We start from the raw sequence: 47,283 nt of genomic DNA on the forward strand, positions 1-47,283 counted from the left end.
CCCAGGGCCAGGTGCCGCCAGGTCCGCAGTCGCCGGGTCCGGTGCCGATCACGCCCTCCGAGCCGACGTGCCCGACGCCGGCGGGCCCGGGTGCCGGGGGCGGCGGTGCCTGCACGGCCGCCGGGAGGGACGCACCCGGGGGACGCAGGGCCGGGGTCCGGGAGTCCGGGCCGGCGGCGTGGGCCCGTACGGCCGCGGGCGGGACCAGCGCCAGCGCGGCGGCGGCCAGCAGGACCGCCGCCAGGTTCCGGAGGGGAGGCATCGGGTCACGCTACGCACCGCGTTCGGGGGGCCCGCCGTGCCGCGCGGCGAGGTCACGCCGGCCCACCCGGTCGGCCCAGGCCCGTCGGCCACCCGTTCGTGCGACTTCGGACAGCGAGAGGCCCGCAACGACCAGGAACCGCACCGAAGGGAAAGACCCGGGTGGCGGGTTCACCCGGGTGGTCGGCCGGTTCGATTCCGTTCCCCTGAACGGCGTGACCCCGGCCGCGGGTCCCCCGTTGAGACCGGAAGAGCCGGGAACCGCCCGGCCACGCACGTCTAGTCCGAGGAGTCACCCCGTGCCGCGCATGCTCGACGTCAGTGATGACGTACGCGCCGAGATCGGCGACGAAGAAGCCGAACTCCTGCTCCGGGGCGAGACCGCGCCCGGCAGTTACGACTGCACCTCCTGCCGCACCCCGGGGGACTCCGAGCGGGAACGCACCAGCACCGTGCTGTTCGTCGGCGACGAGACCGCCGTGCTCGCCTTCGCCCACGCCACCTGCATCCCCTCCCAGGTGGTGGCGGTCTCCGAAGAGCAGCTCCAGGGCGCCGTCCGCAGCATCACCGGCGACAGTCCCTCCCCCGACCTGGCCCAGGCCGTGCCGCAGAGCGTGCCGGGCGGCCAGGCCGTCCTCGGGATCACCAGCGGGCTGGTCCTCATCGGGGGCGAGCTGTACCCGGCCCTCGTGGTGGAGCCGACCGCGCCGATCGCCCGCCCCGGCACCACCGGTCCCGGCGACGACTTCCTCCCGCTGCTGATCGAGCAGGGCTTCGTCCCGGTCACCGACATGGCCTCGCTGCCGTCGGCGCTCTCGGGCTGGTCGGTGCTGCTCGCCATGGGCAAGCTGCACGCCGTGCTCCAGCCGGGCCCGAACGGGGGCAGCCCGGTCGCCTGGTGGCAGGCCCACCAGGCGCTGCCGGTCACCGAGGGCTGGCGGGCCGCCGCCAACCGCTCGCAGAAGGTGCTGGTGTACGCCGCGCCGGTGGGCTCCATCGGCCAGCAGCCGCGCGAGGACCTGCTGCGCGACGCCCTGGACAAGGCGGCGGCCTCCGGACTGCTCGTGGCGGCCGAGCTGCCGCTCGCAGGCACCTGATCCGTCGCCCGGGACGGGCGAGCGGGACGCGCCGGGGGTACACGTCAGGGCCGTGTTCGGGTCCGGGTACCCCCGGCGATCTGCGTTTTTGCCGCCGCGCCCGCATCCGAGCGGCCCCGGGGGTCGTTGGCAGCACGTGCACTCATACGAGACCTCTCGCCAGCAGAGCCACGGCTACGGCCACGTCCCCGCGATGCGCCCCGCGCGCGAGCGGGAGCCCCACGGCGGCTCGCACACCCCGATCTACGACGCCCTCTGCTCGGAGTACCTGCGGGCCTTCCGGGCGCTGCCGGGCGACCGTACGGGCGAGGAGGACCTGGGGTTCGCCGGCTTCGGTGCGCTCACCAGCGGGGGCTTCCTGAGCTCGTACGCGGAACCGTGGACGCCGTGGGGCGACCGGCCCGGAGACCGGCCCGGCGACCGCTACGGGGACCGGCCGGGCGACGGCTGGCAGGTCCCCTCGTACGCGGGCGGGCACGGTTCCGCGTACGCGTACGCGGGCGGGCGGCAGCACCAGTCCGGAACCCACGTCCCGGCGGCGCTGCCGCCCGCCCCGCGCCGGGGGGTCTGAGCCCCCCGTACGCCCGTACGTCGCCTACTTCTTCTTCTGGCCGCGCTTCTCGCGGACCCGGACCGAGATGTGGATCGGGGTGCCCTCGAAGCCGAACTCCTCGCGCAGGCGGCGCTCGACGAAGCGGCGGTAGCCGTGCTCCAGGAAGCCCGACGCGAACAGCACGAACCGCGGGGGCTTGGTGCCCGCCTGGGTGCCGAACAGGATGCGCGGCTGCTTGCCGCCCCGGATCGGGTGGGGGTGGGCGGCGACGATCTCGCCGAGGAAGGCGTTGAGGCGGCCGGTCGGGACGCGCGTCTCCCAGCCCGCGAGGGCCGTCTCGATCGCCGGGACCAGCTTCTCCATGTGGCGGCCGGTCTTGGCGGAGACGTTCACCCGGGGCGCCCAGGAGACCTGCTGCATCTCGGTCTCGATCTCGCGCTCGAGGTAGTAGCGGCGCTCCTCGTCGAGGGTGTCCCACTTGTTGTACGCGATGACCACGGCGCGGCCGGACTCGACGGCCATGGTGATGATGCGCTGGTCCTGGACGCTGATCTTCTCGCTGGTGTCGATCAGGATGACCGCGACCTCCGCCTTCTCGACGGCGGCGGCCGTGCGCAGCGAGGCGTAGTAGTCGGAGCCCGACTGGAGGTGGACCTTCTTGCGGATGCCGGCGGTGTCGACGAACTTCCAGGTGACGCCGCCGAGCTCGATCAGCTCGTCGACCGGGTCGCGGGTGGTGCCGGCCAGCTCGTTGACGACGACCCGCTCCTCCCGCGCGACCTTGTTGAGGAGCGAGGACTTGCCGACGTTCGGGCGGCCGATCAGCGCGATGCGGCGGGGGCCGCCGACGGTGCTGCCGCCGAAGGTCTGTGCCGGGGCCTCGGGGAGGACCTCCAGGACGGCGTCCAGCATGTCGCCGGTGCCGCGTCCGTGCAGCGAGGAGACCGGGTAGGGCATGCCCAGGCCGAGGGACCACAGGGCGGCCGCGTCGGCCTCGCCGCTCTGGCCGTCGACCTTGTTGGCGCACAGCACGACGGGCTTGCCGGCCCGGCGCAGCAGCTTGACGACGGCCTCGTCGGTGTCGGTGGCGCCGACCTTGGAGTCGACGACGAAGACGCAGGCGTCGGCGGCCTCGATGGCGTACTCCGCCTGGGCGGCGACGGAGGCGTCGAGGCCGAGGACGTCCTGCTCCCAGCCGCCGGTGTCGACGACCTTGAAGCGGCGGCCGGCCCATTCGGCCTCGTAGGTGACGCGGTCGCGGGTGACGCCGGGCTTGTCCTCGACGACGGCCTCGCGGCGGCCGATGATGCGGTTCACCAGGGTCGACTTGCCGACGTTGGGGCGGCCCACGACGGCGAGGACGGGGAGCGGGCCGTGGCCGGCCTCCTCGATGGCGTCCTCGACGTCCTCGATGTCGAAGCCCTCTTCCGCGGCGAGCTCCATGAACTCCGCGTACTCGGCGTCGCCGAGCGCTCCGTGGTCGTGCTGGTCGTTCATGAAGTCCGTTCCTCGTCGTTCGTGGTGGTCGGTGGCACCCGCGGGGCGGGTCCACTACTTGGTCGTGGCGGTGAGCCGCTCCCTCTTAGAGAGTCTCACCTAGCGCCCGGTGAGGCGCCTGGCGTTTTCCAGGTGGGCGGTCAGCCGCTCCTGGATGCGTACGGTGGCCTCGTCCAGCGCCTTGCGGGTGCGCGGCCCGGTGCCGCCCGCCCGTCGCACGCCCTCTTGGGCGTCGAAGGCGTCTCCGAAGACGACGTCCACGCGGCCCTTGAGCGGGGGCAGCGCCTTGATCAGGCGGCCCTGGCGGTCGGTGCTGCCGAGCACGGCCACCGGGACGATCGGTGCGCCGGAGCGGACCGCGAAGTACGCGAGGCCGGCGCGCAGCGAGGCGAAGTCGCCCTCCCCGCGGGTGCCCTCGGGGAAGATGCCGAGGACGCCGCCGGTCTCCAGGACGCCGAGCGCCCGGGTGATGGCGGTGCGGTCGGCGGTCGTGCGGTCCACGGCGAGCTGACCGATTCCGCGCAGGAACGGGTCGAGCGGGCCGACGAACGCCTCCTTCTTGATCAGGAAGTGCACGGGGCGCGGCGCGGTGCCCATGAGCATCGGGCCGTCGATGTTGTGGGCGTGGTTCACGGCCAGGATGACGGGTCCGGTGGCGGGCACCTTCCAGGCGCCGAGCACGCGGGGCCGCCACAGGCCGTACATGAGGCCGATGCCGATCCGGCGTCCGACCGCCGCTCCCCGGGGAGAGGGCGTGTCGTTCACTTGGCGGCCCGCTTCTCCTCGACCAGGGTGACGACGCACTCGATGACCTGGTCCAGGGTGAGGTCGGTGGTGTCGACCTCGACGGCGTCGTCCGCCTTGGCGAGCGGCGAGGTCTTGCGGCCGGAGTCGGCGGCGTCGCGCTTGATCAGGGCGGCCTTGGTGGTGGCCAGGTCGGTGGCCTCCTTGCCCTTGAGCTCGCCGCTGCGGCGGGCGGCGCGGGCCTCGGCGGAGGCGGTCAGGAAGACCTTGAGGTCGGCGTCCGGGAGGACGGTGGTGCCGATGTCGCGGCCCTCGACCACGATGCCGCCCTCGGCGCCGGCGGCGATGGTCCGCTGGAGGTCGGTGATCAGGGCGCGCACCTCGGGGACGGCGCTGACGGCGCTGACCTTGGAGGTGACCTCCTGGGTGCGGATGGGGCCCGAGGCGTCGAGGCCGTCGACGGTGATGGTGGGCGCGGACGGGTCCGTGCCCGAGACGATCACCGGCTTGGCGGCGGCGAGGGCGATGGCCTGCGGGTCCTCGGTGTCGATGCCGTTGCTGAGCATCCACCAGGTGATGGCGCGGTACTGGGCGCCGGTGTCGAGGTAGGAGAGCCCGAGCTTGGCCGCGACGGCCTTGGAGGTGCTGGACTTGCCCGTGCCGGAGGGACCGTCGATGGCGACGATCACGGCGGACGAAGCGGTTTCCACGGTGTCTTGCACCTTCCTGGTTGCGCGAGCGGTGTCCGGGCGCGCGAAAACGCCCCTCTCCAAGGTTACCGGCCCGGCGGGGCGGCCCCCGCCGGGCGGTGGCGGCGGGGCCCCGGTGCCGCGGCGGGCGGGCGAGGGACGCCCCCGGTACCGGTCACCGCTGGCGCAGGGCCCAGCCGCTCTCGCGGAGGGTTGCGGTGAGGGCAACCACGGCGCGGGGCTCGACCATCAGCTGGACGTGGCCGGCCTGCTGGCCGGTGGCGTGCTCGATGCGCACGTCCTCGATGTTGACGCCGGCCCGGCCGGCGTCCGCGAAGATCCGGGCCAGCTCGCCGGGCTGGTCGCTGATGAGGACGGCCACCGTCTCGTACGCGGCGGGGGCGGTGCCGTGCTTGCCGGGCACGCGGGTGCGGCCGGCGTTGCCGCGCCTGAGCACGTCCTCGATGTCCGCGGCGCCCTCGCGGCGCTCGTCCTCGTCGCGGGACTGCAGGGCGCGCAGGGCCCGTACCGTCTCGTCGAGGTCGGCGGCGATGCCGGAGAGCACGTCGGCGACGGGGCCGGGGTTGGCGGAGAGGATCTCGACCCACATGCGGGGGTCGGAGGCGGCGATCCGGGTGACGTCTCTGATGCCGCCGCCGCAGAGCCGTACGGCGGTCTCGTCGGCGGTCTCCAGGCGGGCGGCGACCATGCTGGAGACGAGCTGGGGGGTGTGCGAGACGAGGGCGACGGCCCGGTCGTGGGCGTCGGCGTCCATGACCACGGGCACGGCGCGGCAGAGGGCGACAAGCTCCAGGGCCAGGTTGAGGACCTCGGTGTCGGTCTCGCGGGTGGGCGTGAGGACCCAGGGGCGGCCTTCGAAGAGGTCCGCGGTGGCGGCGAGGGGGCCGGACTGCTCCTTGCCGGCCATGGGGTGGGTGCCGATGTAGGTGGTGAGGTCGATGCCCTTGGCCTCCAGCTCGCGCCGGGGGCCGCCCTTGACGCTGGCCACGTCGACGTAGCCGCGGGCGAGGCCGCGGGTCATGGCGTCGGCGAGGGCCGCGGAGACGTGGGCCGGGGGGACGGCCACGACGGCGAGGTCGACCGGGCCGTCGGGGGCCTCGTCGGTGCCGGCGCCGAGGGCGGCGGCGGTGCGGGCCTGGGCGGGGTCGTGGTCGGCGAGGTGGACCGTGACCCCGCGTCCGGCGAGGGCGAGCGCCGCGGAGGTGCCGATCAGTCCGGTTCCGATGACGACGGCGGTTCTCACGGGTGGCGCTCCTTGGTCGGGGGGCGGGCTGGGCTGTCCAGCGTAGTCAGCCCGTGACGCGCCGCGCGCGACCGCCCGCCCACCGAGACGATCTTGCCCGTCGGGGGGCCCGGACGGCGGGCAGGGGGTACGGGTGGACCCCCGATCCGGTGCCCGGGACGCACGGACGGCGGCGCGCGGGCGGCCGGACATCCCGACGGCGGCGCCGAGGGGACTCGGAGCCGCCGCGTCGGGGGCGGCGGCCGGGCGCCTGCCGCGCCGAGGGGCGCCGGGCGGGCGGCGCGGCAGGGAGCGCCCCGCCGGGGTGCCGGCGCCGGCCCGGCGCCCGCGGCCCCGCGTCAGGGCCTCACAGGTTCTGCGCGCGGATGATCTCCTCCAGCGAGCCGCTCGGGAGGGTGCCCTGGGGCGTCAGCCGGTCGACGACCCGGGGCAGGGAGCGGGCGATCTCGTCGGCGGCCTCCTCCGGGGAGACGCCCGCCTCCGCGGCCGCCTTCCGGAGGGCGTCGTCCGGCAGTGCCTCCGTCAGCTGTGCGCCGCTGACCGGCTGGTTCTCGCCGGTGCCGACCCAGGACTGCGCCTGGTCGACGAGGCCGGACCTGCTCAGCATGTCCAGCAGTGCACCGAGCGGGTTGCCGTTCGCGTTCCCCGCGCCCTGGCCGCCCGCGCCGTGGCCGCTGCCGCCCGTGAGGGCGCCGAGCAGTGCGCCCAGGACGTTGCCCGTACCGCCGCCCTGGCCGCTGCCGCCATTGCCGCCGAGGAGACTGCCCAGCAGGGAGCCGAGGTCCTTGCCCGCCATGGTCACGCCTTTCGAGTGAGGGCCGGAGCCCGCGCCGGTGCGGGTCCGGTACCGGGCCGCGGGGCCGTACGGCCGCCGGGCCACGGACAATGTCACCCGGACCACCCCGTACCGCCACCTGGCGGACGGCGGCCCGGACGCCTCTGCGGTACAACCGGGGCATGATCTTCCACCTCGTCACGCTCGCCGACTGGTCCGCCGACCCCGACCTCCCGTACGCCCCGCCCTCCCTGGACTCCGAGGGTTTCACGCACTGTTCGGCGGACCGGCCCACCGTCCTGGAGATCGCCGGCCGGTACTACCGGCAGGTGCCGGGCCCGCTGCTGGCGGTGGAGGTCGACGAGCGGGCCCTCACGTCGGAGGTCCGCCGGGAGGGTGAAGCGGGCGCGCGCTACCCGCACGTGTACGGACCCCTCGACCGGGCGGCGGTGGCGAGGCTGTGGGAGGTGCGGCGCGACGAGGACGGCGTACCGCTGGACCTGGTCCCGTGGAGCGGCGCCGCCTGAAGCGGCGGCGGGTGCTTCTCTTGGGGACCCGGGCGCGCCAGGATGCTGCACCTGAGCGACGACCCGAGGAGCGAACATGCGTGAAGACACCTCCCGCCGTGCCCTGATGGCGGCCGGTGCGGCGGTCCTGGCGACCGGCACCCTGGCCGGCTGCGGTTCCGACGACGACGGGGGCGGTACGGGCGCGAGCACCCCGCCCGCGACGACGGGGGCCGGCACCCCGGCGGAGTCCGCCCCGCCGTCCGCGTCCGCGTCCGCCCCGGCCGAGGCGAGCGGGACGCCCGGGGAGGCGCTGCTGAAGACCTCGGAGGTGCCCGTCGGCGGCGGCACGGTCCTGGCCGGGAAGAAGATCGTGGTCACCCAGCCCACGACGGGCGAGTTCAAGGCCTTCAGCGCGGTCTGCACTCACCGCGGCTGCACGGTCAACAAGGTGGCGGAGGGCACGATCGACTGCCCCTGCCACGGCAGCAGGTTCGCCGTCGGGGACGGCGCGGTGGTGCACGGACCCGCGAAGAAGCCGCTGCCCGGGAAGGAGATCACCGTCGAGGGCGGCGAGATCCGGCTGGCGTAGCCTCGCCCCCATGCATCCCGAAGCGCTGGTACGCGACCACACGATCTACGCGTGCGTGATGGGCTCACGCGCGTTCGGCCTGGCGACGGAGGGGAGTGACACCGACCGGCGCGGTGTCTTCCTCGCCCCGGCCCCGCTGTACTGGCGCTTCGAGAAGCCCCCCACGCACGTGGAGGGGCCGCTGGAGGAGCAGTTCTCGTGGGAGTTGGAACGCTTCTGCGAGCTGGCGCTGAAGAACAACCCGAACATCCTGGAGTGCCTGCACTCCCCGCTGGTCGAGCGGATCACCGGCACCGGCGAGGAACTCCTCGCGCTGCGCCCGGCGTTCCTCTCGGCCCGCGCCCACATCACCTTCGCCCGCTACGCGGCCGGCCAGCGGGCGAAGCTGGAGGCCGACGTACGCAACCACGGCGCCCCGCGCTGGAAGCACGCCATGCACCTGCTGCGGCTGCTGCTGTCCTGCCGGGACCTGCTGCGCACCGGCCGCCTGGACATCGACGCCGGCCCGTACCGGGACCGGCTGCTGGCGGTGAAGCGCGGCGAACTGACCTGGGCGGAGGTGGAGTCCTGGATGAACCGCCTCACGGCGGAGGCGGAGTCCGCGGCCGCCGGCACCCCGCTGCCGCCCGAGCCCGACCGGGCCGCGGTAGAGGACTTCCTGGTCCGCACCCGCCGCGCCTCGGTCTGAGGGCCGCCCCGGGCCGTGGGGCCGTGCCGTGTCGTCAGGGTCCGGCCGCCGGGCCGGCCGGACCGCACGCCTAGGACGGCTCGCCGGTCCTGGCCCGTACGACGAACTCGTGGAGCGCGTCGAGGGAGCCGGGCCGGTCCGGCAGCCGGGTCTCCGCCTCGGCCGCGTCGAGCACGCGGTGCAGCGCCTCGTGGTCCGCCCGCAGCCGGTCCGGTACGAGGCCCTCCGCGGAACCGTGCTCGGCGGCGGCCTTGGCCTCGATCAGCTCCCCCAGGTACCCGGGCGCCTCCGGAACCTCCCCGCACAGCGTCGGCAGGTGCGCCTGCACCTCCCCCGCCCGCATCAGGTGCACGCCGGTCAGCAGAGCCCGGAAGGAGTACAGCAGCGGCTTCAGCTCCCCGGTCCGTTCGAAGAGCCGCCACTGCGTGCCCGCGAACCCCCGGTAGTGGTGGGCGTGGTGGGAGGTGAGCACCCCGGGTGCCAGGGCGCGCAGCTCCTCGTGCGCCCCGGTGGTGTGCACCACCAGGGGCGAGAGGAGCTGTTCCAGCACGTAGCCGTTGCGGCGGAGCATCAGCCGGACGAACTTGCGCAGGTCGTGCGTGACGAGGTCCATCTCGACGCCGTCGCGGTCCCACATCCGGGTGCGGGTCTCCTCCGGCTCGTGCAGTCCGATCAGCGCGGCGACCGGCAGCAGGTGCACGCCGCGCAGGTCCACGTCGGAGTCCCGGGAGGGGAACCCGTACAGATGCGCGCCCGAGACGGTCGCGAACAGCAGCGGGTCGGGCTGCTCGGCGACGACGGGGGTCAGGTCCACACTCAGGGCGTCCAGCATGGCCCGATCATGCCAGCCGGCCGGTCAGGCGTCCCAGAGTGCCCCCAGTGCAAGGAGTTCCCTGCGGTACTCGATGCGCTCCGCCCACTCGCGGGGCCAGGCGGCCGCGCCCAGGTGGGCCCCGGCGAAGGCGCCGGCCAGGCAGGCGATCGAGTCGGAGTCGCCGGAGGTGCAGGCGGCCCGGCGCAGCGCCCGGAGCGGTTCCTCCGGGAAGAGCAGGAAGCACTGGAGCGCGGTGGCCAGCGCCTCCTCGGCGATCCAGCCCTCCCCCGTGGTCAGGCAGGGGTCGGTCTCCGGCGAGGGGTTGCGCAGGGCGGCCGCCAGGCGGTCCAGGACCGCCAGGCACTCGTCCCAGCCGCGGGCGATGAAGTCCTCGGGCGAGGCGTCGTGGGCGCGGGTCCACAGGTCGCCCAGCCACGTCTCGTGGTACCGGGTGCGGTTGTCGAGCGCGTACGAACGGAGCAGGCCCACCAGGCCGGTGGGCTCGGCGCCCTGGGCGAGGAGGTACACCGCACGGGCCGTCAGGTCGGAGGCGGCCAGCGCGGTGGGGTGGCCGTGGGTGACGGCGGACTGGAGCTGCGCGGCGCCGGCCCGCTGGTCCGTGGTCAGGCCGGGGGCGAGGCCGACCGGTGCCACCCGCATGTTGGCGCCGCAGCCCTTGGAGTCGATCTGGCTGGCCTCGTGCCAGTCCCGGCCGGTGTCCAGCAGGCGGCAGGCGACCATGCAGGTGCGGCCGGGGGCGCGGTTGTTCTGCGGCGAGTGGTACCAGTCGGTGAACTCGTCGCGCAGCGGGCGCAGCAGCCGCAGCGGGGCGAGGTACCCGCGCTCCATCGCCGTGCGCAGGGCCTGCCCGAGGGCCAGGGTCATCTGCGTGTCGTCCGAGACGACGGCGGGGCGGGGCAGTTCCATCTCCCGCCAGGGCCCGGACTTGGCGAGGATCGACGGTACGTCGTTGAACTCGGTGGGGAAGCCCAGGGCGTCCCCGAGCGCCAGCCCGATCAGCGAGCCGGTCGCCGCGCACTTGGTCCTGGTCGTCGTCATCCCCGTCGTCCTTCCCTCGGTGTTCCTGCGTGTGGCTGTGCCTGCTCGCGGGCCTCTTCCCGGGCCCGTGAGTGCGCCGCCGGCCGTGCGTGCGCCGGTGCGGGCGCCTGTGCCTCTGCCTGTGCCTGTGCCTGTGCCTGGGCCTCTGCCTGCGCCGGAGCCGGCGTCCGGGAGGCCGGGTCCGCCGGCCGCCGGTCCTGCCGGTCGCCCCGGCGGGCTCCGCCGCCCGGCCGGAGCAGCGGCGGGTGGAGCGCGGTGGCGGGCCCGGCCCGGTACACGGCGGCCGGTTTGCCGCGTCCGCCGGTCAGCCGGGCGGCCCCGGGGACCTGTTCGACGAACCCCTGGGTGGCCAGCACCTTGCGCCGGAAGTTGGGCCGGTCCAGGGCGGTGCCCCAGACCGTCTCGTACACCGCCTGCAGCTCCCCGAGGGTGAACTCGGGGGCGCAGAAGGCGGTGGCGAGGCAGGTGTACTCCAGCCGCGCGCCGATCCGCTCCCGCGCGTCGGCCAGGATCAGGTCGTGGTCGAAGGCGAGCGCACCGGTCCCTCCGGGACCCGGCCCGCCCTGACCGCCGGGGTCGCCAGGGCCGCCGGGCCCGCTGTCGCCGTCGAGCGGCACCCAGCGGGCGTGCTCGGCGTCCCCGCCGCCGCCCTCCGCCGGCTCGGGCAGGTCCGGTACGAGCGCGGTGTACGCCACCGACACCACCCGCATCCGAGGGTCCCGGTCCGGCTCGCTGTACGTGCGCAGCTGTTCCAGGTGGAGTCCCGCGACCACCGGCTCCGGCAGCCCCGTCTCCTCGGCCAGCTCCCGGCGTGCGGCGGTCTCGGCGGACTCCCGCGGCAGCAGGAACCCGCCGGGCAGCGCCCAGGCCCCCGCGTACGGCTCCCGGCCGCGCCGGATCAGCAGCACGTGCAGCCGGCCGCCGCGCACGGTGAAGACCGCCAGGTCGACGGTGACGGCGAACGGCTCGAAGGCGTACGGGTCATAGCCCTGCGGCACCGGAACACCCACCCCCTTTTATAGTCATTGTGACTATAAAACTTCCTCGGGCCCTTCGGCAAGGGAGTGCGCACACCCGGCGGGGGCCGGATCCGCCGAAGCGGGCCGGACAACGGAAACCGAGGCGGAACGGAAACGGCAGGGCCCCCGCCGTGGGAGGCGGGGGCCCTGCCGTGAGCGGCGCGCGCGGTGCGCGGCCGTCCTACAGGCCGACCTCGCGCATCAGCATGCCGACCTCGGTGTTGGTGAGGCGGCGCAGCCAGCCGGACTTCTGGTCGCCGAGCTCGATCGGGCCGAAGGCGGTCCGTACGAGCTTCTCGACCGGGAAGCCGGCCTCGGCCAGCATGCGGCGGACGATGTGCTTGCGGCCCTCGTGGAGGGTGACCTCCACCAGGTAGTTCTTGCCGACCTGGTCGACCACCCGGAAGTGGTCGGCCTTCGCGTACCCGTCCTCCAGCTGGATGCCGGACTGCAGTCGCTTGCCGATCTCGCGGGGCAGCGGGCCGGTGATGGCGGCGAGGTAGGTCTTCTGCACGCCGTACTTGGGGTGGGTGAGGCGGTGGGCCAGCTCGCCGTGGTTGGTGAGCAGGATGATGCCCTCGGTCTCCGTGTCGAGACGGCCGACGTGGAACAGCCGGGTCTCGCGGTTGGTGACGTAGTCGCCGAGGCACTGGCGGCCGTCCGGGTCCTCCATGGTGGAGACGACGCCGGCCGGCTTGTTGAGGGCGAAGAAGAGGTACGACTGGGTGGCGACGGTCAGGCCGTCCACCTTGATCTCGTCCTTCTCGGGCCGGACCCGCATGCCCTGCTCGACGACGATCTTGCCGTTGACCTCGACGCGGGCCTGCTCGATCAGCTCCTCGCAGGCACGGCGCGAGCCCATGCCGGCCCGGGCCAGCACCTTCTGCAGGCGCTCGCCCTCCTGCTCGGCGCCCGGGAAGGTCTTCGGGGTCTTGATCTGCGGCTTGTCGGCGTACCGCTCGCGGTTGCGCTCCTCGATGCGGGCGTCGTACTCGCGGGGGCGGGCGGGGGCGCTGCCGCTCCGGCGCGGGCCGCCGGCCTTGCCGCCGCCCTGGGGGGTCTTGGGGCCGCCCTTGGCGCCGCCGCGGGCCGCGTCGCCGCGCGCACCGCCCGTACGGCCGGCGCCGGCCTGGCCGCCGCGGCCGCCCTGACCGCCCTGGCCGCCGCCCTGGCCGCCGCGCCCGCTCTGGGGCCCGCTGCGGCCGCTGCGCTCGCCCTCGGGGCCGACGTCGTAGCGGCGCTCCTCGGGACGGGGGCGGCGGGGACGGCTCTGGCCCCCGCCCTGCCTGTCGTCACGAGAGTTCCCGGCACCGCGGTAGTTACCGCGCCCGCCGCCGCTGTTCCTGTTGCCGCCGCTGCTTCGCATCAAATGTCCGTCGTCTTGTCGTCTTCGTCTGTGTCCGGAGCGTCCGGATCGAACGACGGGACGCCTTCCTGCGTCTCGGCCTCGATCGCCTCCGCCTCCGGGAGGAAGGGCGCGAGCTCCGGGAGCTCGTCCAGGCCGCGCAGGCCCATCCGCTCCAGAAAGTAGTTCGTCGTCCTGTACAGGATCGCACCTGTTTCGGGTTCCGTGCCCGCCTCCTCGACCAGACCGCGCTGGAGGAGGGTGCGCATGACGCCGTCGCAGTTCACGCCGCGGACCGCGGAGACCCGGGAGCGGCTGACCGGCTGGCGGTAAGCGACGACCGCGAGGGTCTCCAGGGCCGCCTGGGTGAGCCGGGCATGCTGCCCGTCCAGTACGAAGCCCTCGACGGCCGCCGCGTATTCCGGCCGGGTGTAGAACCGCCAGCCGCCGGCGACCAGGCGCAGCTCGAAACCGCGGCGCTGGACGGTGTACTCGTCGGCCAGTTCGCGCAGGGCCAGGGCCACGTCGCGCACGGGGCGCTCCAGCACCTTGGCGAGGTGCTCCTCGGTCGCGGGCTCGTCCACGACCATCAGGACGGCCTCCAGGGCGGGTTTCAGCTCAAGGTCCGCGACGCTCATCGGGCGTCCTCCTCGTCGGGCCGTACGGTCTGGTCGAACTCGTCGGAGACGAGGGGGCCCCCGGTGCCCGGGCCCGTGCCGCCGGTCCAGCGGACGGTCAGCTCGCCGAGCGCCTCCTCCTGGTCGAGGGCGACGGCCTTCTCCCGGTAGAGCTCCAGGAGGGCCAGGAAGCGGGCGACGACGGTCAGGGTGTCGGCGGCGTCGGCGGTCAGCTCGCGGAAGCCGGCCGCGCCGAGCTCCCTGAGACGGGCCACGAGCAGCTCGCCCTGCTCCCGGACGCTGACCAGGGGGGCGTGGATGTGGTCCACGTACACCTGCGGCTTGGCCTTGGGCTGCATGGCCTTGACCGCCAGCCGGGCGAAGCCCTCGGCGCCGATGCTGATGACGACCTCGGGCAGCAACTCGGCGTGGGTGTCCTCCAGGCCGACGGTACGGGGGTACCGGCGCCCCTCGGCCTCAGCCCGTTCCTCGAAGATCTCGGCGATCCGCTTGTACGCGCGGTACTGGAGCAGCCGGGCGAAGAGCAGGTCGCGGGCCTCCAGGAGGGCGAGGTCTGCCTCGTCCTCGACCTCGGCGGTGGGCAGCAGCCGGGCGGCCTTGAGGTCGAGGAGGGTGGCGGCGACGACGAGGAACTCGGTGGTCTGGTCGAGGTCCCAGTCGGGCCCCATGGCCCGGATGTGGGCCATGAACTCGTCGGTGACCCGCGACAGCGCGACCTCGGTGACGTCCATCCGGTGCCGCGAGATCAACTGGAGCAGCAGATCGAAGGGCCCCTCGAAATTGTGAAGCCGCACGGTGAACCGCCCGTCGCCTCCCGGCTCGGCGGGTGCTGCCCCGTCGCCTCCCGGCACGGCAGGGACCGGCCCGTCGCCCCCCGGCACAGCGGGGAGCGACCCGTCGGCTCCCCGCACGACGGAGGCCGACCCGTCGGCTCCCCGCACGACGGAGGCCGGCCCGTCGGCTCCTGGCACAGCGGGAACCGCCCTGTCGCCTCCCGGCACGACGGGCACCGCCCCGCCGGCTCCCGGCACGACGGGGGCCAGCCCGCCGGCTCCCGGCACAGCGGGCACCGCCCCGCCGGCTCCCGGCACGACGGGGGGCAGCCCGTCGGCTCCGGGCTCTGCGGGTGCCGGCCCGTTGCCTCCCAGCTCGGCGGGGGCTGCCCCGGTTCCCGGCTCTGCGGGTGCCGGCCCATCGGCTGCCGGAACGGCGGGTGCCGCCCCGGTGCCTCCCGGCCCGGCGGGGGCTGCCCCGTCTGGTGCTGGCTCTGCCGGTGCCGGCCCGTTGCCACCGGCACCCGTCTCCTCGCCTTCCGGCCTGGCAGGGGCCGCCCCATCGCCCCGCGGCGCGGCGGGTACCGCCCGGTCTCCTGCTGCGGCGGGCACTGCCCTCTCGCCTCCCGGCCCGGCCGGGGCATCGCCGCCACAAGCGGGCGCGCCCGTCACTCCGGCCCGGGTGGCCCGGGCGGAGGGCCCGCCGATTACGGCCTCACCCGCTGGAGCAACGGCCTCGGCCGCGTCCGCGTCAGCCGTCCCACGAGAGGCAGGCTCACCGATCGTGCCCACGGTCACGTCATGACCGTCCGGTGCTGCCGACCCGGCGGTGGGGGACTCGCCGGACGGCGCGACGGGGGGACGGTGGACGGTCGGCTCGGTCCCGCCCTCGGGCCGAGCCGGGGTGGGCCCGCCGGCCTCGGCCCGGCCCCGGCCCCGGCCCGCGGGCGCGGCCACGGCAGCGACCGCCGCCGCAGCCGGCATCGTCTCGCCCTGCCACGCGGCCTCGTACGGCGGCGGAACGGCGGACCGGTCCCCGCCCGACAGTTCCCCGACGGCCGTCGTGGCCCTGTCCGCCGGGCACGGGAGGGCTGCGTCGCGGCCGGGGGCCGCATCCGCCTCGGAGGCGGGTACGCCGGGCTCGGCGGGAGCGGGCAGCGCAGCGTCTTCGGCGGCCGGAGCAGGGGCGGGCTGCAGCCCCGCGGGGGCCGTCTCGCCAGGGGCAGCGGAGGCGGGGACGGGCCCGTCCGTGCCGGCCGGCACGGTGCTGCCCTGCGGGCGGGGCTCCGGGACGGTCGAGGGGGCCTCCGGCACCGCATCGGGCCGGGTGGACGGTGACGCGCCCGGGCCCCGGCCCAGCGGGCGGCGGGGGCCGCGGGCGGGCGGCACGGGGTCGTTCGGGGGCATCACGGTCCAGGGTGCGGAAGTCACGGCAGTACGCGGAAGGCTATCGGTGCCACCGCCCACCACGACGCCCCACACCGTGCCGGCACCGCAGACCCCCGACCGCCCCGGCACCCGACACCGGGCCCACCGACGGCGGGCCGGGGCCCTTCTCGGCAGCTCTGGAGAGCTACCGGGTCAGAACACGAATTGCTTCGTGATCTTGATGACCTGGCCTCCTTGAACGGGAAGCCGAGGTGACGCAGAAGGACACGGCCCTCGTCGTCGTTGGTCGCCGTGGTCACCACGGGGAGGGGGCGAAGCCCCAGCGAGCCTCCACCGTCGTGAGGCCCCGGGGTCCGGGGCGGAGCCCCGGGGAGACGGTGAGAGGGCGGGCCAGGGGCATGCCCCGCAGGGCCCGCCGTACCGGGCACCGACCAGATGCCGCCCCTCCGGTACCCCCAGTGCCGGCCTGCGGCTCCGAGGGGGCCAGGGCCGAGGCGGGCCGTGGGGACCTGGGCTCCGGTCAGCCGGAAGGCAGCAGACGCCGACTCCGGCGGACCGACGACAGCGGGTCCAGACGGCCGGAGGCCGCCGTGGCTGAGGGGGACCCGGGTTTCCGGCGGGCCCAGGGTCAGGCAGCTCCGATGGGCCAGGGGCAGCGGGCGGCGGACCGGGGATCCGGTCAACCGGAGGCTGCGGCCCGGCGGATGAGGGCTGCGGCCCGGGCCAGAATCAGCGGCCCGTGGGCCCAGGAATCCGGTCGGCCAGGGACTGCAGCCCGGCGGATGGGGCTTCTGTCCTGGGAAAAGCGGCCCGGGGCCGGCACTGCGGCCACGACGGCAAACGGCCCGGGGCTGCCGCCCGTGGGCCCGGGGCTGCGCCCCGGGGGCAAACGGCTCGCCGGGGCCTGCGGCCCGAGGGCAGCGGGGCCGGGGCCCGGGGCTGCGAGGGGCCGAGGGCTCCGTCAGCGGCCGCGCAGGCGGCGGACCAGGATGCTCGCGTCGCCGCGGGACTCCAGGTCGGCCAGGACGACCGCGACCGCCTCGCGGACGATCCGGCCGCGGTCGACGGCCAGCCCGTGCTCCCCGCGGAGCACCAGCCGCGCGTGCTCCAGGTCCATCAGCTCCTCGGCGGAGACGTAGACCGTGATCTTCTCGTCGTGCCGCTCCCGCCCGCTCGGGCGGCGGTTCCGGCCGCCCCCCTTGCGCCGCGGGCTCGCGGCCGCGGCGGGGGCGGGGGAACCTTCCTGCGGGCGCCTCTGCGGAGCCACCACCGGCTCCGCGGCCGCCACGGTCTCGCCCTCCCGCGCCCGGCCCTCCGCCGCGTCGTCCGCGGCGGCGTCCTCGTGCTCGGGGTCCGCCGGGCGCCGGGGCGAGGACGCCTGCAGCGCCATCCCCCCTGTCGTACGGAAGAGTTCGTCGGCTCCGGGCAGACTCACTCGGCGTGACACCGGGCGAGCACCTCCCTGGCGAGCTGGCGATAGGCGGCGGCGCCGACGGAGTTGGAGGCGTACGTGGTGATGGGCTCGCCGGCGACCGTGGTCTCCGGGAAGCGGACCGTACGCCCGATGACGGTGTGGTAGACGTGGTCGTCGAAGGCCTCGACCACGCGTGCCAGCACCTCACGGCTGTGCACCGTACGGGAGTCGTACATGGTGGCGAGGATCCCGTCGAGCTCCAGCTCCGGGTTGAGCCGCTCCTGAACCTTCTCGATGGTCTCGGTCAGCAGTGCCACACCGCGCAGAGCGAAGAACTCGCATTCCAGCGGCACGATGACCTTGTGAGCCGCCGTCAGGGCGTTCACCGTCAGCAGGCCGAGCGAGGGCTGACAGTCGATCACGATGTAGTCGTAGTCGTTCATCAGCGGCTTCAGCGCGCGCTGAAGCGTCGACTCGCGCGCGACCTCGCTCACCAACTGCACTTCCGCGGCCGAGAGATCGATGTTGCTCGGCAGCAGGTCCATGTTGGGGACCGCGGTCTTGAGCAGCACCTCGTCCGCCGACATGCCCCGCTCCATGAGCAGGTTGTAGACGGTGAGGTCCAGCTCCATCGGGTTCACGCCGAGGCCGACCGACAGGGCGCCCTGCGGGTCGAAGTCGACGAGCAGCACGCGCCGCCCGTACTCGGCGAGCGCGGCACCCAGGTTGATGGTCGACGTGGTCTTGCCGACGCCGCCCTTCTGGTTGCACATCGCGATGATCTTCGCGGGACCGTGGTCGGTCAGGGGACCCGGGATCGGGAAGTACGGCAGCGGCCGTCCGGTCGGGCCGATCCGCTCGCGGCGCTGTCTCGCTGCGTCGGGGGCGAGGGTGGCCGCGTACTCGGGGTCGGGCTCGTACTCGGCGTCAGGGTCGTAGAAGTGCCCCTCGGGCACCTCGTCGTAGTCGGCGAAACCGGTGGGCTCTCGGCCGCTCAGGTCGCCGGCCATGGAGTTCACGTCTAGGCCGTCCATGCTCTTTTGGGGCGTCGTCATGTGCTGGTGGTTTGCGAAGGTGCGGACCGCGACGGAGCCGACAGCTTCGAGCCCGGCAGGGCCCTGGCCCCGCGCAGACTCTCCTGCTTGACCACCCCCAGGAGCAAATGTCGACTCATTCACAAGTCGTCTTACCTCCTCGGACGTGACCAGGAAACTTATCGATAGGTCAGCGTGGCACCATGCCGACGGTTGGCGACTCTATGGCGTGTCACCGCTCCGCAGCAACACAATCGGCCGGACGCGGCACGATGTGTCGGCATCCGAACACCACTCTGTCAAGGGCGTACGGGCTGTCACTGTGAAGTTTCGCGGGTGTGCGAAACGGTTAAAGGGTTACGTTCGAGGCGAGTTGATCCCCCTCGGCGTGCCGCGCCCGGGAGGGGGTGTCCCCCGGCACACGGTGTCGATAAACACGTCCGGCCGGACCTTGCGGGGCAAGGTCCGGCCGGACGCGTGAGATTGGCGTCAGACGGTTGACGCAGGTCCCTGGGCTCAGCCGATCAGGGTGTTCAGCTCGACGTGCTCGTAGCCGTGGGCCTCGGCGACCGGGCCGTAAACGACCTGGCCCTCATGGGTGTTGAGGCCCAGCGCCAGGGCGGCGTCGCGGCGAAGCGCCTCGACCCAGCCGTTGTTCGCCAGCGACACGATGTAGGGCAGCGTGGCGTTGGTGAGCGCGTAGGTGGAGGTGTTCGGCACCGCGCCCGGCATGTTGGCGACGCAGTAGAAGACCGAGTTGTGGACCTGGAAGGTCGGCTCGGCGTGGGTGGTCGGACGGGAGTCCTCGAAGCAGCCGCCCTGGTCGATCGCAATGTCGACAAGGACACTTCCGGGCTTCATCCGGGAGACCAGCTCGTTGGTGACCAGCTTCGGGGCCTTCGCACCCGGGATCAGCACGGCGCCGATGACGAGGTCGGCCTCAAGGACGGCCTTCTCCAGCTCGAAGGCGTTGGAGACGATCGTCTGGATCTTCGTGCCGAAGATCTTGTCGGCCTCGCGGAGCTTGTTGATGTCGCGGTCGAGCAGGGTCACGTGGAAGCCCATGCCGATGGCGATCTGCGCGGCGTTCCAGCCGGAGACGCCACCGCCGATGACGACGGCCTTGGCGGCCTGGGTGCCCGGGACGCCGCCGGGGAGGATGCCGCGGCCGCCGGCCGAGCGCATCAGGTGGTAGGCGCCGACCTGCGGGGCCAGGCGGCCCGCGACCTCGGACATCGGGGCGAGCAGCGGGAGCGCGCGGTTGGCGAGCTCGACCGTCTCGTACGCGATGGCGGTGGTGCCGGACTCCAGGAGCGCGTCGGTGCACTCCTTGGAGGCGGCCAGGTGCAGGTAGGTGAAGAGGGTCTGGTCCTTACGGAGGCGGTGGTACTCCTCCGCGATGGGCTCCTTGACCTTCAGCAGCAGGTCGGCCGTGGCCCAGACCTCGTCCGCGGTGGCGAGGATCTCGGCGCCGGCGGCGACGTACTCGGCGTCCGTGATCGAGGAGCCGACACCGGCGTTCTGCTCGACGAAGACCTGGTGGCCGTTGCGGACGAGCTCGTGGACACCGGCGGGGGTGATGGCCACGCGGAACTCGTTGTTCTTGACCTCGCGGGGGATGCCGACCTTCATCGTCGATCACGGTCCTTGACTCAGGGGATTAAACGGCTCAATCCATACATACCCGTCGGCGGGAGTGCGCAACGGGATGCACCGCAGATGAACGCGGCAGAGCCAGTCTAATGAAGGATTTCCGACTGTCTAGCCTTACAAAGCATTAATCTCAGCCGGAAGCACTACGGATTTCGCAGGCTGCGGGGTCGTCTCCCAGCAGTCTGTCCGCAGCCGCCCGGTGCAGCCGGGCCGCCGCCGGATCGCCGAGCCGGTCGAGCGTGTCGGCCAGCCGCACCTGCAGTGCGGCCTGGAGCCGCTGGTCCCCGGCCTCCCGCGCCAGGTCGATCGCCGCACGGCAGGTGTGCAGCGACTCCTCGGGCCGCCCGGCGTACTCCTGGACGCGCGCCATCTCGCTCAACGCCCTTGCGCGGCCCGGCACATCGGCCAGCTTCCGGTACCCTGCCGCGGCCGACCGCCAGCAGCGCAGCGCCTCGCCGTAGCGTCCCGCGTACGTGTGCACGCTGCCCAGCCGGCCGTTCAGCCGCGCCTCGTCCGCGCGCTCCCCGCGCGACAGGCTCTGGGCCAGTGCACGGCCGAACCAGTCCGCGGCCCGGTGCCAGTCCCCCAGCTCCTGGTACGCGCCGCCTACGGATTCCATCGCGCGGCCGGTCGCGTACGGGTCGTTCGCCGCCCGTCCCGCGTCCAGCGCGGCCCGGTAGCGGTCCAGGGCGGCCCGGGTGCGGCCGGTGTCGTGGTCCAGGTCACCCAGGTTCAGCAGCGCCGCGGCCCGCTCCCGGTGCAGGCCGCGGCGCTCCGCCACGTCCAGGACCAGGCCGTGCAGCCCGTACAGCTCGGGCGCGGCCGCGTCCGTGCCGCGGTGTGCCGCCAGGGCCCGTACCAGCGCGGCCACCAGCCGCCTGGCCAGCGTGTCCAGCTCCCCGTCGGCCACCGCGAGCCGGGCGGCGGCCGTGAGGACCGGCAGCCGGCCGTCCAGCCAGGCCCCGGCGGCCCGGGCGTCGGGGAAGCGCAGGGCGCGCGGCGGGGCTGCGGAGCGGCCGCCGGGCGCGGGCACCCCGGGCAGCGGGCTCCCGATCACCTCGCTCTCTTCCCCGTCGGGCTCGATCACGGCGAGGCAGGACTGGAGGAGCCGTACCGTCCGCTCCAGCATCCGGGCCCGGGCCAGCTGCACCTCGGCGGGGCGTTCCCCGGTCTCCAGGAGGGCACGCAGCAGCGGGACGAGGCAGCCGGGCAGCAGGTACTGGCCGTCGGCGGCCGGCCGGACCAGGGCGAGGGCGGCGAAGTCCTCCAGGGTCGACTGGGCGGCGGCGATGGAGCAGCCGGCCAGCGCGGAGGCCGTGTGGGCGTCCACGGCGCCGGCGGGCGCGAGGGGCAACAGCCGCAGGGTGCGCTGGGCGGGGGCCGGCAGCGACTCGTAGACCAGCCGGAAGGCCCGGGCGAGGGCGCCGCGCTCGGCCGGCATGTCGTGCAGCTGCTTGGCCACGTCCGCGACGGAGGCCTTGGGGTGGGCGGCGAGCCAGCCGCCGGCCAGGGCCAGGGCGGCGGGCTGCCCGGCGCACTCCTCGGCGAGGGTCTCGGCGGCGCGGGGGTCGACGGTGACGCGTACGGACCCGATGCGGGCGGTGAGCAGCTCGACGGCGGCGGGGGTGTCGAGCCCGCCCAGGGTGCAGGGGCGTACGTCGGGGATGCCGGTGAGGGGACCCTCGGCGGTGGCGACGACGAGGCAGTCGGAGTCGTCGGGGAGCAGCGGGTCGACCTGTTCGGCGTCGGCCGCGTCGTCCAGGAGCAGCAGGGCCCGGCGGCCGGCCAGGGCGGCGCGCAGGGCGGAGGTCAGTTCGTCGCCGTCGGCGCCGGGCGGGGTGGGCTCGCCGAGGGCCTCCAGCAGCTCGCGGGCGGTGCGCTCGGTGGGTACGCGCTCGCCGCCGGAGGTGGTGAGGCGGGCGCGCAGCAGTCCGCCGGGGTAGTCCGGGGCGGTCTGCCGGGCGAACTCCTCGGCCAGGGCGGTGCGGCCGGAGCCGGGGCGGCCCGCGACGAGCAGGACGCGGGCGCGGGGGGCCTTGGCCTTGCGGCCGGAGAGGGTGTCGAGTCCGGTGCGGGCGATGTCCTCGCGGAGCTCCTTGAGCTCACGCCGCCGGCCGACGAAGGCGGGCGGCGCGGCGGCGTCCGCGGGGACGGTGCCGCGATCGGGTTCCAGCGCCTCGTCCGTCACGGGGCTCGCTCCTCTCCCTGCCTGTGGCGGGAAACGCCCGCCGGAGGTCCCGGGTGGGAGCCAGGTCGGGGGCTTCTGAGCGTAGTTGACCGTAAGCGGCGTTCCGGGCGGAGCGCGGCGGGGACGGACCCGGCAAATCGCCCGATCGGATCAGCGGATGGTAGTACCGGGAGGCCGGGTTACTCCGTACGCCCCGCGCCGCGGGTACGGGGAGCCGCTCCCCCGCCCCGGGTACGGGGGAAGCCCCCTCCGTCCCGGGCGCGGGTACGCTCCACCCGTACCGGCGGGGGCCCTCAGGCCTCGTACGGGCGCGCCGGCCACGGCGCCAGCGCCGGGCGCAGCGAGTCCACGCCGTCGCCCGCCAGGACCGCCTGGAGCGCCAGCACGCCGCTCACCAGCGCCACGTTCCCCAGCTCGCCGGCCAGCACCCCGCGCACCAGGTCGGCCAGCGGCACCCGGGCCAGCTCCATGTCGGCCTCCTCCTCGGCGACCTCGAAGCGCTCGCCCTCGGCCTCGGCCAGGTCCCGGGCCAGGAAGACCCGGATGGCCTCGTCGGAGCCGCCGGGGCTGGCGAAGACGTCCACCAGCACCCGCCAGTCCTCGGCCTTGACGTGCGCCTCCTCGTACAGCTCGCGCTGGGCGGCGTGCAGCGGGTTCTCCCCGGGTACGTCGAGGAGCCCGGCCGGCAGCTCCCACAGCTTGTGCCGGACCGGGTGCCGGTACTGGCGCAGGGCCACCACGCGCTGCTCGGCGTCGAGGGCGAGCACGGCCACGGAGCCGGGGTGCACCTGGAAGTCGCGGCGCGCGACGGAGCCGTCGGGCATGACCACCTCGTCCGAGCGGACGCTGGTCTTGGCACCCCGGAAGGGGGTGTGGCCGGACCTGACCGGCCACTCCTCGGCGGTGTCCCTGATCTCCATGTACATGCCCTCCCTGCAACGAACGGCCCGGTGGAAGCGGAAAACCGGGGCACGGCCGTCCGTACCCCGGTTTCCCACCGTATAGCCGGTGGCGCTGCCTACCGGGCCGCGGCCTGCCGCTCGACGGCCGCCTTCACCAGGCCCGCGAAGAGCGGGTGCGGGCGGGTCGGGCGGGAGCGCAGCTCCGGGTGCGCCTGGGTGGCGACCAGGTAGGGGTGCACCTCGCGCGGGTACTCGACGTACTCGACCAGCTTGTTGTCCGGGGAGGTGCCGGAGAACAGGATGCCGGCCTTCTTCTCCAGCTCGGAGCGGTACGCATTGTTCACCTCGTAGCGGTGACGGTGGCGCTCCTCGACGTACTCCTTGCCGTCGTACACCTCGCGCACGATGGAGCCCTCGGCGAGCTTGGCCGGGTACATGCCCAGGCGCATCGTTCCGCCAAGGTCGCCCGCGCCCTCGACGAAGGCCAGCTGCTCCTCCATGGTCGAGATGACGGGGTGCGCGGTGGAGGCGTCGAACTCGGTGGAGTTGGCGTCCTCGATGCCGGCCAGGTTGCGGGCGGCCTCGATGACCACGCACTGGAGGCCCAGGCAGAGGCCGAGCAGCGGGATCCTGTTCTCGCGGGCGTAGGTGATGGCGCCGACCTTGCCGTTGACGCCGCGGTCGCCGAAGCCGCCGGGGACGCAGATCGCGTCGACGTCGGAGAGCTGCTTGGCGGCACCGGCGGCCGTCTTGCAGTCGTCCGAGGTGACCCACTTGATCTTGACGCGGGCCCGGTTGGCGAAGCCGCCGGCGCGCAGCGCCTCGGTCACCGACAGGTAGGCGTCGGGCAGGTCGATGTACTTGCCGACGAGCGCGACGGTGACCTCGTGGTCGGGGTTGTGGACCCGGTCCAGCAGGTCCTCCCAGACGGTCCAGTCCACGTCGCGGAACGGGAGGTCGAGCTTGCGCACGACGTACGCGTCCAGGCCCTCGGTGTGCAGGACCTTCGGGATGTCGTAGATCGACTTCGCGTCGATGGCGGCGACCACCGCGGCCTCGTCCACGTCGCACATCAGCGAGATCTTGCGCTTGATGGAGGTGGGGACGTCGCGGTCGGCGCGCAGCACGATCGCGTCGGGCTGGATGCCGATGTTGCGCAGCGCGGCGACGGAGTGCTGGGTGGGCTTGGTCTTCAGCTCACCGGAGGGGCCGATATAGGGCAGCAGCGAGATGTGGACCACGAAGACGTTGTCGCGGCCGACCTCGTGGCGGACCTGGCGGACGGTCTCCAGGAACGGCAGCGACTCGATGTCGCCGACGGTGCCGCCGACCTCGGTGATGACGACGTCGACGTCCTCGGTGGCCATGCGGCGGATGCGGTGCTTGATCTCGTTGGTGATGTGCGGGATGACCTGCACGGTGTCACCGAGGTACTCGCCGCGCCGCTCCTTGGCGATGACCTGCGAGTAGACCTGGCCGGTGGTGACGTTGGCCGAGCCGTCGAGGTCGACGTCGAGGAAGCGCTCGTAGTGGCCGATGTCCAGGTCGGTCTCGGCGCCGTCGTTGGTGACGAACACCTCGCCGTGCTGGAACGGGTTCATCGTGCCCGGGTCGACGTTGAGGTAGGGGTCGAGCTTCTGCATGGTGACCCGCAGGCCCCGCGCCTTGAGCAGGGCACCCAGGCTGGAGGCCGTCAGGCCCTTGCCGAGGGACGAAGCGACACCTCCGGTGACGAAGATGTGCTTGGTCGTCATGGATTTGGGCGGCATCGCCAAGAGGGGGCTCCCGTGGTCGCGAAGTGAGGTGCGTCCGGCCACTTCTCCCGTTTCCGGGGGTGCCGAAGCTGCGGTTTCGGGGCCCCTGATTCGCACAGGCGGACTCCCGGTCCACGGGGTACCAGCCTATCAGCGACCGGCGGGGTCCGCTTCCGGCCACACGGCCGAAAGCCGTCCGGCGGGCCTCCGGGCGGGGCGGCCGGAGGCCCGTACGGGGGTCGCGGGCCCGCTGCACAGGCCGGTCCCGGCAGCCCCACCGGCATCACCCGTTCGGCCGAACCGCGTTGTCAGCCGACTCCAGGAGATCACTAGGGTGCCGTCGTATCCTGCTCGGATATCCCTGACGAGCGGGACCGGCAATCGGCAACACCCCGTCCGTTCCGGCAAGCTTGAACTCGTCAACGACCCTAGACCGCGAAGCGAACGCCCCGCCGGGGGCGGGCGTGGCCGTTCGACTGGAGATCCACGTGTCCGGGCGCATCGAGGATTACGCACTCATCGGAGACATGCAGACCGCCGCTCTCGTCTGCCGGGACGGCTCGGTCGACTGGCTGTGTCTGCCACGTTTCGACTCGCACGCCATCTTCGCCGCGCTCCTGGGGACCGAGGACCACGGGTTCTGGCGGCTGGGCCCCGCGTTCAACGGCGACACCCCGCCCCGTGCCGACCGGCGCCGCTACCGCGGCGACTCCCTGGTCCTCGAATCCGAGTGGGACACCCCCCGCGGCACCGTCCGCGTGATCGACTTCATGCCGCCCCGCGAGGACCACGCCCCCCAGCTGGTGCGGATCGTCGAGGGCGTCAGCGGCCGGGTGCCGGTACGCTCCGCCCTGCGCATGCGGTTCAGCTACGGCCGGATCGTGCCCTGGGTGCACCGGGTGGACGGCCGTACGGTCGGCGTGGCCGGCCCCGACTCGGTCTGGCTGGACGCCGACGTCCCGACGTACGGCAAGGACCTCACCACCTACGCCGACTTCACCGTGGCGCCGGGCGACCGGATCGCCTTCGCCCTCAGCTGGCAGCCCTCCCACCGGGAGCCGCCGGCCCTGCCGGAGGCGGAGGGGGCCCTGGAGGCCACCACCGAGTTCTGGCGCGAGTGGGTCGAGCACTGTACGTACCACGGGCCCTACCGCGAGGCCGTGGTCCGCTCCCTGATTACCCTCAAGGCCCTCACGTACGCCCCCACCGGCGGCATCGTCGCCGCGCCGACCACCTCCCTGCCGGAGGAGATCGGCGGCGTCCGGAACTGGGACTACCGCTACACCTGGCTCCGGGACGCGGCGATCACCCTCTCCTCGCTGCTGCGCACCGGCTACCGCGAGGAGGCCCGCGCCTGGCGCGAGTGGCTGCTGCGCGCGGTCGCCGGCGACCCCGAGAACCTCCAGATCATGTACGGCATCGCGGGCGAGCGGGAGCTGGGCGAGACCGAACTGGACTGGCTGCCCGGGTACGAGGACTCGCGTCCGGTCCGGGTCGGCAACGGCGCCGCCCACCAGCTCCAGCTCGACGTCTACGGCGAGGTCACCGAGGCCCTGCACCTGGGCCACATGACCGGTCTCGCCCGCAACGACTACGCCTCGCTGCTCCAGCTGAAGCTGATCCGCTACCTGGAGACGCACTGGGACCAGCCGGACGAGGGCATCTGGGAGGTCCGCGGCCCGCGCCGCCACTTCGTGCACTCCAAGGTGATGGCCTGGGTGGCCGTCGACCGCACGATCAAGCTCATCGAGTCCGGGGACGCGGACGGCCCGCTGGAGCGCTGGCGCGAGCTGCGCGACGAGATCCACCGGGACGTCTGCGAGAAGGGCTACGACAAGGAGCGCAACACCTTCACCCAGTCCTACGGCTCGAAGGAGCTGGACGCCTCGCTGCTGCTGATCCCGCAGATGGGCTTCCTGCCGCCCGACGACAAGCGCGTCATCGGCACCATCGAGGCGATCCAGCGGGAGCTGTCCACGTCCGACGGGTTCATCCTGCGCTACCCGACGGCCGGCGACGAGGCCGGCGTCGACGGCCTGGAGGGCGACGAGGGGGCCTTCCTGGCGTGCTCGTTCTGGATGGCGGACGACCTGGCGATGATCGGCCGGGTGGACGAGGCACGCCGGCTGTTCGAGCGGCTGCTGTCCCTCCGCAACGACCTCGGGCTGCTGGCCGAGGAGTGGGACCCGCGGCTGAAGCGGCAGGTGGGGAACTTCCCGCAGGCCTTCAGCCACGTCCCGCTGATCGACACGGCGCTGCGGCTGACGGCGTCCGGCGCGTACGGGGCCTGAGCGGGCGGCGGCCCGGAGGGTGATGCGGCCGGGCCGGAGCGGGCAGCGGCCCGGAGGGTGATGCGGCCGGGCCGGAGCGGGCAGCGGCCCGGCGCGTGATGCGGCCGACGCGGGCCGCGGCCCGGCGCGCCCGGTCCGCCGTACCCGCCTAGCCTGGAAGGGTCCCTCCCCCCGAAGCCGGAAGGGGACTGCGATGGATCCCCACTCCAAGGCGGCCACGGCGCTCACCGAGCTCCGCGAGGACCTGACCGGTGAGGTCTTCGCCCCGGACGACCCGGGCTACGACGAGGCGCGGACCGTCTTCAACGCGATGGTCGACCGGCGGCCCGCCGTCATCGCCCAGTGCGAGACCACCGACGACGTGGTCCGGGCGGTCCGGTTCGCCCGGGACCTGGACCTGAAGATCGCGGTCCGGGGCGGCGGCCACAGCGTGGCCGGCTCGGGCCTCGGCGACGGCGCGCTGGTGGTCGACATGCGCCGGATGCACGGGGTGACGGTCCATCCGGCCGCCAAGGCGGCCCGGCTGGAGGGCGGCGCCACCATGAGCCACCTGGACCGGGCCTGCGAGCCGTACGGGCTGGCCACGCCGGGCGGCCGGGCCTCCACCACCGGTGTGGGCGGCTTCGTCCTCGGCGGCGGCGACGGCTGGCTGTCGCGGGCCTTCGGCCTGGCGTCGGACAACCTGCTGGGCGTGGAGCTGGTGACCGCGGACGGCCGGCGGGTGGAGGCCACCGCGGAGGAGAACCCGGAGCTGTTCTGGGCGCTGCACGGCGGCGGCGGGAACTTCGGCATCGCGACGGCCCTGACGCTGCGTCTGCACGAGCTGCCGGCCATGTCGATCGCGATGACGCTGGGCCTGCCGGAGTACGGGCCCCAGGTGACCGCCACCTACCGCGACGTCATCGAGTCGGGGCCGGACGAGGCGGCGGGCGGCGCGATCTACCTGACCGGGCCGCCCGAGGAGTTCATCCCGGAGCACCTGGTCGGACAGCGGCTGTGCGGCGCGCTGCTGACGTACGCCGGTCCCGAGGAGGGGCTGCGGAAGCTGGCCGAGCCGCTGCTGGCGATCCCGCACGAGGTGGAGATCGTCACGCAGCTCCCCTACGCGGAGCTGCAGTGCATGCTCGACGACCCGCCGGGGATGCGGAACTACTGGTCGGCGGAGTACCTGACGGGGGTTCCGGACGCCTTCGTGGACGCCTTCTGCGCCCTGGGCGAGTCGATGCCGGTGCCGGCCCCCACCCAGCACGTGGTGTGGCCGCAGGGCGGCGCCATCGCGGCGGGTGCGGGCGACTGGCCGCTGGCCCACCGGGACGCCGCGTGGGCGGTGCACCCCTTCGCGCTGTGGGAGGACCCGGCGGAGGACGAGCGGTTCCGGTCGTGGGTGAAGGACGTGCGCGCCGGTGTGGCCCCGTGGAGCACCGGCGCGACGTACCTCAACTTCATCGGCGACGAGGGCGCGGACCGGGTGGCCGCGGGCCTGGGCGCCGAGAACATGCGGCGGCTGGCCGCGGTGAAGCGGGAGTACGACCCGGACAACGTCTTCCGCTTCAACCACAACATCCGGCCGGCCTGAGCCGCCGCGCTCAGCTGAGGGCGGCGATCACCTCCCGCGCCGCCCGCTCGCCCTCGGTGGCGCCGCCCTCCATGAAGCCCTGGAAGTCGTAGCTGCAGTGCTCGCCGCCGATGTGGACGTTGCCCTGCGCGGTGCCCTCGTACTTGGCGTACCGGTGCAGGTAGCCCACGGGCCAGTACGAGTAGGCGCCGAGGGCCCAGGGGTTCTCGTGCCAGGCGGACAGCTGGGCCCGGCCGTTCCAGACCGCCTTGGTGCCGGGGAAGAAGGCGTCGATGCCGGTGAGCATGCGGGAGGCGAGGGAGCGTACGTAGGGGTCGGACTCGGTGCTGAAGGGGCCTGCCGGGTCGAGGTTCCTGGCGAGGGTGCCGCCGCCGTACTGGATGAGGATGCCGCCGGTGCCCGGCTGGACCTTGGTGGTGTCCCAGGTCTGCTGGACCTCTGAGTCGGTGAAGCAGTCGCCGGCGGAGACGCCGGGCCAGGCGCCGGTGCCGCGCCAGGGGCGGGCGGTGAACTGCATGTTGAGCTTGGTGCAGTGGCCCATCCGGGCGTCCCTGAGCAGGTTACGCATGAGCGGGTCGAAGCCGGCCTGCGAGGTGTCGATGCGCTGGAGCACGGGCAGCGGCACGCACAGGATCGTGTGGTCGGCGGTGACGGTGCGGGTGGCACCGGAGTCGTTGAAGGTGAGGGTCTGGGTGCCGTCGGCGTTGGCGCGTACGGCGGTCAGCTCGCGGCCCATGACGATCGAACCGGCGGGCAGGGCGGCGGCGATGGCGTTCGGGAGCCGGTCGTTGCCGCCGGTGATGTGGTAGCGCTCGTTGGACAGGCCCCAGATGTTGAAGTTGCCCGGATTGGTCTGGTAGCCCATCAGCAGGACCAGGGCGAGGGCGGACTGGTCGACGGTGTCGGCGCCGTACTCGACGTTGTAGGCGACGTCGATGAACCGGCCGAGGCGTGAGGTGTGCCCGCCGGGGACGCGGGTCTCGATCCACTCGTAGAGGGACATGTTGTCGAGCGCGGTGCCGGTGGGGGTGGTGGTGTTCCAGGCGACCTCGCCCGACTCGGAGAGGTCGCGGCGGAGCTGCTGGTAGACGGCGTTGAAGTCCTCGTCGGCCTGTTCGCGCGGGTAGTAGGCGCCCTGGAACCAGAGCACCTCCTCGGCGCCGTTGGGGCCGCCGCCGAGGAAGTCCTCGGTCGGCAGGTCGAAGCGGCGGCAGAGTTCCAGGATCTTCTTGTGGCTGGTGTCGATCAGCTCGCCGCCGATCTCGGAGGTCTGCCCGTACGCCCAGTGCGTGCGCTGGGTCCACATGCGGCCGCCGACCCGGCCGGGGTTGGCCTCGTAGACGGTGGCGGCGATGCCGGCGTCCTTGAGGGTGAGGGCGGCGGTGAGTCCCGAGATGCCGGCGCCGATGACCGCGACGCGGGCGGGCTGGGGCCTCTTGCCGTCGGGGGCGGGGACGGCGGCGCGGGCCGGGGCGGTGGCGGCGCCGGCGGCGAGTGCGGTGCCGAGGCCGAGGGCCGCGGCGCGTTCCAGCAGGGTGCGGCGGCTGAGGCCGCGTACCTCGGCGACGGGCATGCGCAGCCGGCGGGCGGCGGCGTGCTCGTGGGCGAGTCGGGTGAGCGCGTGCATCAGGGGCGTACGGGCCATGGCGGCGGCTCCTAGACGTTCGCGGGGGACGGGGACAGGTCGGTGGTGCCGTCGGTGCCGCCGGTGCCGTCGTCGTCCGCGCGCTCCGCGGAGTCCTCCAGGACGATCCGGCCGATGATCTCGTAGCGCTCGGGGGCCCTGGCCTTGAGGTAGAGGCCGAGGCCGAGGCCGCCGAAGAAGACGGCGCCGACGATCCACGGGATGAGCTTGAAGAAGAGCGAGTCGGCGGCGGCGCCGGCCGCGGTCTCCATGTTGATCACGAGCAGGACCACGACGGCCGTCATGCCGATGCCGCCGAGGAGCGGGGCGGTGAAGGTCCTGAACCAGTGCCGGTCCTCGGGGTGGTTGTGCCGGAAGTAGCCGATGACCGCGAAGGAGCAGAGGGTCTGGACGATCAGGATGGCCATCGTGCCGAGGATCGCGAGCAGGGTGTACAGGTGCAGGTACGGGTCCTGGTCGGTGAGCCAGAACAGGGCGACCAGGCCGGTGGCGACGACCGTCTGGACGACGGAGGAGACGTACGGGGAGCCGTGCCGCTCGTGCGTGCGGCCCAGCGCCGGGTGGAGGAAGCCCTCGCGGCCGATGGCGTAGAGGTAGCGGGCGGCGCACTGGTGGAAGGCCATGCCGCAGGCGAAGGAGCCGGTGAGCAGCAGCCACTGGAAGGCGTCGACGGCCCAGGCGCCGATGAAGGACTGGGTGGGGGCGAAGAACAGGTCGAGCGGGCTGGCGGAGGAGGACAGCTTGACGGACTCGGCCAGGCCGTTGCCCGCGATGGTCATCCAGGAGACGTAGATGTAGAAGAGGCCGACGCCGACGACGGAGATGAGGGTGGCCTTGGGGATGACCCGCTTGGGGTCGCGGGACTCCTCGCCGTACATGGCGGTGGACTCGAAGCCGACCCAGGACCAGAAGGCGAAGAACAGGCCGAGTCCGGCGGAGGTTCCGGTGAAGGCGTTGGCGGGGTTGACCGGCTCGACGGGGATGCCGTCGGGGCCGCCGCCGGCGATGAGCACTGCGGTGGCGACGGCGAAGAGGACCGCGATCTCGGCGATCAGCATCACGCCGAGCGCCTTGGCCGTGAGGTTGATGTCGAAGTGGGCCAGGACGGCGGTCACGGCGAGCATGGCGGCCGCGTAGAGGATCCAGGGCAGGTCGACGCCGAGCTGGTCCTTGACGGTGGTCTGGGCGAAGTAGGAGAAGACGCCGACGATCGAGGCCTCGAAGACGATGTAGGCGAGGACGGCGAGCATGCCGGAGGCCATGCCGGCGATCCGGCCGAGGCCGTGGGAGATGTAGCCGTAGAAGGCGCCGGCGGCGGTGATGCGCTTGGCCATGGCGACGTAGCCGACCGCGAAGACGGTCAGGACGACGGTGGCGAAGAGGTAGCCGGCCGGGGCGCCGGTGCCGTTGCCGAAGCCGACGGCGATCGGCAGGTTTCCGGTCATGGCGGTGATGGGGGCGGCGGTGGCGACGGCCATGAAGACGACGCCGACCAGGCCGACGGAGTTCGCCTTGAGGCGGTGGACCTCGCCGGTGGTTCGGGTGGTGCCGGTGGAACTGTTGGACATGGTCGTCCTCTTCCGGTTCTGCGTGCCCGACGTGAGGCGGCCACTCTGGTGCCGCGTGACGTAGACCACAATCGGCACGCAGTCTGATAATCGCCTTTCCTGTCCGACGAGTTGTCGGGCCATGGGGGCGCAAGAGGCCGTCCGTAACCTTCAAGTGATGTTCATGGAACACGGCGCCGGGTAGCGTCCGGCGATATGGACAACCAGGGCGGAATCACTGTTCAGCGGGCGCTGGAACTGCCGGGACTGCGCAGCGGACTGCCGGAGGTCGTGGCCGGTGCGGACCGGCTCGGCCGCACCGTGCGCTGGGTGCACGCGGGCGAGGTCCCGAACATCGCCTCGCTGCTCAAGGGCGGTGAGCTGCTGCTGACCACGGGCCTCGGGCTCGGCACCCGCCCCGCCGAGCAGCGGGCCTTCGTACGCCGGCTCGCCGACCGGGGCATCGCCGCCCTGGTGGTGGAGCTGGGCCCGCGTTTCAGCCGGCTGCCGGCAACGCTCGTGGAGACGGCCCGCGCGGCCGGCCTGCCCCTGGTCCAGCTGCACCGCGAGGTCCCCTTCGTCGCGGTCACCGAAGAGGTCCACACCGAGATCGTCAACGGGCACTACGCCCTGCTCCAGCGTGCCGAGGAGGTCCACCGGCGCTGTACGGAGGCGCTGCTGGGCGGCGGCGGGATCCCCCAGGTGCTGCGCATCCTGGCCGACTTCACCGCCAACCCGGTGTTCCTGGAGACCCCGGACGGCCAGCTGCTGTACGCCGCCGGGAGCTCGTCCGGCGAGGCGGGCGCCGACCCGCTGCAGGTGTGGGAGGGGCTGCGCGGCCAGCGCGAGGAGGCCCCGCCGGCGAACAGCGTGCTGGTCGACGTGCCCGGCGGCGGCCACGGCACCTCCTCGGTGCGGGCCCGGCTGGTGCTGCTGGGCGTGGCCGCCCCGCTGCTGCCGGTGCACCGGATGGCCGCGGAGCGCACGGCCGGGGTGCTGGCCGTGGTCCTGATGCAGGCCCGGCAGGAGGAGGAACTGGCCGCGCGCGGCCGCGGCGACTTCCTGACGGACCTCGCCGAGGGCCGCATCTCCGCCGAGGACGCCCCGGCGCAGGCCCGGGTGCTGGGCTTCAAGCCGGGCTCGGGGCCGCTGCTGCCCGTCGTCATGCGGCTGGGCTCGGACCTGGGCCCGTCCGGCAACTGGGCGGTCCTGGCCCGGGCCGTACTGGAGGAGCTGTCGGCGGTCGGCGTCCCGGTGCTGCTGGGCGTCCGCCCGGTGGAAGGCCGGGTCCCGCTGCTGCTGGCGCTCCGCACGGACACCGAACGCACCGCCGTCGCCGACCGGGTGGCGGCGGCGCTGCGGGCGGGCGTGGAACGGGCGGGACTGGACCGTGCCGGCTCGGCGCCGGTGGTCGTGGTGGGCGTCGCGGGCGGCTGGGCCGCGGCCTCCTCGGGCCTGCGGCACGCCGCCGAGACGGCCACCGCGGCCCAGGGCCTGCCGGCCCGCCCCTGGTACGACGCCCGGCGCCTGGACATCGACCTGCTGCTGTGGCGGCTGCGGGACCACCCGGACCTCGCGGCCTTCGTGGACCGCGCGATCGGCGCCCTGCGCACGCACGACACCACCTCGCGGCCCCCGCTGCTGCCGACGCTGGAGACGTACCTCGCCCACGCGGGCCGCAAGGCGGAGACCGCACGCGAACTCCACCTGAACCGCCAGACCCTGTACAACCGGCTGGCCCGCATCTCGGAGCTCCTGGGCACGGACCTGGACGACCCGGAAACGGTCCTGTCCCTGAGCCTGGCGCTGCGGGCCCGCCGCCACCTCTAGCCTCCGGCGGCACCGGCCCACTCCTCCTCCCGTGCCGGCGCGTCTCCCGTATCGGGCGCGGCTCCTCCCGCACGGGGCGCGACTCGGCCGCCGGATACGCCCCGTGGCCGGGCACGGCTCCCGTGCCGGTCCTGGCTCCTCCCGTGCCGGGCACGGCTCGGCTGCCGGGTACCGGTCCGTCGCCGGGTGCGGCTCGGAAGCCGAGTGCCGGTCCCGTGCCGGGTGCGGGGTTGTGCGTGGTGCGGGCCGTTGCCGCTGCGCGGAGCCTGTTCCCCACCCCGCCCTCCCCCAGACTTCGTCCGGGGGGACCCCCATCCCGAACTGGGGGCTCTGCCCCCCCCCCGCAACGGGTCCGGGCGAAGCCCGGGAAACGGAGAAAGGGCGGGTTGGGGGCACCTCCCAGCGGTAGCTGGGGGAGGGACCAGCCCCGCAGGGCAACGACCCGCACCCGACACGGCACCCGCACCGCGCACCCGCAACGCGACGCCACCCGGCAAAAAACCGGCACCCCGACACACGGCCCCCGCCATCGGCACGGCACCGGCACCGCCCCTGCACGGGACCGACACCCGACAACGGCCCGGCACCCGGCACAGAACCGGCACCGCACCCGGCCCGGCGGCACCGCACCCGGCACAGGACCGGCACGGCGCCGCACCGTACCCGGCACAGGACCGGCACGGCGCCGCACCGCACCGCACCTGGCACAGGACCGGCACCGGCACCGCACCCGGGACGGGACCGGCACCGGACTAGCGCGCCCGTTCCATCAGCTCGTCGTAGACGGCCAGGACCTGCGCCACCGTGTCGTCCTCAGACGGCCACGTCCCGGCCTGGCGGAGCCCAGCGGCAGCCAGCCCGGCCCGTCGCGGGGCGTCGTCCAGCAGTCCGGCCACCGCCCCCGCGAAGGCCCCCGCATCGCCGTACGGCACCAGCACCGCCGCCTCCCCCACCAGCTCCGGCACCCCGCCCACCGCCGTGGCCACCAGCGGCACCCCGGCCCGCAGCGCCTCCTGCGCCAGCAGCGACCGCGCCTCCCACCGGCTCGGCAGCACCGCCACGTCCGCGGCCGCCAGCAGCTCCGCCACGTCGGGGCGCCGACCCAGCAGCCGGACCGGCAGCCCCTCGGTCTCGATGCGCCGGGCGAGCACTGCCCGCTGCGGCCCCTCCCCCGCGATCACCAGCAGCGGTACGGGATCCAGCGCGCGCCACTCGCGGGCCGCGTCCAGCAGCATGTGGTACCCCCGGTGCGGCACCAGCGACCCCACCGCGATCAGCAAGGGCCGCTCCACGACCCCCAGTTCGGCCCGCACCTTGCCCGCGTCCGGCGCGTCCGGGGCCTGCCGCGCGGCCGGCACGGTCACCGGTGCCAGCCGGGCGTCGCGCGCCCCGCGCCGCCGTGCCTGGTCCACCTGCGCCGAGGACGCCCCCAGCACCACCGCGGCCGCCCGCGCCACCCGCCGCTCCAGCAGCCGCGTCAGCTGTCCCAGCGGCCCCTCGCCCGAGGGCCCCGACGGCCAGGTCACCACGAGCGGCACCCGCTGCCCGCGCAGCGCCAGCGCCGCCCGCATCCCGGCGTGCAGCCCGTGCGCGTGGACGATGTCCGCACCGGTGCAGGCGGCGCGCAGGGCCGTCACCGCGGCCGGGGCGAACCGCGCGCCCGCGCCCGTGAAGTCGTACTCCCCCTCGGTCTCGACGGGCGCACACACCGTCACCCGCACCCCGCGCGCGGCGAGACCGGCGGCGAGCGACCGGACGTGCGCGCTGCTCCCCGCGCCGCCGCCGCCCAGCACTTGGACGGTGCGGAGCGGGGTGCGCCCGTACGGCGTGACCGGGACCGGGGTACTGCTCACGTGGCCGGGGCTCCTGTAACGAGAGGGGCGGCGGCACGCGTACCCGCGTACCGCCGCCCAGGATGCCAGTACGCGCCCGTCTTCCGGGACCTTCCTCGGGTGGATCCCGTGTGAGGAAACGTCAGCACCTCCGCGGTATCACCCACATGGGCGACCAAACCGGTCGTCCTCGCCCACAACCGGACGGAACCGGAAGCGGACCACCCGGACGACGGGGGGGCCGGACCGCCCAACGGCCCGACCCCCCGTAAACCCGTCACCCGTGCGTCAGCCCCTCAGCCGTACGCAAGCCCGTAGGCCGTACGCAAACCCGTGAGCCGTACGCAGGCCGCAGGCCGCAGGCCGCAGGCCGTACGCAAACCCATCGGCCATACGCAGGCGCATCAAGGCGGCCCTCAACCACGTGCCGGCCGCCCGCAAGCGGTCAGCCGTCCGCCCGTGCCGCCGCCAGGAGTTCCTCCGCGTGCGCCCGGGCCGTCTCCGAGTCCTCCTGGCCGGCCAGCATCCGGGACAGCTCCCGCACCCGGTCCTCGCCCTCCAGGACGGTCACGCCGGACCGCGTCACGGAGCCGTCGTTGGTCTTCTCGACCAGCAGCTGCCGGTCCGCGAAGGCCGCCACCTGCGGCAGGTGCGTGACCACGACCACCTGGGCCGACTTGGCCAGCTTCGCCAGCCGCCGGCCGACCTCGACGGCCGCCTTGCCGCCGACGCCCGCGTCGACCTCGTCGAAGAGGTACGTCGGCACCGGGTCCGACCCGGCGAAGACCACCTCCACGGCCAGCATCACGCGTGACAGCTCACCGCCCGACGCGCCCTTGGCGATCGGCCGCGGCTGCGCGCCCGGGTGCGGGGCCAGCAGCAGCTCCACCTCGTCCGCGCCCGCGGGGCCGTACAGCACCGCGCGCCCGCCGACCTCGACCCCGTCGCCCGACGGGTCCTCGGTCTGCCGGATGTCGATGGTCACCCGCGCGTGCGGCATCGCCAGGGAGGCCAGCTCCTCGGTCACGGCCGCGGCGAACCGCTCCGCCGCCTCCGCCCGGGCGTCGGTCAACGCCTGTGCCAGGCCGGACAGTTCGGACCGCAGCCCGTCCCGCTCCGCGGTCAGCTCGTCGATCCGCTCGTCGTCCCCGTCCAGCTCCGTCAGCCGTGCGGCGCTCCGCTCGGCCCAGGCCAGGACCTCGGCCACACTGCCCTCGGACCCCCCGTACTTCCGGGTGAGCTGAGTGAGGGCGGCCCGCCGCTCCTCCACCGCGGCCAGCCGCAGCGGATCGGCGTCGAGATCGTCGGCGTACCCCGCGAGTTCCCCCGCGACGTCCGCCATGAGGATGCCGATCTCCCCGATGCGCTCGGCCAGCCCGGCGAGCGCCGGGTCGTGGGACCGTACGGCCTCCACCGCCCGGTGCGCACCCGCGACCAGCGTGTTCGCGTCGACCCCCTCGGGGTCCTCGGGGTTGCCCGCGAGAGCCGCGTGGGCCAGCGCGGCGGCCGAGGCCAGGGACTCGGCGTGGCCGAGCCGCTCCGCCTCCGCGGCGAGCTCCACGTCCTCGCCGGCCGCCGGCTCGACGGCCGCGACCTCGTCCAGGCCGAAGCGCAGCAGGTCCGCCTCCTGGGCCCGCTCCCGGGCCCGGGTGGTCAGCTCCTCCAGTTCGGCCGCCACCGCCCTCAGCCTGCGGTAGGCGGCGGTGTACTTCTCCAGGGGGACGGCCACCGCGTCACCGGCGTACCGGTCCAGCGCCTGCCGCTGCCGCGCGGGCCGCAGCAGGCCCTGCTGGTCCGTCTGCCCGTGTACGGCGACCAGGTCGTCGGCCAGCTCGCCGAGCAGCCCCACGGGCACCGCACGGCCGCCGAGGTGGGCGCGCGAACGCCCCTCGGCGGAGACGGTGCGGCTGATCAGCAGCGCCCCGTCGTCCAGCTCGGCCCCGGCCTCCTCGGCCCGTACGGCGGCGGCCGCGTCCGGCGCCAGGGTGATCCTGCCCTCGACGACGGCGGCCTTGGCGCCGATCCGTACGAGGGCCGGGTCGGCACGCCCGCCGAGCAGCAGCCCGAGGCTCGTGACGACCATCGTCTTGCCCGCGCCGGTCTCGCCGGTCACCGCGGTGAATCCGGGCGAGAGCTCGACCACCGCGTCGTCGATGACCCCGAGGGCCCGTATCCGCATCTCTTCCAGCACGGACCCGACCATACCGAGGTTTCGGCCGCCCGATGCCACACCCCGGTCCACGGGGCCGGTCTCGCTCCCCGAACGGCGTCCGTACGCGTGTTCGTACCCGAATCCAGGCAGGAGACGGGCCGGGCCGGGGGGCGTCAGTGCGGGGCGCCCCGCCAGCCGGACACGGGCAGGGCGAACTTCGCGACCAGGCGGTCCGTGAAGACGGCGTGGTGCAGCCGCGCCAGCCGGACCGGCACCGCACCGCGCCGGACCTCCACGCGGGCACCCGCGGGCAGCTCCAGCGTGCGGCGGCCGTCACACCAGAGCACCCCGTGCGGGGTGCCGGTCTGGACCTCGACGGCCAGCACCGAGTCCGGCGAGGTGACCAGCGGCTTCGCGAACAGCGCGTGGGCGCTGATGGGCACCATCAGCAGGGCCTCGACCTCCGGCCAGACCACCGGGCCGCCCGCGGAGAACGCGTACGCGGTGGAGCCGGTCGGGGTGGCGCAGACCACTCCGTCGCAGCCGAAGCCGGAGACGGGCCGGCCGTCCACCTCGATGACGACTTCCAGTATCCGTTCGGGCGACACCTTCTGGACCGCCGCCTCGTTCAGCGCCCAGTCGGTGTGGACCACGTCTCCGTTGGTGCGGACGGTCACGTCGAGGGTCATCCGCTCCTCGACCTCGTACTCGCGGGTGACGACCCGGTCGACGACCTTGTCCAGGTCGTCGCGCTCGGCCTCGGCGAGGAAGCCGACGCGGCCCAGGTTGACGCCGAGCATCGGCACCCCGGAGCCGCGGGCGAACTCGGCACCCCGCAGCAGGGTGCCGTCGCCGCCGAGGACGACGAGCAGCTCGCAGCCGTCGAGCCCGTCCGGGGTGTGCTCGGCGACGAGTTCCACCTCGGGCGGGAGCGGGAGGTCCGCGGCCTCATGCTCGAACACCCGTACGCCGAGACCGCATCGCAGCAGTCCCTGGACCACCAGGGAGGCGCTGCGCACGGCGGCCGGACGGCCGGTGTGCGCGATCAGAAAGACGGTCCGTCCCACAGAAGTCGTCACCGCGGCCCCTCCGCCACTGCACGGTCAACATCCGCCGGGTCGAGTGCCGGTGCCCCCGCCCGCAGCCACAAGAAGTACTCGACGTTACCCGACGGCCCGGGCAGCGGACTCGCCGTCACCCCCAGGACGCCCAGGCCGAGTTCGCCGGCCTGCCGGGCGACCTCGCGGACGGCCTCGGCGCGCAGCTCGGGGCTGCGGACCACGCCGCCGCTGCCCAGGCGCTCCTTGCCGACCTCGAACTGGGGCTTGACCATCAGCACCAGGTCGGCGTCGGGCGCGGTGCAGCGCACGAGGGCGGGCAGGACCAGGCCAATGGAGATGAAGGACAGGTCGCCGACGACGAGGTCGGCGGGAATGCCGTCGATCTGTTCGAGGGTCATCTCGCGCACGTTCGTGCGGTCCTTGACGGTGACCCGGTCGTCGCTCTGGAGGGACCAGGCGAGCTGGCCGTAGCCGACGTCCACGGCGACGACGTGCGCGGCGCCCGCGCGGAGCAGGACGTCGGTGAAGCCACCGGTGGAGGCGCCCGCGTCCAGGGCCCGGCGGCCCTCGACCTTCAGCCCCTGGGGGACGAAGGCGGCGAAGGCCCCGGCGAGCTTGTGGCCGCCGCGGGAGACGTAGTCGGGGTCGCTGTCGTCCTTCAGGACGACCAGCGCCGCGGCCGTCTCCACCTGGGTGGCGGCCTTGGTCGCGGTGGTGCCGCCGACGGTGACGCGGCCGGCGGCGATCAGCTGGGCGGCGTGCTCGCGCGAGCGGGCCAGCTTGCGGCGTACCAGTTCGGCGTCCAGGCGGCGGCGTGCCACTCCTGCCACGTTCGGTTCAGCTCCTGTGTTCGTACGGTCCTGGGGCGGGGTGCGTCGCGTCGAGCGCGGTCAGCGCGTCGCGCAGCTCCCTGTGCACATCCTCGTACACCGCGACGTGGCCCTCCGCCGGGAGGTGGTCTGCATCGGCCAGCCGGTCCAGGGCCGCGTCCACCTCGGGACGGCCCGTAGGGGTGCGCTCCACCCCGAGCGGCGCGGGGCCGGCGGGGTCCGGCACGACGTCCTCGGCCCCGGCGGCAACGGCCCCGGCGGACACGGGGTCGGCCCCGGCGGGCACGGGCACGGCGGGCCCGGTCGGCGGCACGGCGGGCCCGGGTGCGGCGGACGGCGCCTCCGGCTCCGGACGGTACTCGGTCATACCCCGACGCTACCCCGAAGCGGCTCCTCCCCGGTGCACCGCTGCGTCACACCGGTCGCACCGGTCGCACCGGGCACACCAGGCCCCACCAGCGCCCGACCCGGAGCGCACCCCCATGCCATTGCACCGTGACACGTCACCGTGCACGGTCACCGGTCACGCGGTACCGCCCTGCGGTACGGTCGTCAGCACGATGGCGACGATCGAGGAGTGCCGCACGGCACTGGACCAGCTCTCCGACAACCTGGCGCGGGCAGACAAGGACGTGCGCGGCGCGGCCGCGCTGGACCGGTCGCTCAGCTGCCACATCACCGACCTCGACACCACCTTCACCGGGCGGCTCGAGAACGGCCGGATCCGGGTGGTCGGCACCGAGCCCGGCCGCCCGCACGAGCGGGCGGAGATCCGGCTGGCGATGACCGGCGACGACCTCGTCGCCATGGTCGACGGCCGGCTGAACTTCGCGGCAGCCTGGGCCTCCGGCCGGGTCCGGCTGGAGGCGGGCTTCCGCGACCTGCTGCGCCTGCGCTCCCTCCTCTGAGGCGCGCCGCGCGCCCGCCCCGCCGAGACGCGCCGCACCGCCCACTCCCGAGCGCCGCTAGGGGGTGTTGCGAAAGTCCTGTGTGGTGCCCGCGGTGTCCGGTGCGTGCTCTCGGCGTGCCGGACGAAGACCCTCGTACTGGGCGTACTCGGGGCTTTGGCCGGTGCGGCGAGAGTGCGTGCCGGGCGCCGTGGGCGCCGTGCGGGACTTTCGCAACACCCCCTAGACCGCCGCCGGCTTCGTCCGGGCGGAGCGCGCGGCCGGGATCACCAGCGGGGTGCCCGTCTCCGGGTCGTCGATGATCTGGCAGCGCAGCCCGAAGACCTCCGCCACCAGTTCCGCCGTGACGATGTCCGCCGGCGCGCCCTCGGCGACGACCCGGCCGTCCCGCATGGCGATCAGGTGGGTGGCGTACCGGGCCGCGTGGTTCAGGTCGTGCAGGACCGCGACCAGCGTCCGGCCCCGCGTCTCGTGCAGCTCCGCGCACAGGTCGAGCACGTCGATCTGGTGCTGGATGTCGAGGTAGGTGGTGGGCTCGTCGAGGAGCAGCAACGGGGTCTCCTGCGCCAGGGCCATCGCGATCCACACGCGCTGCCGCTGGCCGCCGGAGAGTTCGTCCACGCCCCGGTCGGCCAGCTCGGCCACCCCGGTCGAGGCCATCGACTCCTGGACGATCCGCTCGTCCTCGGCCGACCACTGCCGCAGCAGCCCCTGGTGCGGGTAGCGGCCGCGGGCCACCAGGTCGGCGACGCGGATGCCGTCCGGGGCGATGGACGACTGCGGCAGCAGCCCCAGGGTCCTGGCCACCTTCTTGGCGGGCATCGACGCGATGGCCTGCCCGTCCAGCAGCACCCGGCCGGCGCTGGGCTTCAGCATCCGCGACAGGGCGCGCAGGAGCGTGGACTTGCCGCAGGCATTGGGGCCGACGATGACGGTGAAGGAGTTGTCGGGGATCTCCACCGACAGGTTCTCGGCGATGACCCGCTGGTCGTAGCCGAGGGTGACGTTCTCGGCGGTCAGCCGCTGCACTTGGGTGCTCCTCATCTCGATCAGATCCGCCCGGCCTTGCGCTCGGCGACCAGCAGCCACAGCAGGTACACGCCGCCGACCAGGCCGGTGACGACGCCCACCGGCAGCTGGTCCGTCCCGAAGGCCCGCTGCGAGGCCCAGTCCGAGACGATCAGCAGCACCGCGCCCATCCACGCGGCGGACAGCAGGTTGGCCCCCGGCGAGCGGGTCAGCCGCCGGGCGAGCTGCGGGGCGGCCAGGGCGACGAAGGCGATGGGTCCGGCGGCGGCGCTGGCGGCGGTGGTCAGCAGGACGGCGGCCAGCATCAGCAGCATCCGGGTGCGCTCGACCCGTACGCCGAGCGCGTACGCGGCGTCGTCGCCCATCTCCATCACCCGCACCGCCCGGCTCTGGCCGAGGACCAGCGGGAACAGCACCGCGCAGACCGCCAGCAGCGGCCACACCTGGGCCCAGTCCCGGCCGGCGAGCGATCCGGTCAGCCAGACCATGGCCCGCGTGGCGTCGACCATCTGGGCCTTGGTCAGCAGGTAGTTGACGGCGGCCACCAGCATCGCGTCCACGCCGATGCCGACCAGCACCAGCCGGTATCCGTGGATCCCGCGCTTCCACGCCAGCAGGTAGACGGCCGCGCCGGTGAGCACCCCGCCCACCAGGGCACCGCCGGCGACCGCGGTGGCGGCGCCCTGGAAGAGGACGATGACCACGAGGGCGCCGACGGCCGAGCCGAAGCCGAAGCCGAGCACGTCGGGCGAGCCGAGCGGGTTGCGCGTGACGGACTGGAAGATCGCGCCGGCCATCCCGAGCGAGGCGCCGACCAGCAGGGCGACCAGCACCCGCGGCAGCCGCAGGTCGTTCACGATGAACTCGTCGGCGGGCACGCCGTCGCCGAGCAGGGTGCGTACGACGTCCAGCGGGGCGATGGGGTAGTCGCCGGTACCGATCAGCACGACGGCCGCGGCCAGCGCCACGAGGGCGAGGACGGTGCCGGCGGCCAGGGCGCGCGGCTCGACCCGCAGGGAGATCCCGCCGGGGGCGCGCAGCACACGGGTCGCGGGGTTCTTGCCCCGCCGGGTCACGCTCACAGCTGCGCCATCCTCCGGCGTCGCACGAGAAAGATGAAGACGGGGCCGCCGATCAGCGCGGTGACGATGCCGACCTGGAGTTCCGCCGGACGGGTGACGATCCGGCCGACCACGTCGGCGCCGAGCAGCAGCACGGGCGACAGGACCGCGGAGTACGCGAGGATCCACCGCATGTCGGGCCCGGTGATGACCCGGGCCAGGTGCGGGATCATCAGCCCGACGAAGACGATCGGCCCGCAGGCGGCGGTGGCCGCGCCGCAGAGCAGGGTGATGGCCGCCATGGCGATGACACGGGTGCGGGTGAGGTGTGCGCCCAGCGCCTTCGCGGTGTCGTCGCCCATGGCCATGGCGTTGAGCGGGCGGCCCAGGGTGAGCGCCAGCAGTGCGCCGACCGCGATGAACGGCAGCACCTGCCGCACGGTCTCCATGTTGGCGGAGGTCAGCGAGCCGACCGTCCAGAACCGCAGCCGGTCCAGCGCCTTGCTGTCCATGAGGACGACGGCGTTGATGTAGCCGACGAGGGCGGCGCTGGCAGCGGTGCCCGCCAGCGCGAGCCGTACGGGCGTGGCGCTGCGGCTGCCGCCGAGTACGTACACCAGAACCGACACCGAGGCGGCGCCCGCGAACGCGTACCAGACGAACTCGGAGAGCGTGGACGCGCCGAGGAAGCTGACCGCGGAGACCACCGCGGCAGCCGCGCCCGCGTTGACGCCGAGGATGCCCGGCTCGGCGAGCGGGTTGCGGGTGAGTGCCTGCATCACCGCGCCGGCGAGTCCGAGTGCGAGCCCCACGAGCAGTCCCAGCACGGTGCGCGGCACGCGGGTGTCGCGCACCACGACGTCCGCCACGGTGCCGGAGTAGTGGAAGAGGCCGTGCCAGACCTGGTCCAGGGGGATCGGCTTGGACCCGACGGCGATGCTCGCCGTCACGACGAGCACGAGCACGACCGACGCGGCGGCCAGGCCCGTGACGCGCACGGCCTGCCGCGAGCGCGGCGCGGGCGCGCCGGGCGGCGCGCTCTGTTCGGGAGGACTCTCAACCAACACGCGAGTTAGGTTAGCCTACCCTGCGATCATCGCAGGATTCCCGGTCGAGGACCCCGCCGCCGCCCGACCGGTCCTCACAGCCCGAGCCGCGACAGCGCCTTCCCGGCGTCCAGCGCGCACGCGCCCTCCCCGGCATGCGTCCAGGCCGCCGCGCACAGCGCCCGCAGCCCGTCCAGCGGGTCGCCCTCCCCGGCCCCGCCGTCCGCCTCCAGCGCGAGTACGCCGTCCCGCGCGGCCGCCGTCCAGCCCCCGCAGACGAAGCCGTCGCCGGCCGGCGCGACCTCCGGCTGCCCGGTGAGCAGCCCCCGCAGGTCGGCCGCCACGTACGTCGGCCGGTACCGCGGCTCCGCGGCCAGCAGCCCGGCCGCGTCCGTGACGCCGGTCAGCACCAGCAGCGAGTCGACCCCGCCGTTGTGGGCGCCCTCGATGTCGGTGTCGAGCCGGTCCCCGACGACCAGCGGGCGCTCGGCCCCGGTCCGCAGAATCGTCTCGCGGTGCATCGGCGTCAGCGGCTTGCCCGCCACCTGCGGCTCCGCACCCGTCGCGATGCGCACCACCTCGACGGCGGCCCCGTTGCCCGGAGCGATGCCCCGGCCGCTCGGGATGGTCAGGTCGGTGTTGGACGCGAACCAGGGCACGCCCCGCGCGATCGCGTACGAGGCCTCCGCGAACCGCCCCCACGCCAGGTCCGGGCCTCCGTACCCCTGCACCACGGCCGCCGGGTCGTCCTCGGCGGACTCCACGGGTACGAGCCCCCGCTCGCGCAGCGCGACGCGGAGCCCCTCCCCCCCGACCACCAGCACCCGCGACCCCACGGGCACCTGCTCCGCGATCAGCCGGGCCACCGCCTGCGCCGAGGTGATCACGTCGGCCGCGGCCGCCGGGACGCCCAGCTCGGTGAGGTGTGCGGCGACGGCGTCCGGGGTGCGCAGCGCGTTGTTCGTGACGTACGCGAGGTGCATGCCGTCGGCCCGGGCGGTGCCCAGCGAGTCCACGGCGTGCACGATCGCCTCGCCGCCCGCGTACACCACCCCGTCGAGGTCCAGCAGGGCGGTGTCGTACGCCCGGTGCAGGCTCCGCGCGCTGCCCGCGGGCCTGGTCCTGGTCACCCGAGTCATCCTGTCCGCTCCTCGTACGATTCGGCTGTTCCGGTAGCTCTCCCCCGATCATCCCGCATCGTTGCGGCGCACTTACCATGCATCAATGACCACATCTGGGCCCGCCGGGCAGGGACTGCGCCTGATCCCCTTCCACGGACTGCGTTACGTCCCCGAGCGGGTCGGCAGCCTCGCGGCCGTCACCTCTCCCCCGTACGACGTGGTGGTGCGCCCGGACGGCCTGAACCACCTGGAGTCGGCCGACCCGCACAACATCGTGCGGCTGATCCTCCCGCAGGCCGCCACCCCCGACGCCCGCAACGAGCAGGCCGCCCGCACCCTGGCGGACTGGCTGGCGGAGGGCGTCCTGCACGCCGACCCCGAGCCGGCCCTCTACGTGTACGAGCAGCGCCGGGACGGCCTGGTGCAGCGCGGTGTCATCGGCGCCCTGGCCCTCTCCCCCGCCGAGGCGGGCATCGTCCTGCCGCACGAGGACGTGATGCCGCACGTGGTCACGGACCGGGCGGGGCTGATGCGCGCCACGTCGGCGAACCTGGAGCCGCTGCTGCTGACGTACCCGGGCGAGGGCGCGCACACGGGCGCGGCCGCGGTCATCGAGGCGGTCGCGGACCGGGAGCCGCTGCTCTCGACGACCACCGAGGACGGCTTCCACCACCGGCTGTGGGCCGTGACGGACCCGGCCGAGCTGGCGGCCGTCACCGGGGACCTGGCCCACCGCCAGGCCCTGATCGCGGACGGGCACCACCGCTGGGCGACGTACCTTCGCCTGCAGTCCGAGCAGACCGGTCCCAGCCCCTGGGACTACGGTCTGGTCCTGCTGGTGGACACGACGCAGTACCCGCTCCAGGTCCGCGCGATCCACCGGATGCTGCGCCGGCTGCCGGTGGCGGACGCGCTGGCGGCGCTGGCCGGCTCGTTCCGGGTCCAGCAGGTGGAGGGGCCGCTCGAAACGGCGATGACCGCCCTCGCCGGAGCCGCGGCCGGCGGGAACGCCTTCCTGGTCACCGGCGACGGCACCTTCCACCTGGTCACCGACCCGGACCCGGCACTGATCGAGCGCACGGTGCGCACCGACCGCCCCGAGGCCTGGCGGCGCCTGGACGCCACGGTCCTGCACGCGACGCTGCTGGACCACCTGTGGCACGTGCCGGACGAGCCGGAGCACATCGCGTACATCCACGACACGGCGGCGACGGTGGAGATGGCCGAGCGCAACGGCGGCACCGCGGTCCTGATGCACCCGGTCCGCGAGGAGGTCGTGCGGGACCTGGCGCGGCAGGGCGTGACGATGCCCCGCAAGTCCACGTCGTTCGGCCCGAAGCCGGCGACCGGCCTGGTGCTGCGCGCCCTGGACTGAGCGGCCCGGGAAACGCCGAAGGGCGGCACCCCGGTGGGGGTGCCGCCCTTCGTCAGTCGCTGTGCGGCGGCGGCCGTCAGGCCTTGTCGCCGGCGTCGGAGGCCGGGTCCTCGTCGAAGGACTCGTACTCGTCGTCGTCCTCGTCGTAGTACTCGGTCACGTCGCCCGCGGCCTCGGCGCGCCGGACCTCCTCGGGGTCCTGGTCGTCGTCGGCCTCGTCCTCGTCCTCGTCGTCCGCGTCCTCGTCAGAGGCGTGGAGCGCCTCGTCCTCGTCGTCGGACTCGTCGGCCATGGCGTCGGTGAACTCGATGCCGTCGAGCTCGGCGAGCCGGTCGGAGGCGTCGGTGGTGCCGTCCTTGTCGGCCTCGGCGGCCTTGGCGAACCAGTCGCGCGCCTCGTCCTCGCGCTCGGCGGCCAGCAGCGCGTCGGCGTAGGCGTAGCGCAGGCGGGCGGTCCAGGGCTGCACGGAGTTGGAGGCCAGCTCCGGGCTCTGCAGGGTGACGATGGCGGCGTCGAGCTGCCCCATGTCGCGCCGGGCCCCGGCGGCGACCAGGCGCATCTCGACCTGGCCGGCCTTGTCGAGCTTCTGCACCTCGGGCTCGCCGGCCATCGCGAGGGCGCGCTCCGGACGGCCGAGCCCGCGCTCGCAGTCGGCCATGACGGGCCACAGCTCGACGGAGCCGGTCATCCGGCGGGCGGCGCGGAACTCGGCGAGGGCCTCGCTGTACTTCTGCGTGGCGTACGCGGCGAAGCCGGCGGCCTCACGGACGGCGGCGACGCGGGAGGCCAGACGCAGGGCGATGCGGGAGTACGCGTACGCCTGCTCGGGGTCCTCGTCGATCAGGCGCGCGACCATGACCAGGTTCCGGGCCACGTCCTCGGCCAGGGTCTTGGGCAGGCTGAGCAGCTCCTGGTGGACGTCGTCGTCGATCTCGTTGCCGGTGACGTCCTCGTCGATGGGCAGGCGCTTCACCGGCTCGCGGTCACGGTCGCGGAAGCCACCGCGCTCGTCGTCCCGACGGCCGTAGCCGCCACGGTCGCCACCCCGGTCGTCGCGGCCACGGTAACCACCGCGGTCGCCGCCACGGCCGCGATCGTCACGACGGTCGCCACCGCGGTCGTCCCGACGGTCGTCGCGGCGGAAGCCGCCGCGCTCGTCGTCCCGACGCGGGGCACGGTCGTCACGACGGAAGCCACCACCCTGCGGACGGTCATCGCGCCGGCCGTAGCCGCCACGGTCGCCACCGCGGTCGTCCCGACGGTCGTCGCGGCGGAAGCCGCCGCGCTCGTCGTCCCGACGCGGGGCACGGTCGTCACGACGGAAGCCACCG

39 protein-coding genes and 2 pseudogenes (1 of these 41 cut by a window edge) are annotated in these 47,283 nt (G+C 74.1%); 11 read left to right on the forward strand and 30 right to left on the reverse strand.

Translation table 11 applies throughout. The features are described 5' to 3' along the window. Window positions 1–262, reverse strand: partial view of a transglycosylase family protein gene (locus tag ACIF6F_RS32100; RefSeq protein WP_399955061.1) — the beginning only. Its footprint begins 434 nt before the window's first position; only the first 262 of its 696 coding nucleotides appear in the window; the start codon lies at window positions 260–262; the stop codon falls past the left edge of the window. Between the two features lie 298 nt (window positions 263–560). On the opposite strand from ACIF6F_RS32100, the gene ACIF6F_RS32105 reads away from it, so the two are divergent. Together ACIF6F_RS32105 and ACIF6F_RS32110 are read left to right on the forward strand one after the other, a co-directional pair. Further along, window positions 561–1,358 carry a hypothetical protein gene (locus ACIF6F_RS32105; protein WP_399955064.1) on the forward strand — a complete coding sequence of 266 codons (798 nt, stop codon included), beginning with the start codon at window positions 561–563 and terminating at the stop codon, window positions 1,356–1,358. A 136-nt stretch (window positions 1,359–1,494) separates the two neighbouring features. Next, complete coding sequence (locus ACIF6F_RS32110; protein ID WP_399955067.1) at window positions 1,495–1,929, forward strand: hypothetical protein; 435 nt, start codon at window positions 1,495–1,497, stop codon at window positions 1,927–1,929. A 24-nt stretch (window positions 1,930–1,953) separates the two neighbouring features. On the opposite strand, the gene der is transcribed toward ACIF6F_RS32110, so the two are convergent. The 5 genes from der to ACIF6F_RS32135 form a co-directional block, all read right to left on the reverse strand. After that, window positions 1,954–3,408: a ribosome biogenesis GTPase Der gene (der, locus tag ACIF6F_RS32115; protein ID WP_399955070.1), complete on the reverse strand. Its 1,455-nt coding sequence runs from the start codon at window positions 3,406–3,408 to the stop codon at window positions 1,954–1,956. Between the two features lie 99 nt (window positions 3,409–3,507). After that, complete coding sequence (locus ACIF6F_RS32120; protein WP_399955073.1) at window positions 3,508–4,212, reverse strand: lysophospholipid acyltransferase family protein; 705 nt, start codon at window positions 4,210–4,212, stop codon at window positions 3,508–3,510. Further along, window positions 4,170–4,874 (reverse strand): (d)CMP kinase, encoded by a 705-nt coding sequence (gene cmk, locus ACIF6F_RS32125; RefSeq protein WP_399955077.1) that lies wholly within the window; start codon window positions 4,872–4,874, stop codon window positions 4,170–4,172. Before cmk ends, ACIF6F_RS32120 begins: the two co-directional genes overlap by 43 nt. Before the next feature lie 142 nt (window positions 4,875–5,016). Further along, window positions 5,017–6,105, reverse strand: coding sequence for a prephenate dehydrogenase (locus tag ACIF6F_RS32130; RefSeq protein WP_399955080.1), 1,089 nt, complete (start codon window positions 6,103–6,105; stop codon window positions 5,017–5,019). Window positions 6,106–6,451: 346 nt separating this feature from the next. Further along, entirely contained in the window at window positions 6,452–6,901 is a 450-nt protein-coding gene (locus ACIF6F_RS32135; protein ID WP_399955083.1) for a YidB family protein, read from the reverse strand. A 161-nt stretch (window positions 6,902–7,062) separates the two neighbouring features. On the opposite strand from ACIF6F_RS32135, the gene ACIF6F_RS32140 reads away from it, so the two are divergent. The 3 genes from ACIF6F_RS32140 (at window position 7,063) to ACIF6F_RS32150 (ending at window position 8,666) form a co-directional block, all read left to right on the forward strand. Next, entirely contained in the window at window positions 7,063–7,407 is a 345-nt protein-coding gene (locus ACIF6F_RS32140) for a DUF952 domain-containing protein (RefSeq protein WP_399955086.1), read from the forward strand. Window positions 7,408–7,483: 76 nt separating this feature from the next. After that, entirely contained in the window at window positions 7,484–7,978 is a 495-nt protein-coding gene (locus tag ACIF6F_RS32145; protein WP_399955089.1) for a Rieske (2Fe-2S) protein, read from the forward strand. 10 nt (window positions 7,979–7,988) lie between these two features. After that, window positions 7,989–8,666 (forward strand): DNA polymerase beta superfamily protein, encoded by a 678-nt coding sequence (locus ACIF6F_RS32150; RefSeq protein WP_399955092.1) that lies wholly within the window; start codon window positions 7,989–7,991, stop codon window positions 8,664–8,666. Between the two features lie 70 nt (window positions 8,667–8,736). Here the strand turns inward: ACIF6F_RS32150 and ACIF6F_RS32155 are convergent, their stop codons facing one another. From ACIF6F_RS32155 to ACIF6F_RS32210, 12 genes and pseudogenes are all read right to left on the reverse strand, one after another. Next, window positions 8,737–9,498 (reverse strand): DNA polymerase beta superfamily protein, encoded by a 762-nt coding sequence (locus ACIF6F_RS32155; RefSeq protein ID WP_399955095.1) that lies wholly within the window; start codon window positions 9,496–9,498, stop codon window positions 8,737–8,739. A 24-nt stretch (window positions 9,499–9,522) separates the two neighbouring features. Further along, on the reverse strand, window positions 9,523–10,539 hold the full coding sequence (locus ACIF6F_RS32160; RefSeq protein WP_399955097.1) for an ADP-ribosylglycohydrolase family protein: 1,017 nt from the start codon (window positions 10,537–10,539) through the stop codon (window positions 9,523–9,525). A gap of 220 nt (window positions 10,540–10,759) precedes the next feature. Next, window positions 10,760–11,549 (reverse strand): annotated as a pseudogene (locus ACIF6F_RS32165) (NUDIX hydrolase); the annotation flags it as partial. A gap of 190 nt (window positions 11,550–11,739) precedes the next feature. Next, a complete protein-coding gene (locus tag ACIF6F_RS32170) occupies window positions 11,740–12,924 on the reverse strand; it encodes a pseudouridine synthase (protein ID WP_399955100.1) in 1,185 nt (394 codons plus the stop codon). Then, the gene (scpB, locus tag ACIF6F_RS32175) at window positions 12,924–13,541 is read right to left on the reverse strand and encodes an SMC-Scp complex subunit ScpB (RefSeq protein WP_399955103.1); all 618 of its coding nucleotides are present in this window, start codon (window positions 13,539–13,541) and stop codon (window positions 12,924–12,926) included. Before scpB ends, ACIF6F_RS32170 begins: the two co-directional genes overlap by 1 nt. Beyond that, window positions 13,538–14,926, reverse strand: a complete 1,389-nt coding sequence (locus tag ACIF6F_RS32180) for a segregation/condensation protein A (RefSeq protein WP_399955106.1) — start codon at window positions 14,924–14,926, stop codon at window positions 13,538–13,540. The genes scpB and ACIF6F_RS32180 overlap by 4 nt, the downstream gene beginning before the upstream one ends. A 1,738-nt stretch (window positions 14,927–16,664) precedes the next feature. Next, a complete protein-coding gene (locus tag ACIF6F_RS32185) occupies window positions 16,665–17,150 on the reverse strand; it encodes a hypothetical protein (RefSeq protein WP_399955109.1) in 486 nt (161 codons plus the stop codon). Beyond that, on the reverse strand, window positions 17,135–18,295 hold the full coding sequence (locus ACIF6F_RS32190) for a ParA family protein (protein WP_399955112.1): 1,161 nt from the start codon (window positions 18,293–18,295) through the stop codon (window positions 17,135–17,137). Before ACIF6F_RS32190 ends, ACIF6F_RS32185 begins: the two co-directional genes overlap by 16 nt. 372 nt (window positions 18,296–18,667) lie before the next feature. After that, window positions 18,668–19,783, reverse strand: a complete 1,116-nt coding sequence (gene ald / locus ACIF6F_RS32195; protein WP_399955115.1) for an alanine dehydrogenase — start codon at window positions 19,781–19,783, stop codon at window positions 18,668–18,670. 151 nt (window positions 19,784–19,934) lie between these two features. After that, entirely contained in the window at window positions 19,935–21,992 is a 2,058-nt protein-coding gene (locus tag ACIF6F_RS32200) for a tetratricopeptide repeat protein (protein ID WP_399955118.1), read from the reverse strand. A gap of 293 nt (window positions 21,993–22,285) precedes the next feature. Next, window positions 22,286–22,912, reverse strand: a complete 627-nt coding sequence (locus tag ACIF6F_RS32205; RefSeq protein ID WP_399955121.1) for an NUDIX domain-containing protein — start codon at window positions 22,910–22,912, stop codon at window positions 22,286–22,288. Window positions 22,913–23,010: 98 nt separating this feature from the next. Next, on the reverse strand, window positions 23,011–24,663 hold the full coding sequence (locus tag ACIF6F_RS32210) for a CTP synthase (protein WP_399955124.1): 1,653 nt from the start codon (window positions 24,661–24,663) through the stop codon (window positions 23,011–23,013). Between the two features lie 467 nt (window positions 24,664–25,130). Here ACIF6F_RS32210 and ACIF6F_RS32215 point away from each other — a divergent pair, with 467 nt between their 5' ends. Continuing rightward, entirely contained in the window at window positions 25,131–26,939 is a 1,809-nt protein-coding gene (locus tag ACIF6F_RS32215; protein ID WP_399955183.1) for a glycoside hydrolase family 15 protein, read from the forward strand. Window positions 26,940–27,132: 193 nt separating this feature from the next. Continuing rightward, the gene (locus ACIF6F_RS32220; protein ID WP_399955127.1) at window positions 27,133–28,515 is read left to right on the forward strand and encodes an FAD-binding oxidoreductase; all 1,383 of its coding nucleotides are present in this window, start codon (window positions 27,133–27,135) and stop codon (window positions 28,513–28,515) included. A gap of 10 nt (window positions 28,516–28,525) precedes the next feature. Here ACIF6F_RS32220 and ACIF6F_RS32225 read toward each other — a convergent pair whose 3' ends face one another. Together ACIF6F_RS32225 and ACIF6F_RS32230 are read right to left on the reverse strand one after the other, a co-directional pair. Further along, entirely contained in the window at window positions 28,526–30,160 is a 1,635-nt protein-coding gene (locus ACIF6F_RS32225) for a flavin monoamine oxidase family protein (protein ID WP_399955130.1), read from the reverse strand. Window positions 30,161–30,171: 11 nt separating this feature from the next. Next, window positions 30,172–31,728, reverse strand: a complete 1,557-nt coding sequence (locus ACIF6F_RS32230; RefSeq protein ID WP_399955133.1) for an APC family permease — start codon at window positions 31,726–31,728, stop codon at window positions 30,172–30,174. 195 nt (window positions 31,729–31,923) lie between these two features. Between ACIF6F_RS32230 and ACIF6F_RS32235 the strand changes: the two genes are divergently transcribed. Next, window positions 31,924–33,537, forward strand: coding sequence for a PucR family transcriptional regulator (locus tag ACIF6F_RS32235; protein ID WP_399955136.1), 1,614 nt, complete (start codon window positions 31,924–31,926; stop codon window positions 33,535–33,537). A 752-nt stretch (window positions 33,538–34,289) separates the two neighbouring features. On the opposite strand, the gene ACIF6F_RS32240 is transcribed toward ACIF6F_RS32235, so the two are convergent. From ACIF6F_RS32240 to ACIF6F_RS32260, 5 genes are all read right to left on the reverse strand, one after another. After that, entirely contained in the window at window positions 34,290–35,390 is a 1,101-nt protein-coding gene (locus tag ACIF6F_RS32240) for a glycosyltransferase family 4 protein (protein ID WP_399955139.1), read from the reverse strand. A 424-nt stretch (window positions 35,391–35,814) separates the two neighbouring features. After that, the gene (recN, locus tag ACIF6F_RS32245) at window positions 35,815–37,572 is read right to left on the reverse strand and encodes a DNA repair protein RecN (RefSeq protein ID WP_399955143.1); all 1,758 of its coding nucleotides are present in this window, start codon (window positions 37,570–37,572) and stop codon (window positions 35,815–35,817) included. Between the two features lie 122 nt (window positions 37,573–37,694). Further along, on the reverse strand, window positions 37,695–38,600 hold the full coding sequence (locus ACIF6F_RS32250) for an NAD kinase (protein WP_399955146.1): 906 nt from the start codon (window positions 38,598–38,600) through the stop codon (window positions 37,695–37,697). Then, the gene (locus tag ACIF6F_RS32255; protein WP_399955149.1) at window positions 38,597–39,412 is read right to left on the reverse strand and encodes a TlyA family RNA methyltransferase; all 816 of its coding nucleotides are present in this window, start codon (window positions 39,410–39,412) and stop codon (window positions 38,597–38,599) included. Before ACIF6F_RS32255 ends, ACIF6F_RS32250 begins: the two co-directional genes overlap by 4 nt. A 7-nt stretch (window positions 39,413–39,419) precedes the next feature. Then, window positions 39,420–39,779, reverse strand: a complete 360-nt coding sequence (locus ACIF6F_RS32260; protein WP_399955151.1) for a hypothetical protein — start codon at window positions 39,777–39,779, stop codon at window positions 39,420–39,422. 193 nt (window positions 39,780–39,972) lie between these two features. Here ACIF6F_RS32260 and ACIF6F_RS32265 point away from each other — a divergent pair, with 193 nt between their 5' ends. Next, on the forward strand, window positions 39,973–40,320 hold the full coding sequence (locus tag ACIF6F_RS32265; RefSeq protein ID WP_399955154.1) for an SCP2 sterol-binding domain-containing protein: 348 nt from the start codon (window positions 39,973–39,975) through the stop codon (window positions 40,318–40,320). A gap of 222 nt (window positions 40,321–40,542) precedes the next feature. Here ACIF6F_RS32265 and ACIF6F_RS32270 read toward each other — a convergent pair whose 3' ends face one another. The 4 genes from ACIF6F_RS32270 to ACIF6F_RS32285 form a co-directional block, all read right to left on the reverse strand. Next, a complete protein-coding gene (locus ACIF6F_RS32270) occupies window positions 40,543–41,364 on the reverse strand; it encodes an ABC transporter ATP-binding protein (protein ID WP_399955157.1) in 822 nt (273 codons plus the stop codon). Between the two features lie 5 nt (window positions 41,365–41,369). Further along, complete coding sequence (locus ACIF6F_RS32275; RefSeq protein WP_399955160.1) at window positions 41,370–42,431, reverse strand: FecCD family ABC transporter permease; 1,062 nt, start codon at window positions 42,429–42,431, stop codon at window positions 41,370–41,372. Next, window positions 42,428–43,477: a FecCD family ABC transporter permease gene (locus tag ACIF6F_RS32280; RefSeq protein ID WP_399955163.1), complete on the reverse strand. Its 1,050-nt coding sequence runs from the start codon at window positions 43,475–43,477 to the stop codon at window positions 42,428–42,430. Before ACIF6F_RS32280 ends, ACIF6F_RS32275 begins: the two co-directional genes overlap by 4 nt. A gap of 74 nt (window positions 43,478–43,551) precedes the next feature. Continuing rightward, window positions 43,552–44,595 carry an HAD hydrolase-like protein gene (locus ACIF6F_RS32285; RefSeq protein WP_399955165.1) on the reverse strand — a complete coding sequence of 348 codons (1,044 nt, stop codon included), beginning with the start codon at window positions 44,593–44,595 and terminating at the stop codon, window positions 43,552–43,554. Window positions 44,596–44,680: 85 nt separating this feature from the next. Here ACIF6F_RS32285 and ACIF6F_RS32290 point away from each other — a divergent pair, with 85 nt between their 5' ends. Continuing rightward, window positions 44,681–45,952, forward strand: a complete 1,272-nt coding sequence (locus ACIF6F_RS32290) for a DUF1015 domain-containing protein (protein ID WP_399955168.1) — start codon at window positions 44,681–44,683, stop codon at window positions 45,950–45,952. A gap of 76 nt (window positions 45,953–46,028) precedes the next feature. On the opposite strand, the gene ACIF6F_RS32295 is transcribed toward ACIF6F_RS32290, so the two are convergent. Further along, the gene (locus tag ACIF6F_RS32295) at window positions 46,029–46,925 is read right to left on the reverse strand and encodes a hypothetical protein (protein ID WP_399955171.1); all 897 of its coding nucleotides are present in this window, start codon (window positions 46,923–46,925) and stop codon (window positions 46,029–46,031) included. On the opposite strand from ACIF6F_RS32295, the pseudogene ACIF6F_RS32300 reads away from it, so the two are divergent. Next, window positions 46,866–47,283, forward strand: a pseudogene (locus ACIF6F_RS32300) (hypothetical protein); the annotation flags it as partial. The gene ACIF6F_RS32295 and the pseudogene ACIF6F_RS32300 overlap by 60 nt on opposite strands.

This window comes from Streptomyces sp. NPDC086023, assembly GCF_044540325.1.
GTDB lineage: Bacteria > Actinomycetota > Actinomycetes > Streptomycetales > Streptomycetaceae > Streptomyces.

Coding starts and splice junctions, on each gene's coding strand:
- ACIF6F_RS32150 (WP_399955092.1), top strand. CDS start 7,989: ATGCATCCCGAAGCGCTGGTACGCGACCACACGATCTACGCGTGCGTG.
- ACIF6F_RS32135 (WP_399955083.1), bottom strand. CDS start 6,901: ATGGCGGGCAAGGACCTCGGCTCCCTGCTGGGCAGTCTCCTCGGCGGC.
- ACIF6F_RS32145 (WP_399955089.1), top strand. CDS start 7,484: ATGCGTGAAGACACCTCCCGCCGTGCCCTGATGGCGGCCGGTGCGGCG.
- ACIF6F_RS32210 (WP_399955124.1), bottom strand. CDS start 24,663: ATGCCGCCCAAATCCATGACGACCAAGCACATCTTCGTCACCGGAGGT.
- ACIF6F_RS32230 (WP_399955133.1), bottom strand. CDS start 31,728: ATGTCCAACAGTTCCACCGGCACCACCCGAACCACCGGCGAGGTCCAC.
- recN (WP_399955143.1), bottom strand. CDS start 37,572: ATGGTCGGGTCCGTGCTGGAAGAGATGCGGATACGGGCCCTCGGGGTC.
- ACIF6F_RS32170 (WP_399955100.1), bottom strand. CDS start 12,924: ATGCGAAGCAGCGGCGGCAACAGGAACAGCGGCGGCGGGCGCGGTAAC.
- ACIF6F_RS32285 (WP_399955165.1), bottom strand. CDS start 44,595: ATGACTCGGGTGACCAGGACCAGGCCCGCGGGCAGCGCGCGGAGCCTG.
- ACIF6F_RS32290 (WP_399955168.1), top strand. CDS start 44,681: ATGACCACATCTGGGCCCGCCGGGCAGGGACTGCGCCTGATCCCCTTC.
- ACIF6F_RS32220 (WP_399955127.1), top strand. CDS start 27,133: ATGGATCCCCACTCCAAGGCGGCCACGGCGCTCACCGAGCTCCGCGAG.
- scpB (WP_399955103.1), bottom strand. CDS start 13,541: ATGAGCGTCGCGGACCTTGAGCTGAAACCCGCCCTGGAGGCCGTCCTG.
- ACIF6F_RS32155 (WP_399955095.1), bottom strand. CDS start 9,498: ATGCTGGACGCCCTGAGTGTGGACCTGACCCCCGTCGTCGCCGAGCAG.
- der (WP_399955070.1), bottom strand. CDS start 3,408: ATGAACGACCAGCACGACCACGGAGCGCTCGGCGACGCCGAGTACGCG.
- ACIF6F_RS32225 (WP_399955130.1), bottom strand. CDS start 30,160: ATGGCCCGTACGCCCCTGATGCACGCGCTCACCCGACTCGCCCACGAG.
- ACIF6F_RS32260 (WP_399955151.1), bottom strand. CDS start 39,779: ATGACCGAGTACCGTCCGGAGCCGGAGGCGCCGTCCGCCGCACCCGGG.
- ACIF6F_RS32235 (WP_399955136.1), top strand. CDS start 31,924: ATGGACAACCAGGGCGGAATCACTGTTCAGCGGGCGCTGGAACTGCCG.
- ACIF6F_RS32140 (WP_399955086.1), top strand. CDS start 7,063: ATGATCTTCCACCTCGTCACGCTCGCCGACTGGTCCGCCGACCCCGAC.
- ACIF6F_RS32205 (WP_399955121.1), bottom strand. CDS start 22,912: ATGGAGATCAGGGACACCGCCGAGGAGTGGCCGGTCAGGTCCGGCCAC.
- ACIF6F_RS32160 (WP_399955097.1), bottom strand. CDS start 10,539: ATGACGACGACCAGGACCAAGTGCGCGGCGACCGGCTCGCTGATCGGG.
- ACIF6F_RS32270 (WP_399955157.1), bottom strand. CDS start 41,364: ATGAGGAGCACCCAAGTGCAGCGGCTGACCGCCGAGAACGTCACCCTC.
- ACIF6F_RS32265 (WP_399955154.1), top strand. CDS start 39,973: ATGGCGACGATCGAGGAGTGCCGCACGGCACTGGACCAGCTCTCCGAC.
- ald (WP_399955115.1), bottom strand. CDS start 19,783: ATGAAGGTCGGCATCCCCCGCGAGGTCAAGAACAACGAGTTCCGCGTG.